This is a genomic window from Salinivibrio sp. EAGSL (genome assembly GCF_013366455.1).
Lineage (GTDB): Bacteria > Pseudomonadota > Gammaproteobacteria > Enterobacterales > Vibrionaceae > Salinivibrio > Salinivibrio costicola.
The window spans coordinates 173,015-215,555 of the sequence record NZ_JABWMG010000002.1; the positions used below are offsets into that span (position 1 = coordinate 173,015).

41 protein-coding genes, 2 tRNA genes, 1 pseudogene and 1 riboswitch (1 of these 45 only partly in view) are annotated in these 42,541 nt (G+C 51.2%); of the genes and pseudogenes, 9 read left to right on the forward strand and 35 right to left on the reverse strand.

The window, feature by feature from the left end:
* The 4 genes from HLG76_RS02245 to ftnA all read right to left on the reverse strand — a co-directional run.
* Positions 1-51, reverse strand: the beginning of a protein-coding gene (locus tag HLG76_RS02245) for an NAD(P)/FAD-dependent oxidoreductase (protein WP_175992995.1). Its footprint begins 1,134 nt before the window's first position; only the first 51 of its 1,185 coding nucleotides appear in the window; its start codon is at positions 49-51; its stop codon lies beyond the left edge, outside the window.
* A gap of 76 nt (positions 52-127) precedes the next feature.
* A complete protein-coding gene (locus tag HLG76_RS02250; protein WP_101494574.1) occupies positions 128-1,249 on the reverse strand; it encodes a mechanosensitive ion channel family protein in 1,122 nt (373 codons plus the stop codon).
* Positions 1,250-1,349: 100 nt separating this feature from the next.
* Positions 1,350-1,700 carry a universal stress protein UspB gene (locus HLG76_RS02255; protein ID WP_175993007.1) on the reverse strand — a complete coding sequence of 117 codons (351 nt, stop codon included), beginning with the start codon at positions 1,698-1,700 and terminating at the stop codon, positions 1,350-1,352.
* Positions 1,701-1,750: 50 nt separating this feature from the next.
* Positions 1,751-2,281, reverse strand: coding sequence for a non-heme ferritin (gene ftnA, locus HLG76_RS02260; protein ID WP_021022218.1), 531 nt, complete (start codon positions 2,279-2,281; stop codon positions 1,751-1,753).
* Between the two features lie 221 nt (positions 2,282-2,502).
* On the opposite strand from ftnA, the gene HLG76_RS02265 reads away from it, so the two are divergent.
* Both HLG76_RS02265 and HLG76_RS02270 read left to right on the forward strand, forming a co-directional pair.
* Positions 2,503-2,928, forward strand: coding sequence for a universal stress protein (locus tag HLG76_RS02265; protein WP_021022217.1), 426 nt, complete (start codon positions 2,503-2,505; stop codon positions 2,926-2,928).
* Between the two features lie 143 nt (positions 2,929-3,071).
* Complete coding sequence (locus tag HLG76_RS02270) at positions 3,072-3,962, forward strand: carboxylate/amino acid/amine transporter (RefSeq protein WP_077676490.1); 891 nt, start codon at positions 3,072-3,074, stop codon at positions 3,960-3,962.
* Positions 3,963-4,023: 61 nt separating this feature from the next.
* On the opposite strand, the gene fre is transcribed toward HLG76_RS02270, so the two are convergent.
* The 5 genes from fre to trxA all read right to left on the reverse strand — a co-directional run bounded on the left by fre (position 4,024) and on the right by trxA (position 9,329).
* A complete protein-coding gene (gene fre / locus HLG76_RS02275) occupies positions 4,024-4,740 on the reverse strand; it encodes an NAD(P)H-flavin reductase (protein ID WP_021022215.1) in 717 nt (238 codons plus the stop codon).
* A 113-nt stretch (positions 4,741-4,853) separates the two neighbouring features.
* Positions 4,854-6,323, reverse strand: coding sequence for a 4-hydroxy-3-polyprenylbenzoate decarboxylase (gene ubiD / locus HLG76_RS02280; protein ID WP_175992996.1), 1,470 nt, complete (start codon positions 6,321-6,323; stop codon positions 4,854-4,856).
* Positions 6,324-6,397: 74 nt separating this feature from the next.
* Positions 6,398-7,417, reverse strand: a complete 1,020-nt coding sequence (locus tag HLG76_RS02285) for a hypothetical protein (protein ID WP_175992997.1) — start codon at positions 7,415-7,417, stop codon at positions 6,398-6,400.
* 136 nt (positions 7,418-7,553) lie between these two features.
* Positions 7,554-8,819, reverse strand: a complete 1,266-nt coding sequence (gene rho, locus HLG76_RS02290) for a transcription termination factor Rho (RefSeq protein ID WP_021022212.1) — start codon at positions 8,817-8,819, stop codon at positions 7,554-7,556.
* A gap of 183 nt (positions 8,820-9,002) precedes the next feature.
* Positions 9,003-9,329: a thioredoxin TrxA gene (trxA, locus tag HLG76_RS02295; protein ID WP_021022211.1), complete on the reverse strand. Its 327-nt coding sequence runs from the start codon at positions 9,327-9,329 to the stop codon at positions 9,003-9,005.
* Between the two features lie 112 nt (positions 9,330-9,441).
* Here trxA and rhlB point away from each other — a divergent pair, with 112 nt between their 5' ends.
* Positions 9,442-10,752, forward strand: a complete 1,311-nt coding sequence (gene rhlB, locus HLG76_RS02300; RefSeq protein WP_077461864.1) for an ATP-dependent RNA helicase RhlB — start codon at positions 9,442-9,444, stop codon at positions 10,750-10,752.
* Between the two features lie 29 nt (positions 10,753-10,781).
* Positions 10,782-12,314, forward strand: coding sequence for a guanosine-5'-triphosphate,3'-diphosphate diphosphatase (gene gppA / locus HLG76_RS02305; RefSeq protein WP_175992998.1), 1,533 nt, complete (start codon positions 10,782-10,784; stop codon positions 12,312-12,314).
* Positions 12,315-12,387: 73 nt separating this feature from the next.
* Here the strand turns inward: gppA and prlC are convergent, their stop codons facing one another.
* On the reverse strand, positions 12,388-14,430 hold the full coding sequence (prlC, locus tag HLG76_RS02310) for an oligopeptidase A (RefSeq protein ID WP_175992999.1): 2,043 nt from the start codon (positions 14,428-14,430) through the stop codon (positions 12,388-12,390).
* A 285-nt stretch (positions 14,431-14,715) separates the two neighbouring features.
* Between prlC and gorA the strand changes: the two genes are divergently transcribed.
* The gene (gorA, locus tag HLG76_RS02315) at positions 14,716-16,071 is read left to right on the forward strand and encodes a glutathione-disulfide reductase (protein WP_021022207.1); all 1,356 of its coding nucleotides are present in this window, start codon (positions 14,716-14,718) and stop codon (positions 16,069-16,071) included.
* 81 nt (positions 16,072-16,152) lie between these two features.
* On the opposite strand, the gene HLG76_RS02320 is transcribed toward gorA, so the two are convergent.
* The 4 genes from HLG76_RS02320 to HLG76_RS02335 form a co-directional block, all read right to left on the reverse strand.
* Positions 16,153-16,506 carry an Hpt domain-containing protein gene (locus HLG76_RS02320; protein ID WP_077461861.1) on the reverse strand — a complete coding sequence of 118 codons (354 nt, stop codon included), beginning with the start codon at positions 16,504-16,506 and terminating at the stop codon, positions 16,153-16,155.
* Positions 16,507-16,845: 339 nt separating this feature from the next.
* A complete protein-coding gene (locus tag HLG76_RS02325) occupies positions 16,846-17,142 on the reverse strand; it encodes a hypothetical protein (protein WP_077461860.1) in 297 nt (98 codons plus the stop codon).
* The gene (locus tag HLG76_RS02330; RefSeq protein WP_021022204.1) at positions 17,143-17,922 is read right to left on the reverse strand and encodes a class I SAM-dependent methyltransferase; all 780 of its coding nucleotides are present in this window, start codon (positions 17,920-17,922) and stop codon (positions 17,143-17,145) included.
* 35 nt (positions 17,923-17,957) lie between these two features.
* On the reverse strand, positions 17,958-21,107 hold the full coding sequence (locus tag HLG76_RS02335; RefSeq protein WP_241824102.1) for a bifunctional diguanylate cyclase/phosphodiesterase: 3,150 nt from the start codon (positions 21,105-21,107) through the stop codon (positions 17,958-17,960).
* Positions 21,108-21,235: 128 nt separating this feature from the next.
* Between HLG76_RS02335 and asnC the strand changes: the two genes are divergently transcribed.
* On the forward strand, positions 21,236-21,697 hold the full coding sequence (gene asnC / locus HLG76_RS02340) for a transcriptional regulator AsnC (protein WP_021022202.1): 462 nt from the start codon (positions 21,236-21,238) through the stop codon (positions 21,695-21,697).
* 78 nt (positions 21,698-21,775) lie between these two features.
* Here asnC and hemB read toward each other — a convergent pair whose 3' ends face one another.
* The 9 genes and pseudogenes from hemB to rmuC form a co-directional block, all read right to left on the reverse strand.
* Positions 21,776-22,828 (reverse strand): porphobilinogen synthase, encoded by a 1,053-nt coding sequence (hemB, locus tag HLG76_RS02345; protein ID WP_077461859.1) that lies wholly within the window; start codon positions 22,826-22,828, stop codon positions 21,776-21,778.
* On the reverse strand, positions 22,717-23,679 hold the full coding sequence (locus HLG76_RS02350) for a TatD family hydrolase (protein ID WP_175993000.1): 963 nt from the start codon (positions 23,677-23,679) through the stop codon (positions 22,717-22,719). The genes hemB and HLG76_RS02350 overlap by 112 nt, the downstream gene beginning before the upstream one ends.
* Entirely contained in the window at positions 23,676-24,428 is a 753-nt protein-coding gene (tatC, locus tag HLG76_RS02355; protein ID WP_021022199.1) for a twin-arginine translocase subunit TatC, read from the reverse strand. The genes HLG76_RS02350 and tatC overlap by 4 nt, the downstream gene beginning before the upstream one ends.
* A 39-nt stretch (positions 24,429-24,467) precedes the next feature.
* On the reverse strand, positions 24,468-24,848 hold the full coding sequence (gene tatB / locus HLG76_RS02360) for a Sec-independent protein translocase protein TatB (protein WP_077461857.1): 381 nt from the start codon (positions 24,846-24,848) through the stop codon (positions 24,468-24,470).
* 3 nt (positions 24,849-24,851) lie between these two features.
* Positions 24,852-25,097, reverse strand: a complete 246-nt coding sequence (gene tatA / locus HLG76_RS02365; RefSeq protein ID WP_021022197.1) for a Sec-independent protein translocase subunit TatA — start codon at positions 25,095-25,097, stop codon at positions 24,852-24,854.
* Between the two features lie 53 nt (positions 25,098-25,150).
* Complete coding sequence (gene ubiB / locus HLG76_RS02370; protein WP_175993001.1) at positions 25,151-26,797, reverse strand: ubiquinone biosynthesis regulatory protein kinase UbiB; 1,647 nt, start codon at positions 26,795-26,797, stop codon at positions 25,151-25,153.
* The gene (locus HLG76_RS02375; RefSeq protein WP_077461855.1) at positions 26,794-27,408 is read right to left on the reverse strand and encodes an SCP2 domain-containing protein; all 615 of its coding nucleotides are present in this window, start codon (positions 27,406-27,408) and stop codon (positions 26,794-26,796) included. The genes ubiB and HLG76_RS02375 overlap by 4 nt, the downstream gene beginning before the upstream one ends.
* 9 nt (positions 27,409-27,417) lie before the next feature.
* Positions 27,418-28,185 carry a bifunctional demethylmenaquinone methyltransferase/2-methoxy-6-polyprenyl-1,4-benzoquinol methylase UbiE gene (gene ubiE / locus HLG76_RS02380; RefSeq protein WP_077461854.1) on the reverse strand — a complete coding sequence of 256 codons (768 nt, stop codon included), beginning with the start codon at positions 28,183-28,185 and terminating at the stop codon, positions 27,418-27,420.
* A gap of 75 nt (positions 28,186-28,260) precedes the next feature.
* Positions 28,261-29,634 (reverse strand): annotated as a pseudogene (gene rmuC / locus HLG76_RS02385) (DNA recombination protein RmuC); the annotation flags it as partial.
* A 295-nt stretch (positions 29,635-29,929) separates the two neighbouring features.
* On the opposite strand from rmuC, the gene HLG76_RS02390 reads away from it, so the two are divergent.
* Positions 29,930-30,835: a DMT family transporter gene (locus HLG76_RS02390; protein WP_077669678.1), complete on the forward strand. Its 906-nt coding sequence runs from the start codon at positions 29,930-29,932 to the stop codon at positions 30,833-30,835.
* Between the two features lie 83 nt (positions 30,836-30,918).
* Here the strand turns inward: HLG76_RS02390 and HLG76_RS02395 are convergent, their stop codons facing one another.
* The gene (locus HLG76_RS02395) at positions 30,919-31,212 is read right to left on the reverse strand and encodes a hypothetical protein (RefSeq protein WP_021022191.1); all 294 of its coding nucleotides are present in this window, start codon (positions 31,210-31,212) and stop codon (positions 30,919-30,921) included.
* 206 nt (positions 31,213-31,418) lie between these two features.
* The gene (locus HLG76_RS02400; protein WP_077646435.1) at positions 31,419-32,624 is read right to left on the reverse strand and encodes a multidrug effflux MFS transporter; all 1,206 of its coding nucleotides are present in this window, start codon (positions 32,622-32,624) and stop codon (positions 31,419-31,421) included.
* Positions 32,625-32,722: 98 nt separating this feature from the next.
* Here HLG76_RS02400 and HLG76_RS02405 point away from each other — a divergent pair, with 98 nt between their 5' ends.
* Together HLG76_RS02405 and HLG76_RS02410 are read left to right on the forward strand one after the other, a co-directional pair.
* A complete protein-coding gene (locus HLG76_RS02405; RefSeq protein ID WP_175993003.1) occupies positions 32,723-33,703 on the forward strand; it encodes a LysR family transcriptional regulator in 981 nt (326 codons plus the stop codon).
* 63 nt (positions 33,704-33,766) lie between these two features.
* Complete coding sequence (locus HLG76_RS02410) at positions 33,767-35,554, forward strand: aminopeptidase P family protein (RefSeq protein ID WP_077461849.1); 1,788 nt, start codon at positions 33,767-33,769, stop codon at positions 35,552-35,554.
* Positions 35,555-35,609: 55 nt separating this feature from the next.
* On the opposite strand, the gene HLG76_RS02415 is transcribed toward HLG76_RS02410, so the two are convergent.
* From HLG76_RS02415 to HLG76_RS02460, 10 genes are all read right to left on the reverse strand, one after another.
* A complete protein-coding gene (locus HLG76_RS02415) occupies positions 35,610-35,840 on the reverse strand; it encodes a glutaredoxin family protein (protein WP_069361819.1) in 231 nt (76 codons plus the stop codon).
* 13 nt (positions 35,841-35,853) lie between these two features.
* Positions 35,854-37,005, reverse strand: a complete 1,152-nt coding sequence (thiH, locus tag HLG76_RS02420) for a 2-iminoacetate synthase ThiH (RefSeq protein WP_077773505.1) — start codon at positions 37,003-37,005, stop codon at positions 35,854-35,856.
* Positions 37,005-37,778 carry a thiazole synthase gene (locus tag HLG76_RS02425; RefSeq protein WP_096630367.1) on the reverse strand — a complete coding sequence of 258 codons (774 nt, stop codon included), beginning with the start codon at positions 37,776-37,778 and terminating at the stop codon, positions 37,005-37,007. Before HLG76_RS02425 ends, thiH begins: the two co-directional genes overlap by 1 nt.
* Before the next feature lie 2 nt (positions 37,779-37,780).
* On the reverse strand, positions 37,781-37,978 hold the full coding sequence (thiS, locus tag HLG76_RS02430) for a sulfur carrier protein ThiS (protein WP_077576409.1): 198 nt from the start codon (positions 37,976-37,978) through the stop codon (positions 37,781-37,783).
* Positions 37,962-38,729, reverse strand: a complete 768-nt coding sequence (locus HLG76_RS02435; RefSeq protein ID WP_077669674.1) for a HesA/MoeB/ThiF family protein — start codon at positions 38,727-38,729, stop codon at positions 37,962-37,964. Before HLG76_RS02435 ends, thiS begins: the two co-directional genes overlap by 17 nt.
* Positions 38,713-39,381: a thiamine phosphate synthase gene (gene thiE / locus HLG76_RS02440; protein WP_077660409.1), complete on the reverse strand. Its 669-nt coding sequence runs from the start codon at positions 39,379-39,381 to the stop codon at positions 38,713-38,715. Before thiE ends, HLG76_RS02435 begins: the two co-directional genes overlap by 17 nt.
* The gene (gene thiC, locus HLG76_RS02445; protein ID WP_077669673.1) at positions 39,378-41,354 is read right to left on the reverse strand and encodes a phosphomethylpyrimidine synthase ThiC; all 1,977 of its coding nucleotides are present in this window, start codon (positions 41,352-41,354) and stop codon (positions 39,378-39,380) included. The genes thiE and thiC overlap by 4 nt, the downstream gene beginning before the upstream one ends.
* Positions 41,355-41,448: 94 nt before the next feature.
* Positions 41,449-41,548: riboswitch (TPP riboswitch) on the reverse strand.
* Positions 41,549-41,603: 55 nt separating this feature from the next.
* Positions 41,604-41,984: a fluoride efflux transporter CrcB gene (crcB, locus tag HLG76_RS02450; protein ID WP_021022180.1), complete on the reverse strand. Its 381-nt coding sequence runs from the start codon at positions 41,982-41,984 to the stop codon at positions 41,604-41,606.
* 145 nt (positions 41,985-42,129) lie between these two features.
* Positions 42,130-42,206 (reverse strand) — tRNA-Trp (locus HLG76_RS02455).
* A 145-nt stretch (positions 42,207-42,351) separates the two neighbouring features.
* Positions 42,352-42,428 (reverse strand) — tRNA-Asp (locus HLG76_RS02460).
* Positions 42,429-42,541: the final 113 nt, after the last annotated feature.

Sequence of the window (42,541 nt, forward strand, 5' to 3'; positions counted from 1 at the left end):
CATCAATCCGGCGGCACCGGCACCAATCACAATTACATCATACTCAGTCACACGCTTACCTGTTTATTCTCTGCTCACCCTGTGGGAGCGGCATTGTAGCAGCCCGCACGTGAGCGGCAAGCGCGATTTAACGCGCCTGTGCATCTGGCGGTGGCCTCATAGCAGCAGCACCTTGCTCTAGCATATTCGGATCCATATGCAGCGTGCGGGTAGGAAGAGCAATATCCGCACCATGCTGATGAATAATTTCAATCACTTTTAATAACACGTCTTGTTTTACCTGATGGTAACGCTGCCAGTTGACCGTTTTGGTGAAGGTGTAAATAAAGAAATCAAGTGAATGCGGGCCAAAACTGTTGAAGTTCACAATCAAGGTTTGCCGCGTTTCAATATCTGCATGCGCTTCCAACATCGCATACACATCATCAATTACCGTACTGATTTTATCGGCGTCTTGATAACGCAGCCCAATGGTTTCGTAAATCCGACGGTTCAGCATCCGCGAGGGGTTTTCCACCACCACGTTACTGAATACCGAGTTGGGCACGTATAAAGGGCGCAAATCAAAGGTGCGCACTACCGTCATGCGAATACCAATTTTTTCCACCGTGCCCTCAATGTTGCGATCGGGGGAGCGCACCCAGTCGCCTACTTTAAATGGCCGATCAAAGTAGATCATCACCCCACCGAAGAAGTTGGAGAGCAAATCTTTGGCGGCAAGACCGACAATTAAGCCCCCCACACCACCAACCGTGAGTAACCCGGAGACACTGACACCCAGGCTTTGTAGCAGCGTAATCACGCCAATGCAGACGGCGAGTGCGCGTAAGACGTTACCAATGGCGTTAATCGTGGTGTGATCACGGCGCCCTTCGTCAAATAACAGCTGCTCACCACTGTTGACCAATCGGAGCAAAAACCAGATCAATAAGAACACGACCAGCAGCTCTCTGATCACGCTCACCCAGCTTAAATTCAAGTGACCTGCGGTATTATCAAGAAAAATTTCTAGCGCATGAAACGCAGGCCAGCCCCAGATTAAGAGGGAAAATGGCGTATCAATCGCGGGCCACAACACATCATCCCAACGTGTTTGCGTGCGCTCTGCCAGTGCCTTTAAGCGCCCCATCAACACACGCCATATCGCCCAGACGACGGCTCCAAGCCCCATCAAAATGACAATATCTGAGATCCAGTCCCACGCGGCGGCTTGATAGAGTGACTGCCACCATTGGATTAGGCTTTGCATGCTTCCCTCACGATTACGGTGTCTAGGCGTTTATGCTTGTCAGACTAACAAAAAAAATGCTGACCAAGGTCAGCATTTTGTCTAAAGGATGGTTATCCGTTTACCAGCCCGCAAAAGCGACAAGAAAAAAGGTCGCGAGCAAGGCACCGGACAGGGCAACATTAAGCGTGAACAGATGACGTACCTTATTGCATTTACCCACAAATGCCACATCGTGATGATGAAGGTACTCTTGGCTGCGAATATATTGGTATAAACGTTTTTGTCGCGAGATATCGCCTTGGGGCGATAAAGTGAAGAAGTTGCTCTCACGACGACAGATTTGCTGGTAAAGCAACGGATTGGCATCACGTAACATCACCACCAATGCCCGCAATGACGATACATAGCGTGCGATATTTATCACTGTCACTGTGAACACAGCCACAATTAGGATATCACCGTTCATAATCCTCTCCCTTCACTACACTGGATGGCGCTTCAGAGGGAGAGGTTACGTAATTACTGCCCCGCTGAGCTGTCCATCACTGACGTTGATTCTTCAACTGCCATGGATGCCAAGTCTTTGTCGATAAAGAACAGAGCCTTGCCATCTTCGCCGACTAACTCGATCTTATCGAGTACGCCTTTAAACAACTTCTCTTCTTCGTGTTGCTCCGCGACATACCACTGCAAGAAGTTAAAGGTAGAGTAGTCTTGCGTGGTAAACGCGGCATGCGCCAAGCTGTTAATTTTTTCCGTGATTAAGCGCTCATGCTGATACGTTTCGCGAAACACCTCACCTAACGAGGAAAATTCGTGACGCGGTGCATCAATCGACCCCAAGATAGGCATGGCCCCTGTCTCACTCACATACGTAAACAGGCGCTGCATATGCTGCATTTCTTCCTGTGCGTGCTTATGTAAGAATTTTGCCGCGCCTTCGAAACCCTGATCCTCACACCAAGCGCTCATTTGTAAGTATAGGTTTGATGAGAAAAACTCCAAATTGATCTGCTCATTGAGCCTGTCAACCATGGCAGGTGCTAGCATATAAAACGTCCTCTTTATTGGGGGTTAGCTGCCATTCTGACCAGCAGCACGTCGGTTTTCAAGCGGATTACGCCGGCAATGTCCAGCGTGACCGATTCTTATATCGAATTTATGACCCGCCTCATTGTCGAATTCTTAATCGGAATGCGATCACAGTGACGGATTTTGCCTCTCAAGCTGGTTAAACTGCGTTTATAACCTCGCATAAAAAGGATAACTCTATGTCATACAAGCATATTTTGGTTGCGGTTGATTTGTCAGATGACAGTGAAAGACTGTTGAAGAAAGCTGACGCACTTGCCTTCGCCTTGGGCGCACAACTGTCGTTGGTTCATATTGACGTCAATTATGCCGAGCTCTATACCGGACTGATTGATATTAACTTAGTCGAATCACGTAACCGAGTGATTGAAGAAGCCCAGCAAAAACTCAATCAACTGGCCAGCGACGCACAAAGTACGGTCACACACACCTTGGTCAGTAGCGGTGATTTAGCGGAAGAGATCACCGAGTCGATTCAAAACATGGGGATTGATTTGGTGGTCGTCGGCCATCATCAAGATTTCTGGAGCTCGTTGTTGTCGTCAACTAAACAACTGCTGAATAAAACGCCCGTTGATCTTTTGATGGTGCCCATCCGCGACTAAACTCTCTTCGCTAACCACTCTCGACAGAAGGCGGGTCATTCTGCCTTCTGCGCTTTTAACCATACGCTGACTGGGAACCGATTGCGTCCTAGAAGCGAAACGGTACACTGCCCTTTTACTCTCTTTATCGAAGGAACCGAGTTATGGGGTATCTTAGCGGCGTGACACTGCTGTGGGCCTTTTCGTTTAGCCTAATTGGCGTGTATCTAGCCGGCCAAGTCGACAGCTACTTTTCTGTATTGATGCGTATCGTGCTGGCAGGATTGGTGTTTTTACCTTTCTTACGTCCTCGCCAAGTGCGCCCCGCGTTTGCCGCCAAATTGATGTTAGTCGGCGCGTTTCAGCTTGGCATCATGTACTGTTTCTTCTATCAGTCCTTCTTATTCTTATCGGTACCAGAAGTGCTGTTGTTTACCGTTTTTACTCCGCTTTATGTCACCTTAATTTACGATGCGTTGAAAAGGCAGTTCAGCGCTTGGTACCTGCTCACCGCGGCCATCGCGGTGCTTGGCGCCGTAGTGATCCGCTATGCCACTGTCAATCCGGACTTTCTGGTTGGTTTTTTAGTGGTACAAGGTGCAAATTTGTGCTTTGCGATTGGCCAGGTCGGTTACAAATACTTGATTGAGAAAGAGCAAACTCAGCTGCCTCAGCATGCGGTATTCGGTTGGTTTTATCTTGGCGCCTTAGTGGTGGGCGTGCTGGCTTTCGCCTTGCTCGGAAACAGTGACAATCTGCCTTCTACGCCAACCCAGTGGGGAGTGTTGATTTATCTAGGCACTATCGCATCAGGGCTGGGCTATTTCTTTTGGAATAAGGGTGCAACCCTGGTCAATGCTGGGGCGCTCGCAGTGATGAACAACGCGCTGATCCCAGCCGGCATTGTGGTGAACGTACTGATTTGGAACCGCGACGCGGATCTTCTGCCGTTACTCAGCGGCGGGGTACTGATTTTAGCCGCGCTGTGGTTTAACCAAACCTGGGTCAAGCGCCGCGTCGACGCCCAACGGAATGCCGACCCAAAGCCTCAGTAACCCGAACGTAAAACAGGCAGGGAAACCCCTGCCTGTTTATTTACCCGAGAGCCAATCCTGATCAGATAAAGGCAAACGCGTCTGAGTAGAGATGATCACGACTCACGCCGCGCTCTTTGCAGAACATATCACGTGCCACGCCTGCCATTTCAAAGCGCCCGGCAATATAGATATCGTAAGCGCCGAGGCTAACAAAATCTTCCATCACCGCTTCTAATACATTCCCTACTTTGCCTCGCCATTCGCCTTCCGCCTGTTCAACCACAGGCATAAAGGTAATATTGCGATGCGATTCAGACAGTGCTTGCAGCTCGTCATGCGCGTAAAGCTGGCACGGGTTGCGTGCCCCCCAATAAATAAAGATCGGAGACTGTATTCCTTGATTAATACAGTGATCGACCATGCTGCGAACATACGAAAAACCGGTTCCGCCGGCAATCAACAGCAAGGGACGCTCACTCTCACGCAACCAGGCATCGCCGGCCGGTTCGGTGATTTCAAAGCTCGCTTCACCGCTTTCTAGCACGGCTTTGGCTTTTTCGACCACTTCCAGCGCAAACGGATTTTCATCGGCGGCGCCCACATGGAGCTCGAGCTCACCGCCGTCTTGGCGACATGGACTACTCGCCAGTGAAAACGGGCGTTTATCTTTTTCGCCCATTACCGCCATCACATATTGCCCAGGGTGATAGCTCACCGCCTGCTGAGGCTTTAGGACAATGCGGTAAGTGTGACACGCCAGCGACTCAACGGCGGTCACTTCACATAGTATCGACATTCTGTTCCTCTGTTCGTTTTGCTACAGCCGTTGAGGTTATGAGAGGCGGTATCACTACCGCCTCAGGCTGTGTTTTTATCATTAACGGTGAATGCTAGCGCATACCAACCGGATTAGTCTAAGATCCCTAATTCGTCCCATATCGTATCGACACGTGCGACCACATCCGGGTCTTTCGCGATCGGTGTGCCCCACTCGCGAGCGGTTTCTCCTTGCCATTTATTGGTGGCATCGAGCCCCATTTTCGAGCCAACGCCAACCACTGGCGACGCAAAGTCGAGCGAATCAATCGGTGTATTTTCCACCATCACGGTGTCGCGCGCGGGATCCATGCGAGTGGTGATTGCCCAAATAACATCATTCCAGTCACGCGCATTCACATCGTCGTCACACACTATCACAAACTTGGTGTACATAAACTGACGCAAGAAAGACCACACGCCCATCATCACGCGTTTCGCATGCCCTGGGTATTGTTTTTTCATGGTGACCACCGCCATCCGGTACGAGCAACCCTCCGGAGGCAAATAAAAGTCGACAATTTCCGGGAACTGCTTTTGCAAAATGGGCACAAACACTTCGTTCAGGGCCACACCCAGTACGGCAGGCTCGTCCGGTGGCCGCCCCGTGTAGGTGCTGTGATAAATCGGCTTTTTGCGCATGGTCAGATGCGTCACAGTGAATACATGGTGACGCTCTACTTCGTTGTAATAGCCAGTATGATCGCCATAAGGCCCTTCGTCAGCATATTCGTTCGGATCGATATACCCTTCCATCACAATCTCGGCACTCGCCGGCACATCCAAATCGTTACTGATGCTCTTTGCCACCTCGGTTTTACTGCCGCGCAACAGCCCTGCAAAGGCATATTCAGACAGGGTATCGGGCACGGGGGTGACGGCGCCGAGAATGGTGGCCGGATCCGCGCCATAAGCAACGCTGATAGGAAAAGGTTCACCCGGATGGGTTTGCATCCAGTCATGCAAATCAAGTGCGCCACCGCGGTGTGCGAGCCAACGCATAATCACTTTGTTTTTGCCGATTTTTTGCTGACGATAAATACCAAGATTCTGGCGCTTTTTATTCGGCCCGCGCGTAATGGTCAGCCCCCACGTCAGCAATGGCGCCACATCGCCCGGCCAGCAGCGCATCACTGGGATTTTATCCAAATCAACGTCATCGCCGCTAAGCACAACTTCTTGACAACGCGGACGACGGACTGTCTTGGCGGGCATATTTAACACCTGACGAAACACAGGCAGCTTGTCGAGCGCATCGCGAAACCCTTTAGGGGGCTCAGGCTCTTTTAAGTAAGCCAGCAGTTTGCCGACTTCACGTAGCTCAAGCACATCGTGTCGGCCCATACCGAGCGCCACACGCTTAGGGGTGCCAAACAGATTCGCTAATACCGGCATGTCATACCCGATAGGGTTTTCAAACAGAAGGGCCGGCCCGCCCGCTCTTAGGGTGCGGTCGCATATCTCAGTGATCTCTTGGTCAGGATCCACTGGCTGCGTAATGCGTTTAAGCTCACCTTGGGCCTCAAGGTAATCAATAAAATCGCGCAGATCGGAAAGTTTCATATCAGGCTCAATGAGTTAATGGACGCCTCTATGATACCAAGTAAACCGGTATCCGGATCGGTAAAGGGTCGACATTAGCGCGACGACAACGCAGATGCAATGTGCTGGCGGCCAAGGGGGCCAAGCTCGTCACCTAATCCACTTAACCACTCATCTTTTCCAGCTTCGACCAATAATTGTGCCACTTGCTGCCCTTGGCGTAATGATAACTGAGACATCAAAAAGTCAGCGACTGGCGCGGGTAATGGAGAAAGATTCGCCAGTTGTCGAATCGCGGGGCCACGCAGCGATGGGTTATCTGCGGCGGCCATCATTTGTTGCAACGCAAACCCATCATTAGCTCGTTGACGCAAAGCATGCAGTGCATTGAGGCTGTATTGATCGGTACCGCGCCGCCAAAGACGATCATACAGTGCCGGCCGGTCCGTCGCTTGTGCAAGTGCAGCCAAAATCGCGTTATCTGGTAGCCACATTAAGGTGGGATCAGTGAGGTATTGTTCGACCAAATAGGCTAAGCCATCGCTGTCATACTCATCAATCATCGCGACCAATGCATCACGGCGTTGTCGATAACCCGGCTGAGATGGCTTAATCCAGTCAGCAATCACCAATTGGCGATAACTGAGTAACATGCCTAACTCTTGGGTCAGTTGTTGCTCCCGATAACGGTTTAACTGTTGGCGTGCTGCTGCCGCGTAATGGAAGGCAGGGGTCGTGACCCAATAACCGTCTTGCTGGTGACGTAACAAAAAATGGGGTTGTTGCTGACTCAATTCAACCAGATAACGTCGCCAATGATCGTTGTTCAGTGGCAAGGGTGAAGAGAGTAAACGGTAGAGTGTCGCTTCACGTGTGAGCGGCGGAAGCTGACGAATATGCGCTTTGAGCGCAGCGACATCGTCTTTCGCGAGCAGTGTAGACATGGTACGCATGGCTTTAGCCGTGTTCGCGTTATCTAGCACCTGTTCAATAAAGGTTTGGGTGACGATTTGACCATCCGCGGCCGGCGCATTAGCCGCCAAGGCCGCCGGGCTCGACAAGCTCATGATCCCAAGCCCTATAGCCAACAGTGTCGTACAGTAACGTCTTGCCATCCGTTGCAATCCTATGCCCAGTGTCACGCGTTCGGCGCCACCTTTCCTTGGTCACGTCTATTGTGCGAGCTGGGCCTTGGGTGAGCAATAAAAAAGCACTGCGAATGCGCAGTGCTTAACACTATTGCGTTAGCCGTTACGAGTTTTGCCGCCGCATGGCATCAAAGAACTCATTATTGGTTTTGGACATCGCCAATTTACCAATCAAGAACTCCATCCCTTCAAACTCGCCCATTGGATGCATGATCTTTCTTAAAATCCACATCTTTTGCAGTTCATCGGGTTTGGTAAGTAGCTCTTCACGGCGGGTGCCTGAGCGGGTGAAGTCAATGGCAGGGAAAACACGTTTTTCCGCAATCTTACGCGAAAGGTGCAGTTCCATGTTACCTGTCCCTTTAAATTCTTCGTAGATCACTTCATCCATCTTCGATCCCGTATCCACCAGCGCGGTAGCAATGATAGTCAGGCTCCCGCCTTCTTCCACATTACGCGCCGCACCAAAGAAACGCTTAGGACGATGGAGAGCATTGGCATCCACACCGCCGGTCAATACTTTGCCCGATGATGGCACAACCGTGTTGTAAGCGCGGGCTAAACGCGTGATCGAATCCAACAAGATCACCACGTCTTTTTTATGTTCAACCAGACGTTTTGCCTTCTCAATCACCATTTCGGCAACTTGCACGTGTCGGTTAGCTGGCTCATCAAAGGTCGAGGCAACCACTTCCCCTTTAACCAGACGCTGCATCTCGGTCACTTCTTCCGGACGCTCGTCAATCAAAAGCACCATCAGTTCGCAATCAGGGTGGTTAAACGCAATGCTTTGAGCAATATTTTGCAGCAACATGGTTTTACCCGCTTTCGGCGGTGCCACAATCAAACCACGTTGGCCTTTACCGATAGGCGAAGCCAAGTCGAGGACACGGGCGGTGATGTCTTCGGTAGAGCCGTTACCGCGCTCCATCACCATCCGCTCGCTCGCGTGTAATGGGGTTAAGTTTTCGAAAAGGATTTTACTGCGGGCATTGTCGGGTTTGTCGCTGTTAACTTGGTTAACTTTTAGTAGCGCGAAGTAGCGCTCGCCGTCTTTCGGCGGCCGAATTTTACCCGCGATGGTATCGCCTGTGCGCAGGTTAAAGCGCCGGATTTGGCTGGGCGAGACATAAATATCATCAGGGCCGGCCAAATACGAGCTGTCTGCGCTGCGCAAGAAGCCAAACCCGTCTTGAAGAATTTCCAGCGCGCCATTGCCAAAAATATCTTCACCGCTTTTTGCGTGCTGTTTGAGGATCGAAAAAATAATGTCCTGCTTACGCAAGCGAGCCAGGTTTTCAAGTCCCATGCTTTCGCCAAGCGCAACCAGCGTCGAGACGGGTTGAGTCTTCAGTTCGGTAAGATTCATAGTGGTGAGTGTCTTGTTTGTCAAAGTTGAGGTCTGAAATTAGTTAGCGTGTCGAGACCAGTGGCATGTTCGAGAGATGAACAGAAGTACAAATTCCGTGCAATAAGGTAGCACCTAAATGGGGTATCGTCTAGTTGACAGAAAAACAACCGCCGCTGTGAGGCAGCGACGGTTACTTTAACATTACAGGTTAGCGTCAAGAAACTCTTTCAGTTGAGTTTTTGACACAGCACCAACTTTAGTTGCTGCCACGCTGCCATCTTTAAAGAGTAGCAGTGTTGGGATACCACGGATGCCGAACTTAGGCGGAGTACCTGCGTTCTGGTCAATGTTCAGTTTTCCGATGGTGACTTTACCTGCATACTCCTCGGCGATTTCGTCCAAAATCGGTGCAATCATTTTACATGGACCACACCATTCTGCCCAAAAATCAACCAAAACAGGTCCTGCAGCTTTTAGAACGTCTGCCTCAAAGCTGTCGTCGGTTAGCTGCATAATTTTGTCGCTCATCTTTTACTCCAATACATGTTTTAGTTACTGGCTAAATTGCGACCAGTAAATTATGGGACTATTTGACTGGATTCGCTTCCGTATTGCAAGCCTAAGCTGATATTCTATCCGGATGAAAATGACGCATATCACAGAGCAGAAATTTGCCGAGCTCGGCTTGCACGCCGATGTTCTTAAAGGCTTGGATGCCAAGGGGTTTACTGAATGTACTCCTATCCAGGCATTGGCATTGCCGGTCCTGCTCACCGGCCAAGACATTGCAGGGCAGGCGCAAACAGGGACAGGAAAGACCCTGGCGTTCCTCGCTGCGACGTTTCATCACCTCCTCACGACCGATGTCCCCGCATCGCGTAAACAAAATCAACCGCGGGCCATCATATTAGCTCCTACGCGTGAGTTGGCGATTCAGATCTATAACGATGCTGAACCGCTTTTGGCGAATACCTCAATCACCGCCGGTCTCGCGTATGGTGGTGAAGGTTACGATAAACAGCAACAAACGTTGGAACAAGGGGTTGATATATTAATCGGCACCTGTGGTCGTATCATCGACTTCCACAAAAAGAAAATTATCGACTTGCACAGCATTCAGGCAGTGGTGCTGGATGAAGCCGACCGTATGTTTGATTTGGGCTTTATCAAAGACATTCGCTTTTTGTTTAACCGTATGCCGGCCCCCAACCAGCGCTTAAACATGCTGTTTTCGGCGACCTTGTCCTATCGTGTACAAGAGCTGGCCTTTGAGCACATGACTAACCCTGAACACGTGGTAGTGGAGCCAGAGCAAATTACTGGCCATCGCATCAAAGAAGAGTTGTTCCAGCCATCCAACAAAGAAAAAATGCCGCTGCTACAAACGCTCATTGAAGAAGAGTGGCCCGAGCGCGCCATCATCTTTGCCAATACCAAGCATCGCTGCGAATCCATTTGGGCCCATTTAGCCGCCGATAATCATCGCGTAGGTCTGCTCACTGGCGACGTCCCTCAGAAAAAGCGGGTTAAAATTTTAGAGCAGTTTACTAACGGCGAACTGGACCTGCTCGTTGCCACCGATGTGGCAGCACGTGGATTACATATTCCTTTGGTTACCCACGTTTTTAACTATGACCTTCCCGATGATGCGCAAGACTATGTCCATCGCATTGGCCGTACAGGACGAGCCGGCGCCAGTGGCAGCTCAATTAGCTTTGCCTGTGAAGAGTACGCGATAAACTTACCGGCGATTGAAGAGTACATTGAGCACAGTATTCCGGTCAGCGAATTTGATCGTAACGCGCTATTGAAGGATCTGCCGCCGCCAAAGAAAATGGCTAAACGCCCGAATACGCAGCGTCGTAGTAACAACAAGAGCGGCAGCAGCAATAATAAAGGCAGCAGCAACAACCGCAACCGGCAGCGCCGCCGTCCACAAAAGTCGGCATAACAGAAAAGAAACATAGGTCAGAGCGCATCATGAGTGGTCACGGAAATACAACATCAACACCGACGCTGTACGCCGCGATTGATTTAGGCTCCAACAGCTTTCATATGCTGGTGGTGCGCCAAGTGGCCGGCAGTGTTCAAACCCTTGCCAAAATAAAGCGAAAAGTACGTCTCGCCGCTGGGATGGATAACCAACAACAGCTCAGCGATGAAGCCATGCAACGCGGCTGGGATTGTTTGGCTCTGTTCGCCGAACGCTTGCAAGACTTTAACACGGACAATATTCGCGTGGTCGCGACCGCTGCGCTGCGCCGTGCCAGTAACGCTGATGCCTTTTTAGCCAAGGCAAATACTTTACTGGGTTACCCTATCGAGATTATCTCGGGCGAAGAAGAAGCGCGCACCATTTACCAAGGGGTGGCGCACACCTCAGGTGGCCCGGGTAAACGCTTGGTCGTCGATATTGGCGGGGCTAGCACCGAGCTGATTATCGGTGAGCAGTTTGAACCGACCTTGTTACAAAGCCTTAATATGGGATGTGTGACTTTTTTAGAAGACTACTTTGCCGATCGCGTCCTCAACCAAGCCGCTTTTGAGAAAGCGATCGCCGGTGCGAAAGCAGAGTTGACCCCATTGGTAGCTCAGTATCGCGAACTGGGGTGGGACTGTTGTGTTGGCGCCAGCGGCACGGTACAAGCGCTGCAAGAAATTATGGTGACCCAAGGGATGGATGAAGTGATCACCTTGGAAAAGCTTCACCGACTGCGCGATCAAGCGATTGCCTGCGGGCAAATGGACACACTGGATATTGAGGGGTTAACGCTCGAGCGCGCCTTGGTTTTTCCAAGTGGTCTGTCCATCTTGATTGCCATTTTTGAGTGTTTAGAGGTTACTCGCATGACCCTCGCCGGCGGGGCGCTACGTGAAGGCTTGGTGTACGAAATGATGACCGCGATGCGTCACAGTGATATTCGTGCGCGCACCATAGCTAGCATCCAATCCCGTTATCAGCTTGATGAGGACCACGGGATCAATGTGGCTGCGACCGCACTTGAATTACTTCATCAATGTCCCGCGTCATGGATTCCAGAGCCGGAAGCCGGTAGCCTGCTCCATGCGGCAGCCTGCGTGCACGAAATTGGGTTGAGCATTGGCTTTAAACATGATGGCGACCATGCCGCATATTTAATTACTCATCTCGATTTACCTGGCTTTACCCGTGCACAAAAACAACTGGTTGCCACCTTGTTACGCTATTACCGTGAACAACTGGTATGCATTGATGGCCAACATGCCTTGTCCACCACCAGTGCCAACCGTCTCCTCCGACTACTACGCGTAGCTGTGATTTTATGCCATCGTCGCGACAGTCGCGTTCGGCCAATGATCGGACTCAATGCTGACGGCGACGCACTCACTTTGGAGTTAGATACCACACTGCTTGACGCTAGCCCACTGTTACGCGCGGAACTAGAGCAAGAGGCGCTGCGTCAATCAAGCCTTGGACAGCCACTCGTCGTGCACGCTCAAGACGCTCACGCTCTATCGCACACACACCTTTAGCAAAACAAAAGGCCCACACCTTGATGGTGTGAGCCTTTTTATCCTTGGCGCTGTCAATCAGCTCAGCGGGCAATTAAGCCGCTGCAATCCCACTATGACGCAATAACGCCTCAGGGCTTGGCTCGCGACCTCTAAAGCGAACAAACAAGTCTTTCGGTGCTTCACTGCCCCCGCGGCTAAGAATATGGTTTAAGAAGTCTTCACCGGTGTCACGGTTAAAGATCCCATCCTCTTCAAAACGCGAATAGGCATCACTCGAGAGTACTTCAGCCCATTTATAGCTGTAATAACCTGCACTATATCCGCCCGCAAAGATATGCCCAAAAGCATGAGGAAAGCGGTTCCATTCAGGCGTCGGCACCACTGAGACTTGCTCACGCACCGCATTTAGCGTTTCCATGATCCGCGGGCCCACATCCGGATCAAACTCGCTGAATAGACGGAAATCAAACAAACTAAACTCGAGCTGACGCAACATTCCCATGGCTGAGTTAAAGTTTTTCGCCGCGAGCATTTTTTCCAGCATGTCTTCAGGAAGCGCTTCTCCGGTTTGGTAATGCCCCGAAATAAAGCTCAGCGCCTCTTGCTCCCAGCACCAGTTTTCCAAAAACTGACTCGGCAACTCTACCGCATCCCAAGGCACACCATTAATGCCGGAGACATCAGCCACGTCGATTTGCGTCAGCATATGATGAATGCCATGACCAAATTCGTGGAACAGGGTGACCACTTCATCATGGGTAAACAACGCCGGATCGTCACCCACTGGCGGATTAAAGTTACAGGTTAAGTACGCCACCGGTGTTTGCAGTTCACCGTTCGCTTTGCGACGACGCACCCGGCATTCATCCATCCACGCGCCACCACGTTTATGCTCCCGCGCGTATAAGTCCAAATAGAAGCTGCCACGCAGCGTCCCTTGGCTGTCATGAATGTCATAAAAGCGCACACTTTCATGCCACGTGTCGATTCCTTTACGCTCGGTAATCGTCATACCGAACACACGTTTCATCACTTCGAACAAACCATTGAGCACTCGCGCTTCAGGGAAGTAAGGGCGGAGTGCCTCATCGGAGATGGTATAACGCGCTTGCTTGAGTTTCTCGCTGTAATACGGAATATCCCAAGGCTCAAGGGTATCGACGCCAAATTCTTGCTTGGCATACGCCTTCACTTCGGCAAACTCGCGTTCACCTTGAGGGCGGGCTTTGTCGACCAAATCATTCAAAAAGCCCATCACTTGGTCTGGTGTTTCTGCCATCTTGGTCGCCAACGACAGTTCGCTGTAGCTATTAAAGCCCAACAAACGTGCCAGTTCGTATTTTAAGCGCAACGACTCATTCATCAGCTCGGAATTATCCCACTGCCCCGCTTGCGGGCCGCGGTCAGAAGCACGCGTGGTAAAGGCTTCATACATTTGTTGACGCAGTGCACGATTATCGCAATACATCATCACAGGCAGGTACGAGGGGACATCCAGGGTAAATAAATAGCCTTGCTGCGATTTTGCCTCTGCTTGCGCTTTCGCCGCCTGGCGCGCGGACTCAGGCAAGCCTGCGAGTTCACTCTCGTCAGAAATCAACTTGGTCCATCCCATGGTGGCATCAAGTATATTATTGCTAAATGAAGAGGAAAGCTCAGACAAACGCTTTTGAATGTCACCAAATCGGTGCTGCTGATCCACCGGCAAGGCAATGCCCGAGAGTTCAAAATCTTGCAGCGCATCGGTGATGGCTTTTTGCTGAGCAATCTCTAGGGTCTCGAATTCGGCGCTCTCTTTTATCGCTTTGTATGCTTGATACAAACCTTTGTGCTGCCCGCGCCATGTTGAATACTCAGATAATAACGATAAGCAGCTTTCATAGGCTTCACGCAATGGCTGGCTATTGACCACCGCATTCATATGGCTGACCGGTGACCAGATCCGGCCTAGCCGATCTTCGGCCTCAGTCACCGGCACGCAAACAGTGGTCCAGTTAGCTTGGTCAGTGCCAGCAGCGGCATCGACAGCTTGGCGACAGTCAGTAATAGCGGCTTCCACTGCCGGCTTAACATGCTCAGGCTTAATCGCCGAAAACGGAGGTAAATCCTCAAATTGAAGTAGCGGGTTGGACATAATGCCTTCCTTTTTGCTGATACGGTGCTCACGAAGCGAGCCCTAGGAATATATAAACAATACGGTGTATATGCCGTCTCGAGGGGGACTTTTCAATCCTTTGGACTCAAGCAAGTTGTATTGCGAGCGTTACAAAATGATTCTGAGACTGCTGCCTCACTGCCGGTTTGGTATGCTAATACTCAGAAGGTCAGAGTGGGTGGCTTTACAAGCGCCACCAAACAGGACAAGCTGACCTCGACATAAAAGCCAGTGGCACCCTGTGCCTATAAGATGGAGAAAGACATGGCGAAGCATTTCGACTATATCTGTATCGGTGGCGGTAGTGGCGGTATTGCCTCTGCCAACCGTGCCGCGATGCACGGTGCTAAAGTCGCCCTTATTGAAGCAAAACACCTAGGCGGCACCTGCGTCAACGTAGGGTGTGTGCCAAAAAAAGTGATGTGGCATGGCGCCCAAGTCGCAGAAGCGCTTAACCTCTACGCGTCAGACTACGGTTTTGATGTGGATGTGAAAGGCTTTAACTGGTCAACACTGGTTAATAACCGTGAAGCCTATATCGGCCGCATCCATAAGGCCTACGACAATGTTTTAGATAAAAACAACATCGATGTCATCCGTGGGTTTGCGCGCTTTGTCGACAACAACACGGTTGAGGTTGATGGTGAGCATTACACCGCCGATAACTTCTTAATTGCGGTCGGTGGCACGCCCACTGTTCCAACAATTCCGGGCGCTGAACTTGGCATCGATTCTGATGGCTTCTTTGCTCTCCCCGAGCAGCCTAAGCGGGTGGCTGTTGTCGGTGCCGGCTATATCGCGGTGGAGATTGCAGGCGTGTTACATGCGCTCGGCTCTGACACCCACTTGTTTGTGCGTAAAGACCGCCCACTACGGACATTCGATCCTATGGTGACAGATACCTTGGTCGAGGTAATGGAAAAAGAGGGGCCAACCCTTCATACCCAGCATGTTCCGGTTTCCGTTACCAAAGAGAACGATGGCAGTCTGACGCTATCATTTGAAAACGGCACCACCCACAATACAGACACCTTGATTTGGGCAATTGGCCGTCACCCCACCACAGATAAAATCAACCTGGGTGCGACGGATGTTCAAACCACGGCAGATGGCTACATCAAAGTCGACCCATACCAAACCACCAGCGTGCCGCATATTCACTGTGTCGGCGATATCATGGATGGCGGCATTGAGCTCACCCCTGTTGCGGTGAAGGCGGGACGTTTATTATCAGAGCGCCTATTTAACGGCCAGACACATGCCAAAATGGACTATGAGTTGGTGCCAACCGTGGTATTTAGCCACCCGCCAATCGGCACCATTGGCTTGAGTGAGCCAGAAGCACGCGCCAAGTATGGCGATGACAATATAAAAGTCTACACGTCCAGCTTTGCGGCCATGTACACCGCTGTTACTCAGCACCGTCAACCCTGCAAAATGAAGCTGGTGTGTGCTGGCGATGAAGAAAAAGTGGTGGGCCTGCACGGGATCGGCTTTACGGTCGACGAGATGATTCAAGGCTTTGCGGTGGCGATGAAAATGGGCGCCACTAAGGCAGACTTTGATAGCGTGGTTGCGATTCACCCAACCGGGTCAGAAGAATTTGTTACCATGCGCTAAGCCGCGCGAGATAGGTTCATATCAAAACGCCGTGTCGATACACGGCGTTTTTTTATGGGGATTCATTGTTTGTTACAGCAATTAGCCTGTCAACTGCGCACAGAAGCGAGCCAAGCCTTCTTTAAGACTCGCCAGTGCCGCCGTGGCTTGACCGGCTTCTCCTTGCTTGGCCGCTTGCTCTAGTGTCAACGCGTTCTGATACAGCTCTAGTGCGGCCAAATTACTGGCACTGCCTTTCATTTTATGCGCTTCACGGACCAAATCGGCGTAATTAGCCTCCGCTAACTGCCTTTCCATCATCGGAAGCTGTTGCTCGCTTTCTTCAACAAAAATACGGCAGGCTTCGTCAAGAAGCGCCGGACTGTCCATTAACCGACTTAACGCTTCTTCTTTATCCCAAACCGATAGGTCGGCCTTTCCTTGATTGACACTCATGTTGGATCCTTTGTACTGATAGACCTATGCGCCACATGGGCTTTTTGAATACTTTGTAGTCATCTTGTTTCTAGCTGTTACTAAGGTTAACCAGCTGCGTTTACCCTGTTGAGATAGTGGTTAAACTCAGGTCCAATCATGCTCGCTTTTCCCCCAAATCATAACAACAGAAGTGAGTGCAAATCATGATGGATATGTTGCCTTGGCTAATCGTTTCCGGTCTGATTGTTTCAGTCATCACCGGACTATTAACCGTATTGATGGTAAAAGGTCTCGATTAAGTCTGAAAGACTCCATGGTACGCCATGGAGTTTTTGCTTGTCCGCTGTTTATATTGATTTAAGGTTTATCCGACTTAGCCTTCTTTCTGGCCTTTTTATCCGCCTTACCCTTTTTGTCTTTCTTGGCTGCTTTTTGTTTGGCTTTTTTAGCTTTTTTAGCGGCGTGATCAGACGCTTTCTTCGCTTTCTTTTCTTCACCACTCACTAGCGAGATAGGACGACAGACGTAGCCTTTTTCACTCGCGACCCGCGCACATTTACTACAAGCCACGCGTGGCGGTGTGGTGATGATTGCCAAGGAGGATAGGTTAGCTTCAACCTCGCCTCTGCGCCATTTACATAAAGCTTTGGCCACTTACGCCTCCGCGCCTAACGCTGCGTTAATGTACATATCAAAACGGTTTTTCTTGGTGGTGATGATCGAATGCGGTGGTCTATCCGCTAACGGCGTCGCATAATCCGGCCGCTTAACCACCACGCGACTGCGGGCCAGTTGAAGTGCGGGCAGCAATAAGGCATCTGCATCGCTATCTGCCCCCACTAAAGATTGAAAAACGCGCATCTCTTTTTTCACCAAGGCGGCTTTTTTCTTGTGGGGATACATGGGATCAAGGTAAATCACATCAGGTCGCACCAAACCTGGCATGTTTGCCATGTCAGTCAGTGCTTGCTCACTATTGGCATGCAATAACGTCATCCGTGATTGCATCCATGCACCAATATCGGGATCCTGATAGGCTCGCTGTAAGCCATCATCAAGCAAGGCGGCAACAACCGGATGCCTTTCTATCATTTGCACGGAGCAGCCTAAAGACGCCAATACGAACGCATCGCGCCCCAGTCCAGCGGTGGCATCGAGTACGCGCGGGGTGATCCCCTTATTGAGCCCAACCGCTTTCGCTATCGCTTGTCCTTTCCCCCCGCCAAATTTACGACGGTGGGCGACCGCACCGCTCACAAAGTCAACAAACACTGCCCCTAATTTAGGTTCATCGCGCTTGCGTAGTTCAAGATGCGTTTGTGTCATTACCAGGGCAAACGATGAATCAGGATCGTGAGTGAGTGACCACTTCGACTTTAGCCTTTCAAATTCTTCGTCTTTTTCAAGAGCGTCACAAATCAAACTGAGTTGCACATCGGATCTCCACAGCTGGGGCTGGTCCGATTATATCAGAGATGGTTTTTTTCCTTCACTGTCTCACGACTGGGACGCCACTTTTTTACCTGATCGCTCAACGGCGCCGGGATACTAAAGTGATAACCTTGGGCATAGTCGATGCCAAGCGCTTTGACTCTGTCCAAGATAGCTGCGTTTTCAACAAATTCAGCCACGGTTTGTTTTCCCATTTGCTTAGCTAAATCATGAATGGCTTTCACCATGGCATAGTCGGTTTCATCAGTCTCAATATCGCGGATAAACTGTCCGTCAATTTTTATAATATCGACCGGTAAACGCTTCAGATAGCCAAACGAAGAAATGCCGGCACCAAAATCGTCTAAGGCGATGGTACAGCCCAGTGCTTTAAGCTGAGAAAACAGATCGATCGCACTGCTCATATTACTGATCGCCGCGGTTTCCGTGATCTCCAGGCAGAGGCACTCGCTGGGCACCTGGGTCTGTTTAATGGCATCAAGGAGAAAAGCAACGAACGTGCTTTGGGTAATCGACCGGCCCGATAGATTAATCGATACCTTGCCCAACTTCGCAATTTGCTCGGGATTCGCATCAAACCAGGCAAGCGTTTTGGTTACCACCACCGTATCCAGTTGATGCGCCATGCTGTAGCGTTCGGCGGCAGGAATAAACATACTAGGAGGTAACCAACCGCCTTTGGTGTCGCGCATTCTGACCAGTGCTTCAATGTAGAGCGTGTCTTGCGCATCTGATTGGATATCCACAATTTGTTGTGCATAGATGTCAAAGCGGTCATGCGCGATCGCCTCATGAATATGGCTGACATAAGCCATTTCTTGCTCTCGGCGTTGCAGCTCTTCATCATCGGGGTGATAAATGTGGAGTCGATTGCGGCCTTCATCTTTAGCGGCATAACACGCTGTGTCTGCTTGGGCATGAACTTGTTGAGGCGAACCCGCGGTACGGTCAAGCAGACGAATCCCCAACGAGCACGCTAAGCGCATCCGGCTGCCATGCCAGAAGAACTCACTGTCAGCAAGCACCGCCAGCAAGGCTCTCCCCCAGATCACTGACTGCTCCGCGGCGTGATGATACGCGATAACGCCAAACTCATCACCACCTAAGCGTGAGAGTACCGCCCCTTCCGGCAAGTGCTGACGGATAATCTGAGCCACTTGTTTTAACGCCTCATCCCCCGCTTCATGGCCCGCGGTATCATTAATTAATTTAAACTGGTCCATATCGATGTAGAACATCGCATGGCACTCACCATCTTCTCGAGCTTGTAATAATGCCGCGGCCAGTTTTTGTTCAAAGTAGCTACGGTTGTAAAGACCGGTCAAATAGTCATGATGCGCTTGATAGGTCAGCTGGTTTTCCATTTCTCGGTGCGCGGTAATATCTTCACCCACGACCATTAGCTGGGTTTGATTATGCATAGCGCGGATGGTTTCTCGAACCCATAAGGTGTGTCCATTGCCGGCTCGATACGGAATCTCACGGCGCCAGACTTGCTCTTGGTTATGCTGATCCCGTTTAATCATTCGATGGGGTGGCGCCTGGTCGCTCACATACAACTCAGTGATTTTATGGCCCAGCAAGCACGATTTTTCATGGCCGAATAAATCTGCGGCGTATTGGTTCAGTGACTGGATGCGCGCCTGGTAGTCCACCGTTAACAAAATAACGGGTTGTTGTTCATAGAGCATACGATATTCAATTTCGCTGCGCTGGAGCTTTTCTTCAGTTTGTTTGCGTTGGGTGACATCTCGCGCTTCAAGTAATACGCGTGGCTGGCCTCGTTCACCGGGAAAGCTTTTCACTGCCACGTCCAAGATCACTTCACGGTGGGCTTCGCTTAAACATAATTCAAACCGCTGAGGCTGAGTGGTTCCAATCTGTTTTAGGTGTTGCTCCAAACTTGCCGGATTACGCCAAATTGGCCACAGCCATAAAGGACGCTCTCCATACGCCTGTCTGTCGGTGATCAGCTGATAAAAGCTGGTGTTGCCTGAAACGACGATGCCATTTTGATCCAACAACGCGATCAGTTGATTACTTTGATCAAACACCCCTTTGAGCATCGCCCGGTGACGCATCAACGATGCCTCACTGCGTCGAAGCTGACGAATATTCGCGGCTAGCATGACAATCACGCTGCCCAGTACCAAAACAGCCAAGGCGACCGCTTGCACAGCCACCGGATGAGTTTGCCATATTGGTTCGGGTTGATTGGTGATCGTCACATCATCAAACGCGCTAATATCTAACTGCCAGCGCTTGAGTGCCGGGTAATCAAACATGGTGATATTGGTCCCATCACGTTCGGCGGGTAGCTGACCACTCAAGGTCTTAAGAAGGAGCTTCCCTTGATGGTAGCCTTGATTTTTACCATCTATCACCACGCCGCCGACCACACCCTGACCGAGCATAAAACTCATGGCACCATAGATGGGCACGGGCGTATTGTGAGTGAGCGTTCGGATACCACTGAGTTTATCGAGAAATTGTCCGTTGCTATCCCTAAAATAGGAAAGATAAAACACCGCCTCACCGTCATGCATGGCTTGAATTCTATCGCGTAGTCCCGAAAAGGTGAGACTAGAAAGGCGCACGACGTCGATGCCAGAATCACCGTTTCTGGCCAGTTGCGCTTGCACGACATTCCAGTATTGACGACTCGAGAAGGTATTATCGAGCAACACATAAACGCGCTCTAAACCAGGGTGCAACCGCTTCATTAACGCCAAGTTGCGCGGTAGATCCACTTCCTCTTTGACGCCGGTTAGCTTAGGGAGCAACGGATAATGCTGGCGACCAAAGTTATTCAGGCCCGCGTAAACAACTGGCGTTTCACCAACATATTCATGCAACTGATGGATTAACCAAAGTGCGGCATTATCCGTGGTTAAGATCGCATCGAATTGATGGTTCCCGAGCTTTTGGATATAGAGTTTTTTGAGTTGCTCTCGATACGCCTCTGACTGATAACGTTTAATTTCTAGATAAGTATGTTGAAACGCAATGTCTTCTCCCGCGGTGGCAGTATCGAGTCCTTCGACCAGAGCTTGGTTCCAAAAGAAGTTGGGATGATAGGAATGCACCACCAGCACGTTTTTTTGTGCGGCGCTGACACTCAATGCTACCCAGAACAGTAAACCGCCTAAAAGGTATTTGATCCCCACATCTACTTCCTGTTGGTTGATTGGTATCGCACTAAACAACGCGATACCCTACATTAGGTGTTAACCGAACGGTCAAGCAATCGTGTTAACGAAAAACAAGACCTCGCTATAACAAAAAGACGAAAACAATGAACGAATTGCCGAAACTGGATGACCTTGATCGTCGAATTCTTTCTACCTTACTGGATGATGCACGCGTTCCTTACGCAGAAATGGCAAAGCGATTTAATGTCAGCCCTGCCACCGTGCACGTTCGTGTCGAAAAGATGAAAGCCGCTGGCATTATCGAAGGCACCGAGATATTGGTAAATACTAAAAAGCTAGGCTATGACGTATGCTGCTTTATTGGTATCAATCTGAAAGCGGCGCGCGATTACCACTCCGCGCTAGAAAAGCTGAACCAACTCGATGAGGTAGTCGAAGCTTACTATACGACAGGGGCCTATAACATCTTCGTGAAGCTGATGTGTCGCTCTATCGAGGAGTTACAGTTTGTATTGATTGATAAACTGCAGGCCATCGATGAGGTCCAATCGACAGAGACACTGATCTCACTACAGAACCCGATCAACCGCAATGTTATCCCTTGAGTTTTGTGCGGTAATTCATGCCCTTACTAAAAAAACGCCCCTGCCAATGGCAAGGGCGTAGAGACACTGTGTGGTCATTTAGCCGACGGTATCTTCCGGCCGCGGTGGTAATGGCGCGCCCGCGTCTTCGGCTAACCACTCGGCAACTTGCTTGGCAAAGTAGGTTAAAATGCCATCCGCACCCGCTCGCTTAAAGCACAGAAGTGATTCCATTACCGTTTCCCGCTCTTTCAGCCAACCGTTATCAAACGCTGCTTTATGCATGGCATACTCACCAGACACTTGGTAGGCAAACGTTGGCACATTGAGCTCACTTTTCACTCGGCGCACCACGTCCAAATACGGCATTCCAGGCTTCACCATCACGGTATCGGCGCCTTCAGCAATGTCCATTGCAACCTCATGGAGGGCTTCGTCACTATTGGCCGGATCCATTTGGTAGTTGGCTTTGTTACCGCCTTTAAGGTTAGCGGCTGAACCAAGTGCATCACGGAAAGGCCCGTAGTAGTTGGAAGCATACTTGGCTGAATATGCCATGATTTGGGTATTAATATAGCCGTTTGCTTCCAACGCTTCGCGAATACGTCCAATTCGCCCGTCCATCATATCCGACGGCGCGACAATATCGACACCAGCTTCGGCATGAGACAGGGCTTGCTTGATCAGTACCTCAGTGGTTGGCTCATTCATCACATAGCCGTCGTCGTCGATAATACCGTCTTGACCATGAATGGTATAAGGGTCAAGCGCCACATCAGTAATCACGCCCATTTGTGGCACATGCTCTTTGAGCAGGCGCACAGCACGAGGCACTAGCCCTTCCGGATTAAAGGCTTCCGATGCACAGAGCGTTTTAGCATCTTTGGGGATCACCGGAAACAGGGCGATCGCGGGCACTCCCAATTTGGCAAGGTAGTCCGCTTCATGTAACAGCAAGTCGATAGACAGTCGTTCAATACCTGGCATTGAAGCCACTGGCTCGCGACGGTTTTTGCCCATCAGGACGAAGACCGGATAAATTAAATCATTGGCAGAGAGTGTATGTTCTGCCACCAAACGGCGGCTAAAATCAGTTTTGCGTGTACGACGCAGGCGTCGTGCAGGAAAGGCGCTTTGAATGGATACGGCCACGGTATCCTCCTTAATGTTGCAGACCTGGGCTTTGGGGCAGCGTACTGCCTCGCTATCGTTATGCACCCCTCACTGTATCGAGAAACAGCGCTGGGTATTTTTATTGTACAATCAATAATCTGTTCAACAGGCTGTTGGCGAAGTTGCGCCACCGCCTGTGCAATATGCGGTAAATACTTGGGCTCATTACGGCTACGTTTGGGCCGCGGGCGCAGATCGCGCGGCTGCAAATACGGGGCATCCGTTTCAATCATCAAGCGATCATCGGGCAGCCAGCTTACCTGTTGCTGAAGCTGCTGTCCGCGCCGTTCGTCGCAGAGCCAACCGGTGACACCTATGTATAACCCGGCATCCAAGCAATCTCGCAGTGCCTGATCCTCACCGGTAAAACAGTGCAGTACCGCCGCCGGCAACTTGTCTAACCAAGGACGCAATATCGCCAGCCAACGGTCATGAGCCTCCCGACAATGCATAAATACCGGCATTGACTGCTCAGCGGCTAATGCGAGTTGCGCCTCAAAGACCGCTTCTTGTTGCGGGCGCGGCGAAAAGTCACGATTAAAGTCGAGGCCACATTCCCCTATCGCCACCACCTCGGCGCGCTGCGCCAGTTGCCGAATCATGGTTAAATTGGCTGGATCGACAGATTTGGCATCGTGCGGATGCACCCCGGCAGTGGCATAAGCGTAGCCAGGGTACCGCGCCGCTAAATCCGCCGCCGCTTGGCTTTCTTCAACGTTGGTGCCGGTAAAAATCATCCCAGAGACGCCGGCTTGCTGCGCATGAGCAACAACCTCGTCTCTGTCTTTATCAAATCGTGAGCTGGTGAGATTGACACCAATATCAATCATTCATTGGCCTCTTCAGATGCCGATGCGTCGCGCGGGACATAAAAACGTGACAGCAACACACCCAGCTCGAACAGCAAACACATAGGAATGGCGAGCAAGGTTTGCGAAATCATATCGGGCGGGGTCAACATCATGCCAACGACAAAGGCCGCCACCACGACATACGGACGCTTGCTGGTCAAGCTTTTCGCGGTTGTCGCGCCCGTCCAGACCAGCAGTATAATCGCAATAGGGATTTCAAAAGCAATACCAAATGCTAGAAATAAAGCCAAAATGAAATCGAGATAACTGGCAATATCCGTTGCCACCTGTACCCCTTCTGGCGCAATCGAGGTAAAAAAGCCAAACACCAAGGGCAATACCACCCAGTAGGCAAACGCCACGCCCGCATAAAACAACAACGAGCTCGATACCAAAAGCGGCATCACCAAGCGCTGCTCATGCTTATACAGGCCAGGGGCAACAAAGGCCCAAATTTGGTAAAGCACCACGGGGATGGCAACAAACACCGAGATAACCAGCGTCAGTTTGATAGGGGTGAAAAAAGGCGACGCCACATCGGTGGCAATCATGCTCGCCCCTTCAGGCAGCTTGTCAATCAATGGCTGAGCGACCAAGCTATAAATGTCGTTGGCAAAATACACTAACCCGGCAAAGACCACTAAGATGGCAACGATGGCGCGAAGCAGGCGGTTACGGAGCTCCATCAGATGACTGATGAGTGGCTGAGAATCGTTTACAGAAGACATAGTGGTTTTTTCATCAGAGACATAAGGCGTCGCTCGTTATCACTTATCGGTCGACGAGGTGGACGAGGGACTGGTGGCCGTGTCCGCATTCTCGGTATCGTGCGCTGCAGCGGTTGATGTTGACGAAGACGCATAAGGATGCTGCACATCGGCGGCTCGCTGTCGCAGCGTCTCCACCGACTCTTGCAGTTCAGGGGAGAGATTTTTCATCCCTGCTTGCTCGGCTTTGTGCAAATTATCTTGCAACTCTTTGATCTTGAGCTCTTGCTCGAGCTCGTCACGGACCGAGCCTGCCATACGCTTGGCCGCGCCCACCCAACGTGACACATTACGTATCGCAATGGGCAGCCGCTCTGGGCCAAGCACCACAAGGCCAATGACGGCAATCAGTACCAGCTCCCAGAAACCAATATCAAACACGGCTTATACCTGCTCTTTGTCTTTTTGCGTTTTTTCGCTTTTCGACGGTTCAGCACGCTCATTAAGCGACGTTGGCTCGAAGTCAGCATCTTGATCAGCGCGCTTACCCTCGTCATCATGCATCGCTTTTTTGAACCCTTTTACCGCAGAGCCCAAATCACCACCCATATTGCGTAACTTCTTGGTGCCAAACAATAACACCACGATGACTGCAATGATCAGCAGCTGCCAAATACTAATTCCACCCATACCGGTTCCCTTTATTCCGCTTGGTTAATGTTATGTGCGCAGCAGTGTAACTGCTATTTGTTACAGGTTTTATTACAAAGTCGCCAGCCACACAACCAGAAAACGAACGCCCCCGCTGTCGCAACACTCGGTAGTGTATCGATCCGGTTGGCATACAAGATAGTCGCAGTCAGTAGTAAGGTGGCACCAATACCCAGTAGATATGTGGCGCGCGAGTGGCGCTGTTTGGTCTGTAAATAGCTTTGATAGTAGGTGTCTAACCGCTGATTGACTTGCCGCCCCTGGCGGAGGCCATCGTAGATTAGCTCCGGAATTTCTGGCAGCTTTTCGGCCCAAAACGGTGCCTTCTCTTTGACCGCCGCCCATACCGCTTGCGGTCCGACTTGCTGTTTCATCCACGACTCTAAAAACGGCTTTGCTGTGGTCCACAAATCAAGTTGCGGATAAAGCTGACGTCCAAGCCCTTCAATATAGAGCAATGTTTTTTGCAGTAAGACCAGCTGTGGCTGCACTTCCATATTAAAGCGGCGCGCGGTGTTGAAGAGGTTTAATAACACATTACCGAACGAAATTTCACACAGCGGCTTTTCGAAAATCGGCTCGCATACGGTACGAATAGCAAATTCGAAATCGTCGACATTGGTGTCATGCGGCACCCAACCTGAATCGACATGAAGCTCAGCGACCTTGCGGTAATCACGGTTAAAGAAGGCAATAAAGTTTTCCGCTAGATAGCGTTTATCATCGCGGTTTAACGTACCAACAATACCGCAATCAAGCCCAATCCACTGCGGGTCGTGCGGGTGTTCATACGACACAAATACGTTGCCTGGGTGCATGTCCGCATGGAAAAAACTATCGCGGAAGACCTGGGTGAAAAAGACTTCAACCCCCCGCTCGGCGAGCAGCTTCATATCTGTACCGTTCGCCTCAAGCGCGTCGATATCTGACACTTGAATACCGTAAATGCGCTCAGACACCATCACGTCTTTGCGGCAATAGTCACTAAACACTTCGGGCACATACAAGGCTTGATCGTTTTCAAAGTTGCGACGCAATTGAATGGTATTCGCCGCTTCGCGCATTAAATCCAGTTCATCAAGCAAGGTTTTTTCATATTCGCGAATCACTTCTACCGGCTTTAAGCGACGTGCATCAGGGAGAAAACGCGCCACCAGCCGTGCCACGCGATACATCAGACGCAAGTCGGCCTGAATAACCGGCAAGATATCGGGACGGATCACCTTAATCACCACTTCACGGCCATTTTCTTTTAATGTCGCGGTGTGGACTTGTGCGATGGATGCAGAGGCTAATGGGTTGGGCTCAAAATCACTGAACCAAGTTTCCAGAGGCCCACCCAGTGACGCTTCAATTTGCGTTTTTGCTTTGTGGCCATCAAAGGGTGCGACTTTATCTTGCAACTGGGCGAGTTCATTGGCGATATGAGCAGGAAAAAGATCGCGGCGGGTCGACATCATTTGCCCGAGCTTTACCCATACCGGCCCCAAACTTTGCATCGCTAAACGCAAGCGCTCACCCACAGGCTTGTCTGGGTGTTGGTTTTTAAGCCAAAACAGCGATTTACGCCCAAGATGGGCGAGTCGAGTCAGCGGTTGCCTGGGTAGTAGGGCATCAACACCGTACAATAACAAAGTACGAATAATAAAATACAGGCGACGAATCTCACTGAGTGTCATGCGGACTCCATCCGTTCTACTAACTGCTTAACCTTGGCTTCCAACCGCGCCGCGTCACTGCGCAATTCATCCACTTGATCACTGTATGCCGCCACTTCTAACGGCCCCGGCGCCAAGCGCCACTCTTCGGTGATCACTTCCCCAGCATAGCGCTGCTGACGCTGAGCCAGTTGTTGTAATTGCTGCCAACGCTGCTGTGCCTGACTGACGAGGGTATGGGCAACCACATCTCCGGTATAAGGCGATAACCATTCGGCGACATCAAACTGAATGCCGCTCAACAATTGAGAAAACTGCTGGGCCACGTCCATATCACCATCAAGTGTCAGCTTATCGGCTTTTATTAACGCAGTAAGATTGGCTTTTTGCTGCAATTGCGGCAACGCAGAAAGCGAGAGGGATAGTGCACAATCAAGCTCTCCCTCGTAATGGCTCAGTACATCGATCTGCTGGCCAAAAACAAAGACCCACTGTCGATTATATTCTTGCAGCGTGACGCCAATACTGCGCCCTTTTAGTCGCGCTAAACGGCGCTGGCTATCTGCATCTTTATTAATCACGCCATTTAAGGCGGTCTCGAGTCCTGCACACACGAGTGAGTCAAACGCCATACCGGCTCCTTAGAATTTATACCCACGGTGCAGCGCGACAATGCCACCGGTGAGATTATAATAGCTGGCTTGTTCAAAGCCGGCTTGTTCCATCATGCCTTTCAAGGTTTCTTGATCAGGGTGCATACGAATTGATTCAGCAAGATAACGATAGCTATCTGGGTCATTGACAATGAGCTGCCCCATCTTAGGTAAAATGTGGAACGAATAGGCGTCGTATACTTTCGATAACGGCTTCGCCACCGGTTTAGAAAACTCTAGGACCAGAAGGCGCCCTCCCGGTTTGAGTACACGAAACATCGAGCGCAGCGCCGCATCTTTATCGGTGACATTACGAAGCCCAAACGCGATGGTAATACAGTCAAAGTGATCGTCAGGAAAAGGTAGCTGCTCGGCATTCGCCTGCACATAGCTCACGTTGCCAACAATACCCTTATCGCGCAACTTATCGCGACCCACTTTCAGCATCGAGTTATTGATATCCGCGAGTACCACCTCACCTTGCTCACCGACGATGCGAGAAAACTTGGCGGTCAGATCACCGGTGCCGCCGGCTAAATCCAACACTTTTTGTCCGGGGCGTACACCACTACAGTCAATGGTGAAGCGCTTCCATACCCGATGAATGCCCATCGACATCACATCATTCATCAGATCATATTTAGCGGCGACCGAATGAAATACATCAGCCACGAGGCTTTCTTTTTCTTGGCGTTTGACTTTCTGGTAGCCAAAATCAATCGTTTCTTGGTCCTGGTGCGAATTTTTCTCTGTCATTGTATTCCCCTAACATATTGGCTCCAGTTTACTTTATCGCCCATCCGGACTCCAAGCGCGCAACCCAGTTTATTCTCATTCTTGCGTGGTGGTGCCTGGGTCCGTCTGCATGACATTGACCGACTCTCCCGGTCCAGGTTCCGTGGCCACACTGGCCAGCGCCGGACTTATATCGCGTTTAACCTCGACACCTAGGGCTTTAAAACTCTCCGCTTGGCGCAAGATATTGCCGCGCCCTTGGCTAAGTTTGTTCATCGCTCCTTGATAACTGTCACTGGCTTTACCTAGCGCGCTGCCCAGCCCTTCCATATCGCTAACAAAAAGTCGCACCTTGTCATAAAGCTTGCTAGCCTTCTCGGCGATTTGTTTGGCGTTTTGATTTTGATATTCATAGCGCCATAAATTATTGATTGTTCTGAGAGCCACTAACAAGGTGGTCGGGCTCACCAGCATGATGTTGTTGTCCATGGCGTCCCGAATCAGACTGGCATCCGCCTCAACCGCGACCTGAAAAGCCGGCTCAACAGGAATAAACATCAGTACGTAATCCAGTGAGCGTACTCCATGGAGTTGATGATAATCTTTGCGACCCAAACCACGAATATGCTGACGAATTGCCTGGACATGCTCTTTAAGCGCGGCATCTTGTTCGGCCAGTGTCTCAGCGTTGTAATAGCGTTCATACGCGACCAAGGCCATTTTGGCATCAACGACGACATCTTTTTCTTGTGGTAACTTAACCACCACATCGGGCTGATAGCGCTTGCCCTGTTCATTTTCAAAGCTGACTTGGGTTTGGTACTCACGCCCCTCTCGCAAGCCAGACTCTTCTAAAATGCGCGCGAGGACCACTTCGCCCCAATTACCTTGTTGCTTATTATCGCCTTTTAGCGCCTGAGTCAGGTTATGGGCCTCACGGGTCATGTCCGCGTTTAATAGTTGTAGATTTTTGATTTCATGAATCAAGGTATGGCGCTCTTTGGCTTGCTCGCCAAAGCTGTCGGTCACCTGCTTCTTAAATCCTTCCAACTGCGATTTAAGCGGTCCAAGCAGGCTTTCTAAGCTCATTTTATTTTGCTCATCGACCGAGTGGACTTTTTGCTCAAATACTTGATTGGCAAGTTGCTCAAACTGGGTGCGTAATCGCTCCTCCGCGTTTTCTAGCAGTGCGTGTTTTTCCTTCGCCGCGTTTAACTGCTGCTCGGCGCTGGCTTTAACTTCTCGCAACTCTGCCAACAGTTCAGACTTTTCCTCACGTACGGAGTCTAATTTGTCGCTTAAGTCGTGATTATGCTGACGCAGTTGCTCCTGTTGCCTGAGTTTCTCGCTCGCAGAGGTTAATTTGCCATAATACTGGCGTAATTCCTGGGTTAGGCGGTCTCGCTCGACATCCAAACTATCTAACTCGTGTTGCTGTTGTTCGAGTTGCTGCTGCAATTGTTGGTGTTGCATGTCAGCACTGGCTTGTTGCTGCGCATATTGCGTTTCATACCATTGCTGGTATTGCGCAATAACACGTCGGTGTAGGACATAACCGAGTCCAAGGGCACTGACGGCGCCAAAACAAAACGTGAGAATAGGTAAAGCGGAAAATGACAAGCCATCAAGCATAAAACGTTCTCTATTGTGCGGTCATTAGTGTCAGCAAAGGCTAATGGGATACTGGATAGATGTCCAGTCTATCTCAGTCAGTTTCAATGGCGTAGACTGCCTGGAACGACAGGCATCTTTGCAAGGAGGCAACATGCATAACGAACGGAAGGCACTGATCTTTGCCTTGTCTGCTGTACTGCTATGGTCAACGGTTGCAACCGCATTCAAAATCACCCTGAGCTACATGACACCGATTCAAATGCTGGCAGCGGCCAGCTTGGTGTCAGTGGTGATTTTAACCGTTATTGCCGCCGTGCAAGGAAAGCTTCACGCGCTGTGGCCGACCTTTCGGCGTCAACCCGGTTACTATTGCGTGTTGGGGATGATTAATCCATTCATTTACTACTTGGTGCTTTTTAAAGCTTACGATCTGTTACCCGCTTCATTAGCCCAGCCTTTAAATTACAGCTGGGCGATCACTCTGACATTATTGGCGGCATTGTTTTTAGGCCAAACGATTCGTCGTCAAGATTGGATTGCGGCGGCGTTGGGCTATTTTGGCGTGGTTGTGATCGCTACCAAAGGCCAGCTTTTATCGCTCCAGTTCGATAGCCCGCTTGGCATTGGTTTGGCGTTACTCTCAACGTTATTGTGGGCAGGTTTTTGGGTCCTTAATACTAAAAATCGCGCTGATCCTGTGCTCGGCATTTTGCTCTGTTTTATTCTGTCACTGCCTGTATCTTTGCTATTAGCTGGATTAACAAGCACTTGGGAAGGGATCCCTTGGCAAGGATGGCTGGCAGTCGGTTATGTCGGGCTATTCGAAATGGGAATAACCTTTATGCTGTGGCTGAGCGCGATGAAATATACCCAGAACACCTCTCGGATCAGTAATCTGATTTTTATTTCGCCTTTTATCTCTTTGGTGTTACTAGCCACCATTATTGGCGAGACAATTCATATCAGTACCTTGGTTGGGCTAAGTTTTATTGTAGTGGGGTTACTGATCCAACAGCGTACCCCAAAAAAGCGCAAACAACCTGCCGCAAGCGCGTAACCTTTATTGCTTAAGGGTTGCCAATGCCGCTCACAATGCACGGCGCCCGTTGCACGGCGCCCGTTGCACGGCGTCAATCGGCATTAACCCATCTTACGCTGGATCATATACTGGTATAGCTCGTCAGCCGACAAGCCATCTTGCTCCAAACCTTGGGTGATTTCCTCGATACGCTCAGCACGACGATCTTCAATCACGTGATTAAATTGATAAACCAGCTCGCGTAAATATTTGAGCGGCACTTGATGGGCGGCGCTACGGACACGCTCTTCACTTTGGCTGCCTAGCTCTACCAATAATTTACCAAACATGATTTTTTCCGGCGATTCCTCAAGTTGTTCAAGGACGCGCGCCATTTCGATTGTCGATAATGACATAGTGTATAACTGACCTTTGGATATAAAACGAAAAGGAATGAGCGTTAATTCGATTTGCTTAGTAAATATACTCTGAACCACGCACGTTTAGCAAAATAAAAAAACGCTGGCCGAGGCCAGCGCAAAAGGATGATGGGTTGTCGAGACCCCTGCGTTTTGCACGTCTTATTATTGTTTGCCAACTGAGACGTTGTTTTATTGATTATTTAGCTTTTTACCATTTTGGCATGCCATTGCTTACCTTTCGGTGACCATAAAATAATCAGACCGGGCACTAATAACCACATATGCACCGTCATCAAATCACTGGCCGATAAGCCTAGACGCTGGGTTAAGCTCACGAGTAGCCCAGCCCCGCTCATCTGGAATAACCCGAGCAATGCCGCGGCCGTGCCCGCGCGGTCCGAAAACGGCGCTAATGCTGCTCCAGCTGACGCGCCTAACACCCAAGCAAAGCCGAATGAAGAGGTAAAGATCGGCAACATAAAGGCCCAAGGTTCAGCGATGGGGCTAAGCGCCAGCATCAACCCGCCCGATCCCACCAGCATCATAAGGCCAATATTTAATGCCCGGCGGCTACCAAACTTTTGCATATAACGTGGCCCTAACATTGCCGCGGCAATATTTAACGCCGCATTGGCGCCAAACCAAAAGGTGAAACTGTTCATGGAGATACCGTATCTGTCCATCAACAGCACAGGTGCGGAGGTGACATAAGCGAGGATCACCGCCATCGCCAACATGCAAAGGGTTATGTGATAAGTAAATGTAGGTACACGCAGCACCTGCCAATAACGGCGTAAGCTGAATAGGCGGCCAGAGGTATCAGTATGCGATGGTCGGGTTTCGGGCAAAAAGACGATAACCAGCACCAACCCTAATACCGCATAACCGAGCATAAAGGTGAAGTTAGCACGCCAGTCAAACACCTGGGTTAACCAACTACCAAGTAGAGGCGCTAGAGCCGGCACAAAACAAATCGCACCATTTAAGTAGCTAATCATATGGCCACTGCGTTCGGCACCAAAACGATCGCGGACGGCGGCAAAGGCACACACGGAGGTTGCACACGCGCCAAACCCTTGCAGCAAACGCGCCACCAGCATCATATCCATCGAGGTGGCGAGCCACGCCATCAAAGAGCTAAGGCCATAAAGCGAAATACCAATAATAGCCACAGGCTTACGGCCAAAGCGATCGGCCAACGGCCCCGCAAACAGCTGACCAAGACCTAAGCTAAACATAAACCAGGTCACAGTGTCTTGAGCCAAAGTAGGACTCACATTAAAGTCACCCGCCATATGCGATAGTGCCGGTAGGTAAATATCAATCGCCATGGGGCTAAATAGCACCAGTAACACCATTAAGGCGACCAGTAAGCGATTTGATGTCGGTGAATCAGTGTGCGTCATTGGTTACTCCTCTATACAGGCACGCAGTATAGTGGCTTCAGGATATGAACCATAATGGTTTATAGTAAAAGCAGTTATTCCTAAGGAGAATACCAAAGATGGATTTGGACCAACTGCAACGTACCGACCTCAATTTATTGGTGTGTTTGCATGTACTTTTAGAAGAGTGCAATGTCACGGGCACAGCCAAACGCCTGCATTTAAGTCAATCGGCGGTGAGTAAAAATCTGGCCCGGCTAAGATCGCAATTTAACGATCCGCTTTTTACTCGAGCCGCCCACGGCTTAAAACCCACGGTTCGTGCACAAACCTTGCAACCTAAATTACGCGCTTTGCTCAATGATATCGCGGCGATGACCGAACCTGACCATTTTCAGCCACACTTAAGTGATCGCTGTTTTCGCTTTGCGCTTGTAGAGAGCGCCTACCCATTACTGCTGCCCCAATTTATTAGCGATATGTTAGAGGCCGCCCCATCGATCACCCTCAATACCGCCGCTTGGGATCAAACCACTTTTGATGGTCTCGCCCGTGGCAATATCGACTTTGGTATTACCGGCAAAGATTTAAATCCCGCCGATGCCATGCTGACCATGATGCCGCCCAAGGGTGTGCGCTACCAAGAGCTTTGCCAAGATCACCAGTGTGTCTTGATGCGCGCCGATCACCCCGCACTCAAGGGCCCATGGGATGAAGCGCGTTACCTTGGACTGCGACATGTACAGGTGAAATGTGATGGAAATGATCGCTGGTTGTTGGACTATAAACTGGCAGAGCGTAATATTGAGCGTGACATTGCCATGTACGTGCCTGATTTTAACAGTGCGGCGAGCCTGTGTACCTATACCGACCTGGTGTTTACCTCACCAAGCCAGTTTGCGCATTATATTGCCGCGTCGCTCAATTTGGTGGTACGGCCGTTACCGACGCCAATACCGCCGATGGCGTACACCTTGTTTTGGCATCAAAATCAAGAAAATGACCCGGGGCACCAATGGCTGAAAGATTTAATTATTTCGCGCTGTCAGCAGTTTAGCCCGGCAAAATTGCAGCCTATCGCCCATCGCGCTAGGGTCTAATCCACTGGTTTTTTACGCGTGGCCGAACATGGCAAGTTCACCCCATACAAAGAAGGAAGAATAATGGACGCGACCCTTACCAAGCGTGTTGAGCAGCTAAGACACTGGCTAGATCAACACGATTATGACGCCCTACTCATCCCCCACGAAGACGAATATCTCGGTGAGTATGTGCCCGAGCACAACGAACGCCTCCACTGGGCAACCGGCTTTACCGGCTCCGCAGGGGCGGCGGTGATCACCCGCGACAAGGCAGCGATTTTTGTTGATGGCCGCTATGTGGTTCAAGTCCGTAAGCAAGTCCCCGCCGGCCTGTTTGACTACTGCCACCTGATTGATGAGCCACCGGTGCAATGGGCCCAGCAACAATTGCCCAAGGGTGCCAAGCTGGCTATCGACGCTCGCATGCATAGCGTCGCTTGGTACAAACGCACCCAACGCGCGCTGGATGGGGCTTTGGCTTTGGTGAGTGTTGAGCAAAACCCGATTGAAAGCTTATGGGACGATCGCCCCGCCCCGCTTAATAGCCCTGCCATTTTACTGGGTGAAGAGAAAACCGGCCGCGCCAGCTTAGATAAGCGTCAAACCATTGGCCAGCAGTTAGCCGATCAGAACCTTGATGCCGCGGTACTCACTCAACCCGATGCCGTCTGTTGGCTGCTCAATATCCGTGGTCGCGATATCCCACGTTTGCCCGTGGTACTGACCCAAGCGATTATCAAGCAATCCGGTGACGTCACCGTGTTTATCGACCCTGACCGTCTCCCCGACGGCTTTGATGCACACGTGGGCCAAGGAGTGAGCGTCGCGCACCCTGATAGCCTGGTTGATGCCCTGCAAGCGCTGAGTGGTCAACGTGTATTGGTCGACCCAAACGGTGCCAATGCGTGGACACTGGACACGCTCCAACAAGCGCAAGTCACCGTGGTGGAAGCGCAAGACCCATGTGCGCTTGAAAAGGCGGCCAAGAACCCGCAAGAAATCGCCGGTATGCAAGCCTGCCACGTGCGCGATGGTGTTGCCGTGACTCGCTTTTTGGCGTGGTTTGACCGTCAAGTCGACGCCGGTGAACGCCCTGATGAAGCTGTGCTCGCAGACACCCTGTATCAATTCCGCCAACAAGACGATCAACTGGTCGACTTAAGCTTTGATACCATTTCCGCCGCCGGTGGCAATGCGGCCATGTGTCACTATAACCACAACAATCAGCCCAAACCGAGCGTGATTGAGAGCAACAACGTCTACTTGGTGGACTCAGGCGGCCAATACTATGACGGCACCACCGACATTACCCGTACCGTGCCGGTGGGCGAATGCAGCGCTGAGATCAAAAAGGCCTTCACGCTGGTGCTTAAAGGGCATATTGCGCTGGCCACTGCGCTGTTCCCGAAAGGCACCTCAGGCAGCCAGCTTGATGCCTTAGCACGCCAGTATTTGTGGCAACACGGCTATGATTTTGACCATGGCACCGGTCACGGTGTCGGGCATTTCTTGGACGTGCACGAAGGTCCGCAGCGCATTTCCAAAGCGCCCAATAGCGTCGCGCTATTGCCGGGCATGGTGGTGTCAAACGAGCCGGGCTACTATCGCGCCGACGCGTTTGGGATCCGGATTGAAAACCTCGAGTTGATTGAAGAAAAGCCCACCGAGGGTGACATGACGATGCTCGGATTTGCCTCACTCACGCGAGCACCGATCGATCGTCGATTGGTCGATGTGAGCTTACTCAGCGAGGCGGAAATCCAGTGGTGGAATCGCTATCATCAAACCGTGTGGGATGAAGTTAGCCCATCTTTAGATGATCAAGACCAAGCTTGGTTAAAACAAGCGACCGCGCCGCTAAGCCGTTAAGTCGCGTCTTCACTAAGTATAAAAAAACAAAAAGCGTCCGATTGGACGCTTTTTTTTATTCCCCTTTCAGGGCTTTCTCAACCGCTTTGGGCGAAAAGCCGCGCAAAGTAGTATCGCCAATGCAAATCACTGGGACACCCCGCGAGCCTGTTGCTGCCAGCAGCTTCTTGCCTTTGGGCGTGGCCGTATCGACAACACGATAACGCAGCCCTTTTTTATCTAAGTAAGCTTTGGCCGCCTCACAGTGAGGACAGCGCGGGCCCACATATACAGTAATACGTTTCATGCCCGCATTGTCGCTAACCCGCTGCCGTTTGTGAAGCCATTTGCACCTGACGCGCGACATCGTAGATGTTATCCCAATCTTTCCATACCACCTCAAACCCGAGGGCACGGACGCTGGCGGCCACCTCTGCCGCGCTACGTTCATCACTGATGGCAAACTGCTCTAATTGTGGCTCAGGGTTGGCATAACCGCCCGGTTGAGTTTTTGACGCCGCGGATAAGCTCGTGACACCAAGCGGTAACACATTGTCGCGAAAGTGGGGTGACTCCCGTGTCGATAGCGACAGCTCCACCTGCGGATTCCACAACCGATAGGCACAAATCAGCTGGACCAGCTGCTTATCCGTCATCACCGATTTCGGCTGTAACGCCCCCGCGCAAGGGCGTAAGCGCGGAAAAGATAGCGAATAGCGGCTTTGCCAGTATTGCTTTTCCAAATAATCCAGATGCTGGGCGGTAAAAAAGCTGTCGGTGCGCCAGTCCTCAAGGCCAATCAAGGCGCCGAGACCGATCTTATCGACCCCTGCTTGTGCCAACCTATCTGGGGTTTGCAGCCGGTAGTGAAAGTCGGTTTTATTCCCGCGCTTGTGGTGTTCCCCATAGGTTGGAGCGTGGTAGGTTTCTTGGTACACCATCACCGCATCCACACCTTGTGCCACCAAGGCGCGATACGCGTCGGTATCCAGCGGCTGCACCTCCATCGCCACATGATGAAAGTATTGCTTCACCACCGGTAAGGCGCGGAGAAAATACTCGAGCCCTACCTTGGTTTCATGCTCACCGGTCACCAAGAGCACACTGTCAAAGCCCATTTTTTTGATCGCTTCACACTCGGCGGCGATCTCAGCTTCATCCAGCGTGCGCCGTTTGATTCGGTTTTCCATCGAAAAACCGCAATAGGTACACACGTTGGCGCACAAATTGGAGAGATACAGCGGAATATAAAACCCCATGGTGTAGCCAAAACGCTGCCGCGTCAGCGCCGCAGATTGCTGAGCCATGGCCTCAAGATAGGCTTCAGCGGCTGGGCTGATCAGGGCAGCGAAATCGTCCAAATTGCGCGAGGATTTAGCCAGCGCCCGCTCGACATCTTGGCGCGTTTTGCTGTAAATCGAAAGGCGATGATGATCCCAATCGAGTGCCGCCCACCGCTCAGAAAAGCTCATCACGCCTCCTTAGCGTCAAGAAACGCAGTTAAGGGGCTAGAAGCGTGGGCGTGATTGTGTGTGCCCGCCAGCCCAGCGCGATACGCGCAGCGTCCTGCTTCAACCGCTTGTTTAAACGCCGCACCCATAGCAGTCGGATCGCCAGCCGTGGCAATGGCGGTGTTCACCAAAACTGCATCAGCACCGCGCTCCATCGCTAACGCCGCATCTGACGGTGCACCAATGCCGGCATCAATGATCACCGGCACGCGAGCTTGCTCAATAATGATGTCGAGAAACGCCATTGAGGCCAGTCCTTGGTTGGAGCCAATCGGTGAGCCAAGGGGCATCACCGCCGCGCACCCCACCTCTTCCAAACGCTTACACAGCACAGGATCGGCATGACAATATGGCAGCACCACAAACCCCTCATCTACAAGGGTTTTCGCCGCTTGAAGGGTTTCAATCGGATCAGGCATCAGATACTTAGGGTCGGGGTGAATTTCCAGCTTTACCCAAGGCGTTCCTAATGCTTCTCGAGCAAGACGCGCGGCAAACACCGCTTCTTGCGCATTTTTCGCCCCCGAGGTATTGGGCAGCAGGCGCACACCTAGTTCACGCAGCGGGGTTAAAATATCGTCTTGTGTGGCATGCACATCGACTCGCCTTAGCGCCATGGTGACCAGCTCAGTACCACTGGCCGCCAGTGATTCGGCCATGACCTTGCGACTGGCAAACTTGCCCGTGCCGGTTAACAGCCGAGATGAAAACGTCGTATCCGCAATGGTTAACATAATTATCCTCCGGCAATCGCTTGAAAGACCGCCAAGCTATCGCCAGCGGCAAGTGACGTGGATGACCAAGCATCGCGCGCAATAATGGTCTGATTTAGCGCGACCGCGACTGATTCGGCCGGCACCTTCATCTCCTCAATCAATTGCGTGACGGTCGTGGCATTGACCTCTGTGGGTGCGTCATTAATGATTAACTGCATCACTTACCTCCCGCGTTGGCTGACAAACCGCACAGTGCGGATGAACAGGCAGCGAAAAGTGCTGCCATGTCATGGTTTGTCCATCCAGTCGTGACAAGCGATTGGTACCGACCGCCTGCCCTAATAATAATTTTATCCCTTCAAGCGCTTGCGCAGTGGCCATCATGCCGACCACAGGTCCCATTACCCCAGCTTCAGCGCAGCGTGTGGGTTCAGAGGGCGTCACGTCTGCAAAGGCGCACGCATAACATGCACTATGCGGTTGATAAACCAATAACTGGCCTTGCCAGCCAATCGCGGCCGCGCTCACCAACGGCGTGCCAGTCTCTACACAGACTTGGTTGACCGCATGACGAGTGGCGAGATTATCACTGCAATCAAGCACCACATCCGCCATCGCCACTTCGAGCGCCAGGCGCTCATCCTCGAGATAGGCATTGATGGCCCGGCACTGGCAATGTGGGTTCAGCGCGCCCAAGTTAGCAGCTAGCGCTGCGGCTTTACCGGTGCCGATTTGCGCCTCCCGATACGCCACCTGACGCGCCAAATTGGATAGCTCAATGTGGTCCGAGTCAGCAATCGCTAACTGTCCCACGCCAGCGCCTGCAAGATAGAGACCCGCGGTGGTTCCAAGCCCACCGGCACCGACCATCAACACGTGCGCCTTTTTAAGTGCCTGCTGCCCGCACTCTCCGACCTCTGGCAGCATAATTTGCCGGCTATAACGCAGGTATTCACTGTCCGATAGCATCACACTCTCCTTGCTGTCTGGATGGATTCAGACAGCGATTAAACGCGTCAATGCGCGCCGCTAAATCGGGCGCTTGCGTCACGGCGCGGACTACCGCAATGGCGTCCACGCCGGTGCGCCAGACTTCGGGAGCTCGGTCGAGATCAATACCGCCAATCGCCACCGTCGGGAAGCGGCCCTCCACAGTCGCCACCTGCTGCGCTAACGCTGAAATACCTTGCGGTGGTTCGGCGAGCTGTTTGGTGGTGGTGGGAAAAATATGGCCGATGGCGAGATAGCTTGGCGTGAGTTCAACCGCTGCAGCGAGCTGTTCTGGACTGCGCGTCGACACACCGAGACGCAGCCCTTGCCGCGCAAGCCGGTCAAGATCCGCCTCACGTAAGTCTTGTTGCCCTAGATGGACGCCATAGGCGCCAGCTTCAAGCGCGAGCTGCCAGTGATCGTTGATAAACACCTGCGCATGGTGCGCGCGGCCCAATGCCACCGCGCGCTGTATCCAATCCGCCAATTGTGGATGCGCTGGCTGCTTCACGCGCAGTTGCACAGTTTTCACCCCCAAACAAAGTAAGCGTTCGAGCAAATCCACATCGTCCACCACCGGATATAATGGGCCTACGCCTTCAGACATAGGCGCAAACGGAGTCAAACTCATGATCCCACCTTGTCGCTGTCTTCCACCTCAGTACCGTGTTGTGGCTGAAGATGGGATTTTTGCAGGTAGAGCTCACTGCCCTTTTCTCGGAATTCTTGCGATTTTTGCTGCATGCCTGCTAACGGGTCTTCCAGCATAGCGACATCAATCGCTTGACCCGCGGCGGCATAGCCGTTTTCTTTGGCGTAGTCCCGGACTTCCTGGCTGATTTTCATGGAGCAGAACTTCGGTCCACACATCGAGCAAAAATGTGCGACCTTGCCCGACTCTTGAGGCAGTGTTTCATCGTGATAGGCGCGTGCCGTGAACGGATCAAGGGATAGATTGAACTGGTCTTCCCAGCGGAATTCAAAGCGCGCTTTAGAAATGGCGTTATCACGCACCTGCGCCCCCGGGTGTCCTTTAGCTAAGTCCGCAGCATGCGCGCAAAGCTTGTAGGTGATAAGCCCAATTTTAACATCCTCCTTATTGGGCAGACCCAGATGTTCTTTGGGCGTGACATAACAGAGCATCGCACACCCAAACCAGCCAATCATCGCCGCACCAATGCCGGAGGTAATATGATCGTAACCGGGAGCAATGTCGGTGGTTAGCGGGCCGAGAGTATAGAAAGGCGCTTCATGGCAATGGGTGAGCTGCTCGTCCATGTTCTCTTTGATCATATGCATGGGCACGTGGCCAGGGCCTTCAATCATCACCTGCACATCGTATTCCCATGCCACCTTGGTGAGCTCGCCCAGGGTACGTAGCTCACTGAATTGCGCTTCGTCGTTCGCGTCTGCCACTGAGCCGGGACGCAGCCCATCGCCCAACGACAAAGACACGTCGTAAGCGGCACAGATTTCGCAGATTTCGCGAAAATGGGTATACAGGAAACTTTCTTGATGATGCGCCAAGCACCATTTGGCGATAATCGATCCACCGCGCGAGACAATCCCAGTCACGCGATTGGCGGTCATGGGCACATAGTGCAAACGCACCCCAGCGTGAATGGTAAAGTAGTCGACCCCTTGCTCGGCTTGCTCTATCAAGGTATCGCGCATGACTTCCCAGGTCAGGTCTTCGGCAATGCCGTTCACTTTCTCAAGCGCCTGATACATAGGCACAGTGCCAATCGGGACTGGGCTATTACGTAAAATCCACTCGCGGGTTTCGTGAATATTGCGACCCGTCGATAAATCCATCACCGTATCCGCACCCCAACGAGTCGACCATACCAATTTTTCAGTTTCTTCCTCTATTGAGGAGCTCACCGCTGAGTTACCAATATTGGCATTCACTTTCACCAGGAAGTTACGCCCGATGATCATCGGCTCCGCTTCTGGGTGATTAATGTTAGCCGGAATAATCGCCCGCCCTTCGGCGAGCTCTTGGCGCACAAATTCGGGGGTGATTTGTGATGGCAAATCCGCACCAAAGCTTTCCCCGGGATGCTGGCGGTTCAGCTGCTCTTCACGATACTGCTGACGCCCCATATTTTCGCGAATGGCGATAAATTCCATTTCTGGGGTAATGATGCCTTGGCGTGCGTAATGCAGTTGAGTCACACACTGATTAGGTTTCGCACGGCGGATAGATGGTAAGGCACTAAAGCGAAGTTCATCCAAGGTTTCATCACTGAGGCGGGTTTGGGCATAGTCAGAGCTCACCGCATCAAGAAACTCCGTATCGGCACGTTCATCGATCCAGGCTTTTCGCACTGGCGCTAAGCCTTGGTAAATATCGATAGTACTCTGTGGGTCGGTATAAGGCCCTGACGTGTCATAAACCCGAATGGACTCATTGTCTTCATACTGAGGCTTTTCTTTGCTGCCGCCCACAAAGGTGGGGGAAAGATGGATCTCGCGCATCCCGACGCGAATGTCAGGTCGCGAGCCCTCGACATAGACTTTTTCCGAGTTGGGGTAGGTTTGCGCAGAAAGGGAATCGATAAAGGATTTGGCCTCAAGGCGGGCCTGTTTACGGGTCGACATAGCATTACTCCGGTGTTCATTATGGGAATTAATGCTTGCCGGAAAACGCTGAATTTGAGATGTGAGCAAACTGACAGACGGGTTGCGTCTGTGATCTGAAGCATCTCTTGTTCCCTTCGCTGGTCTTAACCAGATCAGGTTCAACGGATCCCACTTTATGTGGTCTCAGCCAATTGGCACTCCGACAAGTTCAATGCCAGTATAAGAAATCACCGCCGCAACAACAAGCGACGTACGCGATGTTTTCTATTACCCGGTAATACGTCCCAACAGCCAAGCCCCCATCGCTGCCGCTCCGAGGCATAAGGCGAGATTCAAACCAACATTTAGCAAGGCTTTCACCGTTTCTCCATGTTGGAACAGCATCAAGGTATCGACAGAGAACGTCGAGAAGGTGGTAAAAGCCCCTAAAAAGCCAATCGCAATCAGTTGACGCCAAGGGACCGGGGCAATTAGCTCTTGGCTCATCGCCGCTAAAAAGACGCCCATTGCTAATGAGCCCAGCACATTAACCATTAGGGTGCCGTACGGGAATCCTCGACCAAACACCGCGACGCTCCACTCTGAAACTAAAAAACGCGAGGACGCCCCTAATGCGCCACCAAGCCCTACCCACAATATGCTTACCACTGGGTGCTCCTTTCGATTGGTAAAAACTCATCATACCGCGACATGTGAACAAGAAACAGGAGGAAGAAAAAGGGAAGAAAGGCGTGGTTACTACTACAGACAGTAGATACAAAAAAAGCACCGACAATGTCGATGCTTTAATATTTGGCAGGGGTAGAGGGATTCGAACCCCCAACACGCGGATTTGGAATCCGCTGCTCTGCCAGTTGGAGCTATACCCCTGTAGATAGTTGCCTATTGTAGCGATCTCGCGACAAATTACCACCATCAATTACTAGTCAAACGTTTAATCGCTTATTTATAAAGCGATCTGTCTGGTCGTCCAATAACAAAAAACCCCAGCTTTTCAGCTAGGGTTTCTAAGTAGTGGCGGAGTGGACGGGACTCGAACCCGCGACCCCCGGCGTGACAGGCCGGTATTCTAACCAACTGAACTACCACTCCGCACCAATTCTGTATGACTAAAGGCTTATATCTCTTTGCTTTAATCAATTGTAATCAAAGCCTGGCGATGTCCTACTCTCACATGGGGAGACCCCACACTACCATCGGCGCTG

Coding starts and splice junctions, on each gene's coding strand:
- HLG76_RS02390 (WP_077669678.1), top strand. CDS start 29,930: ATGCATAACGAACGGAAGGCACTGATCTTTGCCTTGTCTGCTGTACTG.
- HLG76_RS02395 (WP_021022191.1), bottom strand. CDS start 31,212: ATGTCATTATCGACAATCGAAATGGCGCGCGTCCTTGAACAACTTGAG.
- HLG76_RS02320 (WP_077461861.1), bottom strand. CDS start 16,506: ATGAGTGTCAATCAAGGAAAGGCCGACCTATCGGTTTGGGATAAAGAA.
- HLG76_RS02410 (WP_077461849.1), top strand. CDS start 33,767: ATGGACGCGACCCTTACCAAGCGTGTTGAGCAGCTAAGACACTGGCTA.
- HLG76_RS02270 (WP_077676490.1), top strand. CDS start 3,072: ATGGGGTATCTTAGCGGCGTGACACTGCTGTGGGCCTTTTCGTTTAGC.
- HLG76_RS02265 (WP_021022217.1), top strand. CDS start 2,503: ATGTCATACAAGCATATTTTGGTTGCGGTTGATTTGTCAGATGACAGT.
- ubiB (WP_175993001.1), bottom strand. CDS start 26,797: ATGACACTCAGTGAGATTCGTCGCCTGTATTTTATTATTCGTACTTTG.
- ubiE (WP_077461854.1), bottom strand. CDS start 28,185: ATGACAGAGAAAAATTCGCACCAGGACCAAGAAACGATTGATTTTGGC.
- ftnA (WP_021022218.1), bottom strand. CDS start 2,281: ATGCTAGCACCTGCCATGGTTGACAGGCTCAATGAGCAGATCAATTTG.
- ubiD (WP_175992996.1), bottom strand. CDS start 6,323: ATGAAACTTTCCGATCTGCGCGATTTTATTGATTACCTTGAGGCCCAA.
- tatA (WP_021022197.1), bottom strand. CDS start 25,097: ATGGGTGGAATTAGTATTTGGCAGCTGCTGATCATTGCAGTCATCGTG.
- gppA (WP_175992998.1), top strand. CDS start 10,782: ATGAGTGGTCACGGAAATACAACATCAACACCGACGCTGTACGCCGCG.
- HLG76_RS02425 (WP_096630367.1), bottom strand. CDS start 37,778: ATGTTAACCATTGCGGATACGACGTTTTCATCTCGGCTGTTAACCGGC.
- fre (WP_021022215.1), bottom strand. CDS start 4,740: ATGTCGATACTATGTGAAGTGACCGCCGTTGAGTCGCTGGCGTGTCAC.
- prlC (WP_175992999.1), bottom strand. CDS start 14,430: ATGTCCAACCCGCTACTTCAATTTGAGGATTTACCTCCGTTTTCGGCG.
- trxA (WP_021022211.1), bottom strand. CDS start 9,329: ATGAGCGACAAAATTATGCAGCTAACCGACGACAGCTTTGAGGCAGAC.
- rhlB (WP_077461864.1), top strand. CDS start 9,442: ATGAAAATGACGCATATCACAGAGCAGAAATTTGCCGAGCTCGGCTTG.
- HLG76_RS02400 (WP_077646435.1), bottom strand. CDS start 32,624: ATGACGCACACTGATTCACCGACATCAAATCGCTTACTGGTCGCCTTA.
- asnC (WP_021022202.1), top strand. CDS start 21,236: ATGAACGAATTGCCGAAACTGGATGACCTTGATCGTCGAATTCTTTCT.
- gorA (WP_021022207.1), top strand. CDS start 14,716: ATGGCGAAGCATTTCGACTATATCTGTATCGGTGGCGGTAGTGGCGGT.
- HLG76_RS02285 (WP_175992997.1), bottom strand. CDS start 7,417: ATGGCAAGACGTTACTGTACGACACTGTTGGCTATAGGGCTTGGGATC.
- HLG76_RS02375 (WP_077461855.1), bottom strand. CDS start 27,408: ATGGCGTTTGACTCACTCGTGTGTGCAGGACTCGAGACCGCCTTAAAT.
- HLG76_RS02350 (WP_175993000.1), bottom strand. CDS start 23,679: ATGATTGATATTGGTGTCAATCTCACCAGCTCACGATTTGATAAAGAC.
- HLG76_RS02250 (WP_101494574.1), bottom strand. CDS start 1,249: ATGCAAAGCCTAATCCAATGGTGGCAGTCACTCTATCAAGCCGCCGCG.
- thiE (WP_077660409.1), bottom strand. CDS start 39,381: ATGAGTTTGACTCCGTTTGCGCCTATGTCTGAAGGCGTAGGCCCATTA.
- thiC (WP_077669673.1), bottom strand. CDS start 41,354: ATGTCGACCCGTAAACAGGCCCGCCTTGAGGCCAAATCCTTTATCGAT.
- rho (WP_021022212.1), bottom strand. CDS start 8,819: ATGAATCTTACCGAACTGAAGACTCAACCCGTCTCGACGCTGGTTGCG.
- HLG76_RS02405 (WP_175993003.1), top strand. CDS start 32,723: ATGGATTTGGACCAACTGCAACGTACCGACCTCAATTTATTGGTGTGT.
- thiS (WP_077576409.1), bottom strand. CDS start 37,978: ATGCAGTTAATCATTAATGACGCACCCACAGAGGTCAATGCCACGACC.
- tatC (WP_021022199.1), bottom strand. CDS start 24,428: ATGTCTTCTGTAAACGATTCTCAGCCACTCATCAGTCATCTGATGGAG.
- HLG76_RS02415 (WP_069361819.1), bottom strand. CDS start 35,840: ATGAAACGTATTACTGTATATGTGGGCCCGCGCTGTCCTCACTGTGAG.
- HLG76_RS02435 (WP_077669674.1), bottom strand. CDS start 38,729: ATGCTATCGGACAGTGAATACCTGCGTTATAGCCGGCAAATTATGCTG.
- thiH (WP_077773505.1), bottom strand. CDS start 37,005: ATGAGCTTTTCTGAGCGGTGGGCGGCACTCGATTGGGATCATCATCGC.